A 56,235-nucleotide genomic window follows, 5' to 3' on the forward strand; every position below is an offset into this window, starting at 1 on the left:
GCCTTCGACGACAGGCCCACCTTGTGCCCCAGCACGCGGGCGCCCTCGGCGACCCGCTGGCGGATGTTGATGAGCTGGATCTCGTACGCGTCGACGACGTCGATCTCCGGGTGAACAGCGGTCAGCGGAGCGATCGGCTCACGGCTCCGCTCGGCCTGCGCCAGCTCGGCAGCAAGCTCGTCTCGCGTCGCAAGACTGAGCATCTTCGGAAGTCTCCTCGTTCGTGTGACCGGCCCAGTAGCGCCCGGCCCGCGCAATTCTATAACGTGTTCTACATGACAGCACAGGAGCTCGACGTCGTCGTGGTCGGGAGCGGCGGAGCCGGCATGGTAGCTGCCCTTACCGCCGCTCACCGGGGCCTTTCGACCGTAGTCATCGAAAAGGCTGCGCATTTCGGCGGCTCGACCGCGCGGTCGGGAGGAGGCGTCTGGATCCCCAACAACGAGATCCTCAAGCGTGACGGCGTCCGCGACAACCCCGAGGCGGCGCGGACCTACCTGCACGGCATCGTCGGCAACATCGTCGAGCCGGAACGCATCGACACCTACCTCGACCGCGGGCCCGAGATGCTGTCCTTCGTGCTGAAGCACACCCCGCTGAAAATGTGCTGGGTTCCGCGCTACTCCGACTATTACCCCGAGGCGCCGGGCGGCCGCGCCGACGGCCGCTCGATCGAGCCGAAGCCGTTCGACGCCCGCAAGCTGGGCGCCGACATGCCGGGGCTGGAGCCCGCGTACGGCAAGGTGCCGCTCAACGTGGTTGTGATGCAACAGGACTACGTGCGGCTGAACCAGCTAAAGCGACACCCGCGGGGCGTGCTGCGCAGCCTGAAGGTCGGCGCCCGCACGATGTGGGCGAAGGCGACCGGGAAGAACCTCGTCGGCATGGGCCGGGCGTTGATCGGTCCGCTGCGCATCGGGCTGCAGCGGGCCGGCGTTCCGGTGTTGCTCAACACCGCGCTCACCGACCTGTACGTCGAGGACGGCGTGGTGCGCGGCGTCTACGTTCGCGACACCGGCGCATCGGAGTCCGCGGAGCCGCGGCTGATCCGGGCCCGGCGCGGGGTGATCCTCGCCTCCGGCGGGTTCGAGCACAACGAGCAGATGCGGGTGAAGTACCAGCGCGCGCCGATCACCACGGAGTGGACCGTCGGCGCCAAGGCCAACACCGGCGACGGGATCGTCGCCGCCGAAAAGCTCGGCGCGGCACTGGAACTGATGGAAGACGCCTGGTGGGGGCCGACCGTGCCGCTGGTGGGTGCGCCGTGGTTCGCGTTGTCGGAACGCAATTCGCCGGGATCGATCATCGTCAACATGTCGGGCAAGCGGTTCATGAACGAGTCCATGCCCTATGTGGAGGCCTGCCACCACATGTACGGCGGCGAATTCGGCCAGGGCCCCGGCCCGGGCGAGAACATTCCGGCGTGGCTGGTGTTCGACCAGCAATACCGGGACCGCTACATCTTTGCGGGACTGCAGCCCGGGCAACGCATTCCGCGCAAATGGCTGGAGTCCGGGGTCATCATCCAGGCCGACACGCTCGAGGAGCTGGCCCAGCAGGCCGGCCTTCCGGTCGCCGAGTTCACCGCGACGGTGGCCCGCTTCAACGGCTTCGCCAGGTCGGGCGTCGACGAGGACTATCACCGCGGCGAGAGCGCGTACGACCGCTACTACGGCGACCCGACCAACAAGCCGAACCCCAACCTGGGAGAGCTCACGCATGCGCCGTATTACGCGGCCAAGATGGTGCCGGGCGACCTGGGTACCAAGGGCGGCGTCCGCACCGACGTCCACGGTCGCGCGCTGCGGGACGACGGCAGCATCATCGAAGGGCTCTACGCCGCAGGCAATGTCAGCGCCCCGGTGATGGGTCACACCTATCCGGGCCCGGGCGGCACCATCGGCCCGGCCATGACCTTCGGTTACCTGGCCGCACTGCACATCGCGGGGGAAAACTGATATGCCCATTGATGTAGACGTCGCGCTGGCGGCCGAGCTCGAACCCATCGACTTCGCGTGGACGAGCAGCGATGTGCAGCTCTACCACCTGGGGCTGGGTGCCGGTAAAGATCCGATGGACCCGCGCGAACTGCGTTACCTCGTCGACGACACACCGCAGGTCCTGCCGACGTTCGGCAACGTCGCGGCGTCGTTCCACATGACCAAGCCGCCGACCGTGCAGTTCCCCGGCATCGACATCGAGCTCGGCAGGGTGCTGCACGCCAGTGAGCGGGTGGAGGTGCCGGGGCCGCTGCCGCCCTCGGGATCCGCTCGCGCCGTCACCCGGTTCACCGACATCTGGGACAAGGGCAAGGCCGCGGTGATCTGGAGCGAGACGACGGTGAGCGCACCCGACGGCACGCTGCTGTGGACGCAGCGGCGGTCCATCTTCGCGCGCGGCGAGGGCGGTTTCGGCGGGGAACGCGGGCCGTCCTCGTCGGACGCGGCGCCCGACCGCGCCCCCGATGTGGAGGTCGAGGTGCCGATCCTGCCGCAGCAGGCGCTGCTGTACCGGCTCTGCGGCGACCGCAACCCGCTGCACTCCGATCCGGAATTCGCTGCGGCGAACGGCTTTCCGCGGCCCATCCTGCACGGCCTGTGCACCTACGGCATGACGTGCAAGGCCATCGTGGACACGATGCTGGACGGCGACGCCGGGGCGGTGGCCGCCTACGGTGCGCGCTTCGCCGGCGTGGCGTTCCCCGGTGAGACGCTCAACGTCGGCATCTGGAAGGAAGACGGGCGGCTGCTGGCCAGCGTCGTCGCGCCCGCGCGCGACAACGCCGTGGTGCTCTCCGGCGTCGAACTGGTGCCCGCGTAGGGTCGCTTTGGCTTCTGCGTCTCGCCGAGTGTGAAGTTAGCTTCACGTTCGGTGTCGAGCGTGAAACTAGTTTCACGCTCGACGTGCGCGGGCCGCGCGCACTCGGCTGACGATGTCGGCCGGCCGGTCTCCCGCGACCACCCTTACGACGATCCACCCCAGACGCTCGAGCATTTCCAGGCGCCGGACGTCCCACGTGTATTGCCGGCGATCACTGCGGTGTTGCTCGCCGTCGTACTCCACCGCGACCTTCATCTCTTCCCAGCCCATGTCCAGATATGCGACCGCACTGCCAAATTCGTTGAGCACTGGAATCTGGGTTTGCGGCCTCGGCAGCCCTGCCTGGACTAGGACAACGCGCAGCCAAGACTCCTTGGGAGACTGGGCGCCACTGTCGAACAGCGCTATCGCATCCCTTGCCCGGACGACGCCTCGCCGGCCCGCGTACCTCTCAGCGAGCATTTCGACATCCGCCGGCTTGATTCGCGTTGCGCGGGCCAGTGCGTCGATGCCGGCGACTGCCGCGGTAGTCGGATACCAGCAGCCGAGGTCCAACGCCGTCCTGGCCGCCGACGTCACCGGAATCCCGCCTAGGACGGCAATCTCATCTTCCTCGATTCGGTCCCCATGAGCCCTGATCCCGGCCTGACGATGGCGATTGTCGTGAATGAGATCCACCACCGCGGCGCCATCGACCCACTCGCTTCCGTGTAGCGCCGCCGCCGAGAAGCCGGCGACGACGCCCTGACGCCCGGTCCACAACCAACCGGCCCTCGCCCGCAGCGCGGCGGTGATGTCCGAATCCCGGCCGACGTACACATCTCGGAACAGCCGGAGATAACCGGTGCAGAGCTGACCTCTGGTCAACGCGCCTCGAGCAACGGCCTCACTGCCAAGGAACGGCTCACCCACGACGGCAGCGTCGCACGTGTCACTCGCAGCGTCACTTCACTCGTCGAGCGTGAAGTTAGTTTCACACTCGACGAAGCAGAAAGTGGTCAAACTAGCCGAGGATCAGACCCGAGGTGGGGACGCCGGTGCCCGCAGTGACGAGGACGTGCTCGACGTCGGGTACCGGGTTCACCGAGGTCCCGCGCAGCTGCCGCACACCCTCGGCGATGCCGTTCATGCCGTGGATGTAGGCCTCGCCGAGCTGACCGCCGTGGGTGTTGATCGGAAGCCGCCCACCGATTTCGATCGCACCGTCGGCGATGAAGTCCTTGGCCTCACCGCGACCGCAGAACCCCAACTCCTCCAACTGAATCAGTGTGAACGGGGTGAAGTGGTCATACAGGACGGCGGTCTGGATGTCGGACGGCTTGAGACCGGATTGCTGCCACAGCTGCTGTCCCACCACGCCCATCTCGGGCAGTCCCAGTTCGGGTCGGTAATAGCTGACCATTGTGTACTGGTCGGGGCTCGAGCCCTGCGACGCCGCCTCGATGACGGCCGGCCGCTGCTTGAGGTCCCGCGCGCGCTCCGCCGACGTCACCACGATCGCGACCGCGCCGTCGGTCTCCTGGCAGCAGTCCAGCAGCCGCAGCGGCTCGGCGATCCATCGCGAATTCTGGTGGTCCTCAATGGTTATCGGCTTCTCGTAGAAGTACGCCTTCGGGTTCTTGGCGGCGTGCTTGCGGTCGGCCACCGAGATCGCACCGAAGTCGCGGCTCGTCGCACCGGACAGCTGCATGTAGCGCCGGGCGATCATGGCGACCTGCGCGGCCGGCGTCGAGAGCCCGTGCGGGTAGGAGAACGAATTGTCCGCAGCGGTCGAATCGGCCTGTGCGCGAGCGTCGCCCACCAACCGGGTCTGCACCTGACCGAACCGCATGCCCGAGCGTTCGTTGAACGCACGGTACGCCACCACGACGTCGGCCACCCCGGTGGCGACCGCGATCGCGGCCTGCTGAACGGTCGCGCAGGCGGCACCGCCGCCGTAGCCGATCTGCGAGAAAAACTTCAGGTCACCGATGCCGACCGCCCGCGCCACCGCGGTCTCGTTGTTGGTGTCCATCGTGAAGGTGGTCAGCCCGTCGACGTCCGCCGGCGAAAGGCCCGCGTCGTCCAGCGCGTCCAAGACGGCCTCGGCCGCCAGCCGCAGCTCGCTGCGGCCGGAGTCCTTCGAGAAGTCGGTGGCACCGATGCCGACGATCGCCGCTTTACCCGACAACATCTACGAGTCCCCCATCGTCAGCGTCACGGTCGCGATCACGTGGTCGCCAAGGCTGTTGCGGCCGAACACCTTCACCGCGATCAGGCCGTCCTCCACCGCGGTCACCTCACCGGAGAAGGTGACCGTGTCGTAGGCGTACCACGGCACCCCGAGCCGCAGCCCGATCGACTTGATCAGCGCGGACGGACCCGCCCAGTCGGTCACGTAGCGCTGCACCAGCCCGGTGTCGGTCAGGATGTTGACGAAGATGTCCTTCGACCCCTTGGCCTGCGCCAGATCCCGGTCGTGGTGCACGTCCTGGAAGTCGCGCGTGGCCAATGCCGTCGAGATGATGAAGGTCGGACTGCCGTGCAGCTTGAGCTCGGGCAGCGTCGTGCCGACCTCGATGGCCGGTGCGCTCATGCCCGGGGCTCCCAGGCATACAGGGTCCACTCGGGGCCGCTGTCGCCCGCCGGAAAGTCGATATAGGTTGCGCGCACCGGCATTCCAATCTCCACCTCGGTGGGGTCCACCCCGCGCAGCTCGCCCAGCATTCGCACGCCCTCGTCGAGCTCGACCAACGCGATCACGAACGGCAGCGTGCGGCCGGGGACCTTCGGCGCATGGTGCACCACGAAACTGAACACCGTGCCCTTGCCGGACGCCACCACGTAGTCGATGGGGGCGGCCTTGTCCTGCCATACCGCAGGCACCGGCGGGTGCTGCAGGCTGCCGTCGGGCCGCCGCTGGATCCTCAGCTCGTGCGCCTTGACGCCCTCCCAGAAGAAGGCCGTGTCGCGCGACGACGAGGGGCGCATCATGGCGTCGGGATCCAGGTCCGCGGGAACCGAGGACGGCGCGGCATCCGACTCGCGGGGCTTGAATTTCAGGATGCGCCAGTTCATCTCGGCGACGTCCTCGTCCCCGACTCGCCAGATGATGTGCTGGTTGATGAAGTAGCCCTCGCCCAGGCCGGTCTGCTTGGGTCCCACCACGTCACCCATCTCGGAGGTGATGCTGACGTGCTCGCCGGGCTGCAGGTAGCGGTGGTAGGTCTGTTCGCAGTTGGTGGCGACCACGCCGATGTAGCCGGCGTCGTCGAACAACTGCATGATGGGACCCATCGGATCGTCCTTCGGACGCTCCCCGCCCAGGCCGAACATGGTCCACACCTGAATCATGGCCGGTGGGGCGACGATTCCCGGGTGCCCGACGGCGCGGGCCGCGGCCTCGTCGACGTAGATGGGGTTGCGGTCGCCGATGGCCTCGACCCAGTTGTTGATCATCGGCTGGTTCACCGGGTCGCGGCCGGCGCGCGGCTTGGGGCCGCCGGCCGCCTTGATCTCCGCAACGGCCTCCTGGATGTCGGTCACCGGGGAACCCTCGGCACCTGGAGGCCGGCGGCCGCGATCATCTCTCGCATGACTTCGTTCACCCCTCCACCGAAGGTGATCACCAGGTTCCGCTTGGTTTGCGAGTCCAGCCAGTCGAGCAGCTCGGCGGTGTCCGCCTCGGCGGGGTTACCGTACTTGCCGACGATCTCCTCGGCGAGCCGGCCGATCCGCTGGATGCGCTCGGTGCCGAAGACTTTCGTGGACGCGGCGTCGGCCACGTTGATGTCCTCGCCCGCGGCGGCCACCTGCCAGTTCAGCAGCTCGTTGATCCGCCACGTCGCGTGGATCTCGCCGAGCGCGCGCTTGACGTCGGCGTGGTCGATCGGCGTGACCCCGTCCGCGCCGGGCTTCGACGCCCAGGCGTGCACCCGGTCGTAGATGCCGGCGATACGACCGGCGGGGCCCAGCATGACCCGTTCGTTGTTGAGCTGGGTGGTGATCAGTTTCCACCCGCCGTTCTCCTCGCCGACCAGCATGTCGGCGGGCACGCGCACATCGTTGTAGTAGGTGGCGTTGGTGTGGTGGGCGCCGTCGGACAGGATGACGGGCGTCCACGAGTAGCCCGGGTCCTTGGTGTCGACGATCAGGATCGAGATGCCCTTGTGTTTCACCGCTTCCGGGTCGGTGCGGCAGGCCAGCCAGATGTAGTCCGCGTCGTGCCCGCCGGTGGTCCACATCTTCTGGCCGTTGACGATGTACTCGTCGCCGTGGCGCACGGCGGTGGTGCGCAGCGAAGCCAGGTCGGTCCCAGCCTCGGGCTCGCTGTAGCCGATCGCGAAGTGCACCTCACCCGCCAGGATCGCCGGCAGGAACTTCTTCTTCTGCATCTCGCTGCCGAACTGTTGCAGGGTCGGGCCGACGGTCTGCAACGTCACGGCGGGCAGTGGCACGTCGGCCCGATGCGCCTCGTTGACGAAGATCGACTGCTCGATCGGCCCGAAGCCCAAGCCGCCGAACTCCTTTGGCCACCCGACCCCGAGCTTGCCGTCCTTGCCCATCCGCCGGATCACGGCGCGGTAGGCCTCGTTGTGACGGTCCTGCTCCATCGCCTTCATCTCGTCGGACGAGATGAGGTTGGAAAAGTATTCTCGCAGTTCGGCCTGCAGCTGACGCTGCTCCGGAGTCAGGTCTATGAACATTGCGCTCCCACCAGGTCGAGACGATGAGAAGGCCCGCCCAGCAGCCGGGTCAGGTCTTTGATCGTGGAATAGTACCGGTGCATCGGATAGGTGATGTCCATTCCCATGCCGCCGTGCAGATGGTGACAAAGCTGCATCACCGGCGGAGCCTGCGAGGCAATCCAGTAGCCCAGGACGTCGAGGTCGTCGTCGGCGTCCCGGCCCTCGGACAGCCGCCAGGCGACCGACTTCGCCGCCAAATCGATGGTGCGCGAGGCGATGTACACCTCGGCGAGCTGGGCCGCGACGGTCTGGAACGTCGACAGCGGCTTGCCGAACTGCTTGCGGTTGGCCACGTAGTCCGCGGTGAGCCGCAGCGCTCCGGCAACCAGCCCGTCGGCGTAGGCGCCGACGGCCGCCAGCGCCAGCTGGTTGACCCGAGACGCCGTGGCGCCCGACAGGACGTCGGACTCCCCGACGGCGACGTCGGCGAACGTCACCGTGTATTCGTCGGCGCCGCTGGACGTCGGGGTTTGGACCAACTGCACACCGTCGGCCTTGGGCGACACGACGACGACCGCGCTGTCCGCGGTGACGATCAGCCAATCCGCTTGTCCGGCATAGCCGACACCGACCTTGGTGCCCGACAGCCGCCCGGCGGCGAAGGTCGTCGACGGCCGATCGGGCAGCGCGGTCCCCGGCTCGTTCAGGGCGGCCGTCAGCACGCCGCCCTTGGTGACGCCGGCCAGGAACCGGTCCTGCTGTTCGCCGGATGCCAGGTCGAGCAGCGGCACCACGCCGAAGCCGAGCGTGACGAGCGCGGGTGTGATGGCGCCGCGGCGGCCCACCTCGGTCAGCACCGTGGCGACCTCGGGCAGGCCCACCCCGTCGCCGCCGAGCCGCTCGGGCACCGGCAGCGCGGTCACGCCCCCACTGACCAACGCGTCCCAGCTGAGGTCCCGGTCCAGCACCGAGGTCACCACGTCGGCGACGGCCTGTTGCGTCGCGGTCAGATTGAAGTCCATCAGGACGTCACCGCGCGGTTCCGGCGTAGTCGACCTGCCAGTGCTTGATCCCGTTGAGCCAGCCCGACCGCAGCCGCTCGGGCTCACCGATCGGCTTGAGGTCCGGCATGTGGTCGGCGACCGCGTTGAAGATCAGGTTGATGGTCATGCGGGCCAGGTTCGCACCGATGCAGTAGTGGGCGCCCGTCCCGCCGAAACCGACGTGGGGATTCGGGTCGCGCAGGACGTTGAAGGTGTGCGGGTCCTCGAAGACCTCGTCGTCGAAGTTGGCCGACCGGTAGGACATCACCACCCGCTGGCCCTTCTTGATCTGCACGCCGGCCAGCTCGGTGTCCTCGCTGGCGGTGCGCTGGAAGGCCGACACCGGGGTGGCCCACCGGATGATCTCGTCGGCGGCCGTCGACGGGCGCTCCTTCTTGAAGATCTCCCATTGATCGGGGTTGTTCGCCATGGCGATCATGCCGTGGGTGATCGAGTTGCGGGTGGTCTCGTTGCCCGCCACCGCGAGCATGACCACGAAGAAACCGAACTCGTCGTCGGAGAGCTTCTCGCCCTCGATGTCGGCCTGGATGAGCGTGGTGACGATGTCGTCGGTGGGGTTCTTGCCCCGCTCCTCGGCCATGGCCATCGCGTACGTGATCAGCTCCATCGAGGACTGCGCCGGATCGACGGTGGCGTACTCGGGATCGGTGCCACCGGTCATCTCGTTGGACCAGCGGAACAGCTTGTCGCGATCCTCCTGCGGGACGCCGAGCAGGCCGGCGATGGCTTGCAGCGGCAGCTCGCACGAGACCTGCTCGACGAAGTCGCCGCTGCCCTCGGCCGCCGCCGTCTTGGCGATGTTCTGGGCGCGCTGGGCCAGTTCGGCCTCCAGCCGTCCGATGGCCCGCGGCGTGAACCCGCGGGAGATGATCTTGCGCAGCCGGGTGTGGTGCGGCGCGTCCATGTTGAGCATGACACTGCGCTGCAGTTCGACCTGCTCGCGCTTCATCTCCGGCGGCCACGTCGGGATCGCGCCGTTCATCCAGCTGGAGAAGATGTCGCTGCGTTTCGACACCTCCTTGACGTCGGCGTGCCGGGTGACGATCCAATAGCCGTGGTCCTCGAAGCCGCCGGCGCCGTTGGGGATGTCGACCCAGTGGATCGGCTCCGCCTTGCGCAGCCAGGCGAGCTCCTCGACGGGCAACCCGGCGAGGTTGACGTCGGGGTCCAGGAAGTCGAAGTCGGCGGGAATGTTGGGGGGTGCCATGATGTGTGCGCTCCTCAATTGCAACGTGTTCTAGTGCCAGTAAAACACGGCTCCTAGGCAGATAAAAGGCAGGTCATCATCCTCGCTTGTCAGAGTAATGAAACGTGTTCTAGCCTGACGGAATGGGTAACCCGGTAATCGTCGAAGCCACCCGCAGCCCGATCGGCAAGCGGAACGGATGGCTGTCAGGGCTGCACGCCACCGAGCTCCTCGGTGCGGTGCAGAGGGCACTTGTGGAGAAGGCCGGCATCGACGCGGGCGATGTCGAGCAGGTGATCGGCGGCTGCGTGACGCAGTTCGGCGAGCAGTCCAACAACATCACCCGGGTGAGCTGGCTCGTCGCCGGGTTGCCGGAGCACGTCGGCGCCACCACGGTGGACTGCCAGTGCGGCAGCAGCCAGCAGGCCAACGGCCTGATCGCCGGCCTGATCGCGGCCGGTGCGATCGACGTCGGCATCGCCTGCGGGATCGAGGCCATGAGCCGCGTCGGACTCGGCGCGAACGCCGGTCCCGACCGCAGCATCCTGCGACCCGCATCGTGGGACATCGACCTGCCCGACCAGTTCACCGCCGCCGAGCGGATCGCCAAGCGGCGCGGCATCACCCGCGACGACATCGACCGGTTCGGTTACGAGTCGCAGGCGAAGGCCAAGCAGGCGTGGGAGGAAGGCCGGTTCGATCGCGAGATCTCCCCGATCGAGGCGCCGGCGCTGGACGAGAACAAGCAGCCGACGTCCGAGCGGGTCACCATCTCCCGCGACCAGGGCCTGCGTGAGACCACCCTGTCCGGCCTCTCCTCGCTCAAGCCGGTCATCGAGGGCGGAATCCACACGGCGGGAACGTCGTCGCAGATCTCCGACGGCGCCGCGGCCGTGTTGTGGATGGACGAGGACAAGGCCAAGGCGCTCGGGCTGCGGCCGCGGGCGCGCATCGTGAGCCAGGCGCTCGTCGGCGCCGAGCCCTACTACCACCTGGACGGCCCGGTGCAGTCGACCGCCAAGGTGCTCGAGAAGGCCGGCATGAAGATGGGCGACATCGACCTGGTCGAGATCAACGAGGCGTTCGCGTCGGTGGTGCTGTCGTGGGCGCGCGTCCACGAGCCCGACATGGCACGGGTCAACGTCAACGGCGGGGCCATCGCGCTGGGCCACCCGGTGGGCAGCACCGGCAGCCGGCTGATCACCACCGCGCTGCACGAACTGGAGCGCACCGACCAGAGCACCGCGCTGATCACCATGTGCGCGGGCGGCGCCCTGTCGACCGGCACGATCATCGAGCGCATCTAGCCGGTCTTGATCGTCTCTGAAGAGAGCCGCATCGCCGCGGCGCAGTCCTACATCGACGCGCTCGTCAGTCACCAAGGTGACTCCGTTCCGTTCGCGGCCGGATGCACCCGCGTCGAGCAGGGGATCAAGAACGGCTTCTCCGGAAACCACCTGCGCCGCAGCCTCAATCGCGGGGCCCAGTATCGATTGCTGGCCGACACCACGCCGCCCGACTATCGGATCGAGGGCGACGCGGTGCACGCGGCGTACGTCGTGCTGACCAGGGCGGCGCTCGGCGGCCGCCGGCTGGCCGCGCGGGTCGACGAGACGTTCGTGATTCCCGCCGAAAGCGCAAGCGGCAAGGCCGAAATCCACCACATTAAGGTTCGCTTCCAACCGTTCATCCAGCGCTAAGGACAGCAGTGGAAAAGCCCAAGTCGTTGAACTCGCCCACGACCGGTCTCATCATCAAGTGGATGTCCCGGGCCAACACCTGGATGTATCGCCTCAGCAAGGGGAAGTGGGGCGGCACCTTCCAGAAGAACCCGGTGGCGCTGCTGACCACCACCGGACGCAAGACCGGCCAGCCACGCGTGAGCCCGCTGCTCTACCTGCGCGAAGGCGATCGCGTGATCCTGGTGGCCTCGCAGGGTGGCCGCGACAAGCACCCCCTGTGGTATCTCAACCTCAAGGCCAACCCCAAGGTCTCGGTGCAGATCAAAGACGAGGTGTTGCAGTTGCAGGCCCGCGACGCCACGGCCGAGGAACGCGCGGAGTATTGGCCGAAGTTGGTCGCCATGTACCCCAACTTCGACGACTACCAGTCGTGGACCGATCGGGTGATCCCGATCGTCATCTGCGACCCGTAACGTCAGACACGTGACTAAGGGGTTCCGCAACCCACGTTTCTCGCCTTAGCACTGAAATACTTTGCACACGCTCAGATTGGGCATATCGCTGTACGAATGGCCGGCTGCGCCCGGTTGCTGTGGTTCCCGGCGGCGCTGGTGACGACCATCGGACGTGGATCCGGTAAGCCTCGGACCACGCCGACGCTCGAACTGAGCGTCGGCGAGGGGATGATCTTGCCCGCGTCGTTCGGCGCCCCGCACCAGGAACCCAACCTGGTATCTCAACCTCCTTAAGGCCGACCCGATCATCGAGGTTCAGGTCCGCGACGAGCGCGCCGTCAGATGACTGCCCCTGAGCTCGGCGGTATTCATGTGCTGCATTGACGTTCATCGCCCCGGTCCCCGCCGCTCCGGGCTGTTTCATGTATTCCACCGTGCCGACCATCGTTGATGCCAGGCCAATGTAAGTCGCCCGGTCTGGGGTCGTCGATCCTTTGGAACAGCATGGATTTGACGGGCAGCGTTAGCTGCGGATGGGCCGAACTTGTAGGGAAATCCCTTATTCTCCGGCCACCCCGACGGCCATAGGCTGTAAAAAGTCTGACGCGTGCGAACTTACGCCACACACATCTCGGAAGGCACTGCCGTGGCTGAACGAATGACGAAACGTTTCGCGGTCCTGGTCGCCACGGCCACGGCCTGTCTGTTCGGAATCGTCGATGCCACAACATCGATGGCGCCAACCGCCAGCGCCGACACGCTGCCGAACGGATACAGCGTGACCTGTACGCCCAACGGTCCGCACGAGCCGACCTGCATCGTTTCCGGGTGCCCGCGGGTGCACGGAGATGAGGCTGGGGATGTGATCCATATCAACGGCCAGGGTTATTTCATGCAACCCGAACTCAGCAAAGGGTGCAACAACACCGCGTCCTTTACTATTGCTGCAAGTACGAAGCCGCAAACCTTCTCGATCCAGGGCTGCCGCAAACACTTCCCGGGTACGGATGATTGCGGCGCCTGGTCGGACTATACGTATGTGCCGCCTGCGGCGGCGGCAGCGCCGGCACCCGCGCCCGACCAGTTGCCCGTGCGATGCACCGGCGGACCGGATGCGGGAAAGACCCTTCCGCCCGGCTCTAATTGCGCCGCAGCGCCGGCTCCGGCAGCGCCGGTGAAATGCCCGACCGGTTCGGTGACAGACACCGTCCCAGCCGGCCAGCAGTGCAGCGCGCCGACGAACGCAGTCGCGGTGAACATCTCGCGGAATGGATTCAATGCCCGCGTAGCTATCACCAACAATTCCAGCCTGCCCGCCAAATGCAGCTACACCGCTACGAAATCCGGTGGATTCGGGCCGCAAGAGGTCGATAGAAGCATCGACGTCGCTGCGAACAGCACCGGTGCGATCACCGACATGCTGTGGCCCCCACTGGGCACCAGCTATGACACAACGGTGAAGTGCACAGTCAACTACAACAACAAGCAGACCTCCATCGGTCAGTCCAGCGAGAAAGTCAGCGGCTGACGACCGATCGCGGTAGCCGCGGGGTCGCCGATGAACGGCCGCAGCAGGGGCTGCGAGTGTTCGACGACCTCGTCACCGCGCTTGGGGGGCTCGCTCTAAGCGCCGTACACCGGGACCGGCGGGCGCGCCTTGGCGAGCAGGTCGGCGACGACGGGCCCGAGCTCCGCGGGGTCCCACCTTGCGCCCTTGTCGATCTGCGGCCCGTGCGCCCAGCCCTCCGCGACCCGGATCTTCCCGCCCTCGACCTCGAACACCTTCCCGGTGACGTCACGGGACTCGGCGCTGCCCAGCCAGACCACCAGCGGCGAGACGTTCTCCGGTGCCATGGCGTCGAAATCCTGGTCCTGCGTTGCCATCATCTCGGCGAACACCGTCTCCGTCATGCGGGTGCGCGCCGACGGCGCGATGGCGTTGACGGTGACGCCGTAGCGGCCCATCTCGGCGGCGCCGACCAACGTCATCGCGGCGATGCCGGCCTTGGCGGCGCTGTAGTTGCCCTGGCCGACGCTGCCCTGCAGGCCGGCACCCGAGCTGGTGTTGATGATCCGCGCGTCAACGGTTTTGCCCTCTTTCGACAGCCCCCGCCAGTACGACGCGGCGTGCCGCATCGTGGCGAAGTGCCCCTTGAGGTGCACGGCGATGACGGCGTCGAACTCCTCCTCGCTGGTGTTGGCCATCATCCTGTCCCGCACGATGCCGGCGTTGTTCACCAGAACGTCGAGCCCGCCGAAGGTGTCGATGGCGGTCTGGATCAGGCCGGCGGCCTGGTTCCAGTCGGCGACGTTGGACCCGTTGGCGACGGCTTCCCCACCGGCCGCGGTGATTTCGTCGACGACGCCCTGGGCGGCGCTGCCGCCGCCGGCCGGTGAGCCGTCCAGGCCCACGCCGATGTCGTTGACCACCACGCGCGCGCCCTCGGCCGCAAAGGCCAGCGCGTGCGCGCGACCGATACCGCCGCCCGCTCCGGTGACGATGACGACGCGGCCGTCAACCACTCCCATTGTTCGTTTCTCCTCTACTTGATCGCGCTGGCGTTCGTGGTGGCCAGGTAGTGCGGCGGCTCGCCGCCGCCGTGCACCTCCAGCGAGGCACCGCTGATGTAGGACGCGGCGTCAGATGCCAAGAAGGCTGCAGCCCAACCGATATCGTCGGGTTTGGCCAGCCGGCCCAGCGGCACGTTCTTTGAAATCGCGGCGATGGACTCGGCGTCACCGTAGAACAGTTCGGACTGCTCGGTCTCCACCATGCCGACCACGCAGGCGTTCACCCGGACCTTCGGCCCCCACTCCACCGCCAGCGTCTGCGTCAGGCTCTCCAGGCCGGCCTTGGCCGCTCCGTACGCACCGGTGCCCGGCGACGGCCGGCGACCGCTCAGGCTGCAGATGTTGATGATCGACCCGCCACGGTCCTGGTTTTGCATCTTGTCGTTGGCGTGCTGCGAAACCGACAGCGCGCCAATCAGATTGAGTTCGATGATCTTGCGGTTGAACTTGGCGCTGGATTCGGCGGTCAGCACGTACGGCGAACCGCCGGCGTTGTTGATCACGACGTCGAGCCGGCCGTGCCTGTCGACGATGGAGTCGATCAGCGCCTTGACCGCATCGTCGTCGCGGACGTCGCAGGAATGGAACTCATAGGGCAATCCCTCGACGGGCCGCCGCGCACAGGTGATGACGGTCGCCCCCTGCCCGGCGAAGACCGAGCTGATGCCGGCGCCCACTCCGCGGACCCCGCCGGTGACCAGAACCACCCGGCCGGCGAGCCCGAAGTCGATGGCGTCGGGTGCTTCGGCGCGAGTCACTGTGCTAGCGTACCAAGCAAGTGCTTGCTTAGGTAGTTACCCCACAAGGAAGTGGCACCTTGCCCATCACATCGAAAACCACCGAACCGGGCATCGTCGCGGTCACCGTCGACTTCCCCCCGGTCAATGCCATCCCGTCGCGCGGCTGGTTCGACCTGGCCGACGCCGTCACCTCCGCCGGCCAGGATCCGCAGACCCACGTCGTCATCCTGCGGGCCGAGGGGCGCGGATTCAACGCCGGGGTCGACATCAAGGAGATGCAGCGCACCGAGGGTTTCACCGCGTTGATCGACGCCAACCGCGGCTGCTTCGCCGCCTTCCGCGCGGTCTATGAGTGCGCGGTGCCCGTCGTTGCCGCCGTGAACGGGTTCTGCGTCGGCGGCGGCATCGGCCTGGTCGGCAACTCCGACGTCATCGTGGCCTCCGACGACGCCACCTTCGGGCTGCCCGAGGTGGAGCGCGGCGCCCTGGGTGCGGCCACCCACCTGTCCCGGCTGGTGCCCCAGCACCTGATGCGGCGGCTGTTTTTCACCGCGGCCACCGTCGACGCCGCCACCCTGCACCACTTCGGTTCGGTGCACGAAGTGGTGCCGCGCGACCAGCTGGACGACGCCGCGTTGCGGGTTGCCCGCGACATCGCCACCAAGGACACCCGCGTCATCCGCGCGGCCAAGGAGGCGCTCAACCTCATCGACGTGCAGCGGGTCAACTCGAGTTACCGTATGGAACAAGGCTTTACGTTCGAGCTCAACCTGGCCGGCGTCGCCGACGAGCACCGCGACGCGTTCGCCGGTACCGCGAAGGGTAAGAAGTGACCGACAAGAGGACCATGCTGGACGACGCCGTCGCGCAATTGCGCAGCGGCATGACGATCGGCATCGGCGGCTGGGGCTCGCGGCGCAAGCCGATGGCCTTCGTGCGGGCCATGCTGCGCACCGACATCAAGGACTTGACCGTGGTCACCTACGGCGGGCCGGATCTGGGCCTGCTCTGCTCGGCGGGCAAGGTCAAGCGCGCCTACTACGGCTTCGTCTCGCTGGACTCCCCGCCCTTCTACGACCCCTGGTTCGCCAAGGCCCGCACCAGCGGCGCGATCGAGGCCCGGGAGATGGACGAGGGCATGCTGCGATGCGGCCTGCAAGCGGCCGCGCAGCGCCTGCCGTTCCTGCCGATTCGGGCCGGGCTGGGCAGCTCGGTGCCCGACTTCTGGGAGGGCGAGCTGCGGACCGTGACCAGCCCGTACCCCGCACCCGAGGGTGGCCACGAGACGCTGATCGCGATGCCGGCGCTGCGCCTGGACGCGGCGTTCGTCCACCTCAATCTCGGTGACTGCCGGGGCAATGCGGCCTACACCGGGATCGATCCCTACTTCGACGACCTGTTCCTGATGGCCGCCGACAGGCGCTTCCTCTCGGTGGAGCGCGTGGTCTCCACCGAGGAGCTGGTCAAAGCCGTTCCGCCGCAGGCCCTGCTGGTGAACCGGATGATGGTCGATTCCGTGGTGGAGGCGCCGGGTGGCGCCCACTTCACCACCGCCGCACCGGATTACGGGCGCGACGAGAAATTCCAGCGCCATTACGCCGAAGCCGCCTCCACCGGGGACGGCTGGCAGACGTTCGTCCAGACCTACCTGTCGGGTGGCGAGGACGACTACCAGGCGGCGGTTCGCGCATTCGCAGAGGAGGCCGCCAAGTGAGCACGACCCGCGCCGAGGTATGCGCCGCAGCCTGTGCCGAATTGTTCCGGGACGCGGGCGAGATCATGGTCAGCCCGATGACGAACATGGCCTCGGTCGGTGCCCGGCTGGCGCGGTTGACGTTCTCGCCGGACATCGTGCTGACCGACGGCGAGGCGCAGCTCCTCGCGGACACCCCGGCCCTGGGCAAGGCCGGGCCCGTCGAGGGCTGGATGCCGTTCGGCCGGGTATTCGAGACGCTGGCCTGGGGGCGCCGGCACGTGGTGATGGGCGCCAATCAGGTTGACCGGTTTGGCAATCAGAACATCTCGGCGTTCGGCCCGCTGCAGCACCCGACCCGGCAGATGTTCGGCCTGCGGGGCGCGCCCGGCAACGCGATCAACCACGCCACCAGCTATTGGGTGGGCAACCACTCCAAGCGGGTGTTCTGCGAGGCCGTCGACGTCGTCTGCGGCATCGGCTGGGACAAGGTGGACCCGGACAACCCGGCGTTCCGCTTCGCCAACACCTACCGGGTGGTGTCCAACCTCGGGGTCTTCGACTTCGGCGGTCCGGACCACACGATGCGGGCGCTGACGCTGCACCCGGGAGTGTCGCCCGACGACGTTCGTGAGGCCACCTCTTTCGAGGTGCACGGCGTGGACGAGGCGGGCGAGACCAGGCAGCCGACGGACGAAGAGCTCCGCCTGATCCGCGAGGTGATCGATCCGAAGTCCCTGCGCGACAGAGAGATCCGCTGATGATCATTCCGCCTCTCCCCCGCAAGCGGGAGGTGCCCCCACTGCATCGTCGGCGGTGGCGATGAAGTTGCGCACGCCGCTGACCGAGCTGGTCGGTGTCGAGCACCCAGTGGTCCAAACCGGGATGGGATGGGTGGCCGGCGCCCGGCTGGTGGCCGCCACCGCCAACGCGGGTGGGCTGGGCATCCTGGCTTCGGCCACCATGACGCTCAACGAATTGGCCACGGCCATCGGCAAGGTCAAGGCGGCCACCGACAAGCCGTTCGGCGTGAACATCCGCGCCGACGCCGCTGACGCCGGCGACCGCGTCGACCTGATGATCCGCGAGGGCGTGAAGGTGGCGTCGTTCGCCCTGGCCCCCAAGCAGGAGCTCATCGCCCGACTGAAAGAGGCCGGCGCGGTGGTGATTCCGTCGATCGGCGCGGCCAAGCACGCGCGCAAGGTCGCGGCCTGGGGCGCCGACGCGATGATCGTGCAGGGCGGCGAGGGCGGCGGGCACACCGGCCCGGTCGCCACCACGCTGCTGCTGCCGTCGGTGTTGGACGCCGTGCAGGGCACCGGAATTCCGGTGATCGCGGCGGGGGGCTTCTTCGACGGGCGCGGGCTGGCGGCCGCACTGAGCTACGGCGCCGCCGGCGTGGCGATGGGCACGCGCTTTCTGCTGACCTCCGACTCGACCGTGCCCGATGCGGTCAAGCGGCGCTACCTGGATGCGGCGCTGGACGGCACGGTGGTCACCACCCGGGTGGACGGCATGCCGCACCGCGTCCTGCGCACCGGACTGGTCGAGAGGCTGGAAAGCGGTTCGCCGGTAAGGGGTCTCACCGCGGCCGTCCGCAATGCGGCGAAGTTCAAACACATGTCGCAGATGACCTGGCGATCGATGATCCGCGACGGCCTGGCCATGCGCCACGGCAAGGAGCTGACCTGGTCACAGGTGGTGATGGCGGCCAACACGCCGATGCTGCTCAAGGCCGGGCTGGTCGAGGGCAACACCGAGGCCGGCGTGCTCGCCTCGGGCCAGGTGGCCGGCATCCTCGAGGACCTGCCGTCGTGCTCGGAGCTGATCGACTCGATCGTGCGGGACGCGATCAAGCATCTTCAGGCGGCGTCGGCACTCGTCGACGAACGGTAAGCCGGCGACCAAAGACCCTGGCTTCGGCCCGGTGCGCGGCGTCACCCTGGATGGATGATGACACTGGAACCGGCAACCTGGCCCACTCCGCTCTTGAACGCGATTCGCACTTCCAACAAATACCTGCTCAACCCGCTGATGCTGCGGCTGGCCGGCCGCAAGAACTGGTATGCGGCGGCGATCGAGCACACCGGACGGCGCTCGGGCAAGGCGTACACCACACCGGTCGTCGCCGAGCGAACCACCGACGGCTTCCTCATCCCGCTGCCCTACGGCACCGACGTGGATTGGTTGCAGAACCTTCGTGCCGCGGGGCGAGCGACCATCTACTCACACGGCGAGAAGTACGAGGTGGTCCAGCCCGAGATCATCGACGCGGCCGAGGCCCTGCCCATGGTGTCGGCTTCCCGGCGGCGCACCTTTGAACGTGTCGGTATCGAGGCGTACGTGCGGGTCAAGGACCAGCCGGCGGGCTGAACAACATGCCGATTGCGCGGGATTAAGCTCAGAACTAAATATGGATCGAATTAAGCTATAGTCTTCATATGGCGATGATGAAGGCGATGCCTTCAATCTGTGCGACGCTGATCGGCGATGTCGTGGGATCCCGGCGGGCCCGCGACCGGGCCGCCCTGCATCGACGCGTCGCCGCCGCCCTCGACCAGGTCGCCGCCGGAGCGATCGACCCACCCTCCTTCACCGTCGGGGACGAGTTTCAGGGCAGCTATCCCGCTCTCGGTGGTGCCATCGATGCGGCCCTGACCGTGCGCCTGCTCCTTGCACCCGACATCGACGTCCGATTCGGGCTCGGGTGGGGCGCGGTGACCGTCCTCGATGCCGACGCGGGAATCCAGGACGGCCCCGGGTGGTGGACTGCCCGCGAGGCCATCCAGCAGACGGCGGAGACCCAGCGGCAGCCCGGTTTCGCGCTGGTGCGCACGACATTTCGGGCGGCCGGCGAGACGCGCACGGACGTCGCCGCCGTCAACGCCGCGCTGATGTGTCGGGACCATCTGCTTGGATCGCTCGATGAGAGATCGTTGCGGATTGTGAGGGGGCTGATGACCGGCCGGACCAAAAAGGAGCTCGCCGCCGCCGAGGGCATCAGTCCGTCGGCGGTGTCACAGCGCACGAGCCGCGATGGATTGGACCTGATTCTCCTTGCCAGCCAATACCTTCGGGGGCTGCCGTGAGTGTCATCGCCGTCCTGCTCACCGCCCTCGGCATCGCCGACCTGTGTCGGCGCGCCGTGCGTGCGGCATGGGTGCCGCTGGCCGTCGGACCGGTCGTGGTGGCGGCGCTCGCGGCGCTGGGCGCCCTGTGGCATGCCGGCGACATCCCGCTGCTGGTCCTGGCGGCCGCCTCGGTCGTGGCATGGGAATGGCTGTGCGCGCGCAGCGAACGCAGCGGCGGCCACCAAGCCGCGCCGCTGGGGGTGTTCACCGCGGCGCTGGCCCTGCCGACGCTGATGTCCGGATGGTCGTCGCCGGTCAACGGCGCCATCGCGCGGTGGATGGGTTGGGTGCACTTGCCACTCAGCCACGTCACACCCGACCGGCTGCTCATGATTGTCGGCGTCGTGCTGGTGCAATTCGCGACCGCGAACCAGCTGGTCCGCCTGGTGCTCGGCTCGGTCGGAGCGGTGCGCCCGGCGGGTGAGCCGCAACCGTCGGACCGGCTCAAGGGCGGCCGGCTGCTGGGCCCCATGGAACGCCTGCTGATCCTCAGCCTGGGCGTCGGTGGGCAGGTGGCCGCGGCCAGTGCCGTCGTCGCCGCCAAGGGCATCATCCGGTTTCCGGAGTTGGCCGCCCAGAAGGGCCGCGACGGTCAGGTCGGGATCGACGAGGTGACGGAGTACTTCCTGGTTGGCAGCTTCACCAGTTGGCTGCTGGCCCTCGGCGGCATCGGCCTGGTGCTGGCCACCCGGTAAGTGCAACGGCCAGTGTGTAATTCACGACGCGACACGCCGAGCGGGCGTCGTGAATTGCACACTCGGCGACGAGGACGCGCGCCCGGCCGCCGTCCGCATCGCGGCAACCACCCGGGCAATCAACGTCCCCTGCCGATGGCGGAGGAGGTCGCTGCTCACCCTGACGATCGTCCAGCCCAGGTCGAGCAACGCGGCGTGCCGGTCGATGTCGCGTTGGCGCTGCGCAGGGTCCGTCCAGTGTTGGGGTCCGTCGTACTCGATGCCGACCAGCAGCTCGCGATAGCCCATGTCTATGCGCGCAACGAAGTCGCCGTATTCGTCGCAGACCGTGATCTGCGTTTGTGGCGCAGGCAATCCGGCGTCGATCAACACCATCCGCGTTCGGGTCTCCTGCGGAGATTCGGCACCGCGGTCCACGAGCGGCAGTACGTCCCGCAGGCGTACCAACCCCCGGGACCCGCGATGCTGGGCCATCACGGCCTCGACGTCGGCGATCTTGAAGTCGGTGGCGTTCGCCAGTGCGTCCAGCCGCTGGACGGCTTGCAGCCGCGCGGATGTCCACCGCCCAATGTCGAAGGCCGTGCGCGCAGCTCCGGTTACCGGCATGCCGTCGACTTCGACTACCTCACCGGGAAGCAAACTTTCGTTGTGCACCGTGATGCCTGCCGGCGGCCTCCGGCTGTGGTGTAGCAATTCGGCGTCAAGCGCCGGGCTCACCCACTTGGCGCCGAGAAGCGACGCCGCAGAATTGCCGGCAATGACTCCCTTGCGCCGCGACCACAGCCATGCCGCGAAGGCACGCTCGCGCGCCGTCAATTCGACGCCCGCCGGTATGTACACGCCCGGGTAGACCGCTGCATGCAGCGAGCGCATTGCGCGCTCCGGCATGGCCCTGGCGGCTAAGGCCTCGCTGCCCAAAAATGCTTCGATCATGTCGCTGATGCTGCCAAGCACCACTGACACCGCCTCGAACGTGCAATTCACGACGCGACACGCCGACCGGGCGTCGTGGATTGCACGCTCGGCGACGAGGACGGACCAGACGGGCCCCCCAGCCGCTACAGCCGTTCGATGATGGTGACGTTCGCGGTGCCGCCGCCCTCGCACATCGTCTGCAGGCCGTAGCGGCCACCGATGCGTTCGAGCTCGTTGAGCATCGTGGTGAAGAGCTTGGCGCCGGTCGCACCCAGCGGATGCCCGAGGGCGATCGCACCACCGTTGGGGTTGACCTTCTCCGGGTCGGCCTTCGTCTCCTTGAGCCACGCCATCACCACCGGCGCGAACGCCTCGTTGATCTCGACGGTGTCGATGTCGTCGATCGACAGGCCGGTCTTGTCGAAGGCGTAACGAGTCGCGGGAATGGGCCCGGTCAGCATGAACACCGGGTCGGCGGCCCGGGCACTGATGTGGTGGATGCGCGCCCGCGGGGTCAGCTTGTGGTCCTTGACCGCCTGCTCGGAGGCCAGCAGCACCGCGCTGGCGCCGTCGGAGATCTGGCTGGCCATCGCCGCCGTCAGCCGACCGCCATCCACGAGCGTCTTGAGGCCGGCCATCTTCTCCAGCGACGACTCACGCGGTCCCTCGTCGACCCGGAACGGCCCGGATTCGGTTTCCACGGTGATGATTTCGTTGTCGAAGTGACCCGCGCGAATCGCGGCGAACGCGCGCTCGTGGCTGGTCAGCGAATACTGCTCCATCTCTTCCCGGGACAGGTTCCACTTCTCGGCGATCATCTCCGCGCCGCGGAACTGAGAGATCTCCTGATCGCCGTACCGATGCAGCCACTGCTTGGACTCGTTGGTGGGCGAGGTGAAGCCGAACTGCTCGCCCACGGTCATCGCCGACGAGATCGGGATCTGGCTCATGTTCTGCACGCCGCCGGCCACGATGAGGTCGGCCGTGCCCGACATGATCGCTTGGGCGCCAAAGGAAATCGCCTGCTGACTGGAACCGCACTGCCGGTCCACGGTGACGCCGGGAACCTCTTCGGGGTAGCCGGCGGCCAGCCACGACAGCCGCGCGATGTTGCCCGCCTGCGCGCCGATGGCGTCGACGCAACCGGCGATCACGTCGTCGACGGCGGCGGGGTCGACGTCAACCCGGTCGAGCAGTCCGCGCCAACCCAGGGCACCGAGGTCCACCGGGTGCACCCCGGCCAGCGATCCGTTTCGCTTGCCGATCGCGGTGCGCACAGCGTCGATGACGTACGCCTCAGGCATTTTCAGACTCCTTCTTTGGTAATCCCACCGAGAACGATGGCGAGGTATTGCTGACCCACCTGTTGGGCGGTGAGCGGTCCGCCGGGTTGGTACCAGCGCACCGACACCCAGGTGGTGTCACGGATGAAGCGGTAGACGAGGTCGACGTTCAGGTCGGGCTGGAAGTAGCCCTCGTCGATGCCCTGGTTGATCACCTCGACCCACATCTTGCGTTGCTGGCGGTTCATGTCCTCGATGTAGGAGAACCGGGGCTGCGACAACAACCGCTGGGCTTCGTCCTGGTAGATGACCACCTGCGCGTGCCGATGCTCGATCGCCTCGAACGACGCCATGAACAGGCCTTTGAGCCGCTCTAGCGGGTTGGCCTCGCTGTCCATGATCTCGCGGTAGCGGGCGAACAACCAGTCCAGGAAACTGCGCAGCAATTCGTCGACCATCTCCTCCTTGGAGGAGAAGTGATGATAGAGACTGCCCGACAGGATGCCCGCGCTGTCGGCGATGTCGCGCACGGTGGTGGCGCGCAGGCCGCGCTCGGCGAACATCGTCGCGGCGAGTTCCAACAACTCGTCGCGGCGACTGTTCGCCTGGCCGGCCACTCGTTCCACCCGGCCAGGATATCAACCAAGCGCTTGCTTGGCCAGCTATCGACTCAGGGATGCTGGCTGGAGACCGAGATGACCTCGCCGGTCAGATAACTGGAATAGTCGCTGGCCAGGAACGCGATGGTGGCCGCCACCTCCCACGGCTCGGCGGCCCGCCCGAACGCCTCACCGGCCGACAACCGGTCGAGCAGGTCCGCCGACGTAGTCTTGTCCAGGAACTTGTGCCGGGCGATGCTCGGGGACACCGCGTTGATCCGCACTCCGTATTCGACGGCTTCGATTGCGCTGCAACGGGTCAACGCCATCACCCCCGCCTTGGCGGCCGCATAGTGCGCCTGCGAGTGCTGCGCCCGCCAGCCCAGCACGCTCGCGTTGTTCACGATCACCCCGCCATGACCGGCCTCGCGGAAGTAGGCCAACGCCGCCCGGGTGGCCCGGAACACCGACGACAGCGTCACGTCCAGGACGCGGTCCCACTCGTCGTCGGTCATGTCGACTACCGGCGTCTGCCCGCCCAGCCCGGCGTTGTTGACCAGCACGTCGAGCCGGCCCATCCGTGCCGTGGTCGAGGCAATCAGCGCGTCCACCTGCGCGGTGGAGGTCACGTCGCACAGCACGCTCTCGACCCGGCCCAATCCCAGCCCGGCCAGTTCGTCGGCGGTCTCCCCCAGCCGTCGCTCGTGGTGGTCGGACACCACCACGTCGGCCCCCTCGACCAGGGCCCGCCGCGCCGTCGCCGAGCCGATGCCGGTGCCCGCCGCCGCGGTCACGACGACCACCTTGCCCTGCAGAAGGCCATGCCCGGCAACCTCTTTCGGAGCTTCGGACAGGCTCATCCCTTTACCTCCCGGGGCAGGCCGAGCACCCGCTCGGCGATGATGTTGCGCTGGATCTCGTTGGACCCGCCGTAGATGGTGTCGGCACGGGTGAACAGGAACAACCGCTGCCATTCGTCGAATTCGCCGTCCGACAGCGTCATGCCGGACTTGCCCACCACGTCCATGGCCAACTCCCCCAACGAGCGATGCCAGTTGGCCCACAACAACTTCGACACGTTGTCCTGGCCCGGCTGTTCGACATCCATGGTGGCGAGTGCATACGAACGCATCGCCCGCAGCCCGGTCCACGCCCGCGTCAGCCGCTCCCGGATGAACGGGTCGTCGGCGGCGCCGTTGCGCCGTGCGAGGTCGGCCAGATTGGAAAGCTCACGCGCATAGCGGATCTGCTGGCCGAGCGTCGACACGCCGCGCTCGAAGGTCAGCGTGCCCATCGCGACCCGCCAGCCGTCACCGGGCTCGCCCACCACCAGTCCGGCCTCGGTGCGCGCGTCGTCGAAGAACACCTCGTTGAACTCCGAGTCGCCGGTCAGCTGGACGATCGGGCGGACCTCCACCCCGGGCTGATCGAGCGGCACCAGCAGATAGGACAGCCCGGCATGCCGCTTGGAGCCCTTCTCGGTGCGGGCCACCACGAAGCACCACTGCGCCCAATGCGCCAGCGACGTCCACACCTTCTGGCCGTTGATGACCCACTGGTCGCCGTCCAGCTCCGCGGTGGTGGACACGTTGGCCAGATCGCTGCCCGCGCCCGGCTCGGAGTAGCCCTGACACCACAGCTCGGTGACGTCGAGGATCTTCGGCAGGAACCGCTGCTGCTGCTCGGGGGTCCCGAAGGCGATCAGCGTCGGGCCCAGCAGCTCCTCGCCGAAATGGTTGACCTTGTCCGGGGCGTCGGCGCGGGCGTACTCCTCGTAGAAGGCGACGCGGTGCGCGGTGGACAGCCCGCGGCCCCCGTGTTCGACCGGCCAGCCCAGACAGGTCAGCCCGGCCTTGGCGAGGTGCTGATTCCATGCCCGGCGCTCTTCGAACGCCTCGTGCTCGCGCCCCGGCCCGCCAAGCCCCTTCAAAGCCGCGAATTCGCCGACCAGATTGTCGGCGAGCCACTGGCGGACCTGCGCCCGGAACTCCTCGACGTCCTGCATGCCCTGTAGGCTAACCTACCAAGCACTTGCTTTGTTAGGCCGTCGGTAACTGCGCGCCGCGGACCGAACCTAGAGGAGCATTCGATGACCTGGGCCCACGCCCATAGGGCAGGGGACGATCCCCGCACCGTGCCCGCGGCGCTGGATCGCTTGGCGGCCCAGTTCCCCGATCACGACGCGTTGGTCACCGACGAGCGGTCGTTCACGGCGGCCGCGCTGCGCGACGAGGTACACCGGGCGGCGGCCGCGCTGATCAGCCTCGGCGTGGCGGCAGGAGACCGCGTGGCCGTCTGGTCGCCCAACACCTGGCATTGGGTGGTCGCCTGCCTGGCGATCCACCACGCCGGCGCGGCGATGGTGCCGCTGAACACCCGCTACACCGCCGAGGAGGCCGCCGACATCCTGGCGCGCACCGCCGCGCCCGTGCTGTTCGGCATGGGGCGATTCCTCGGCAACGACCGCGTCGCCGACCTGGATCGCGGGGCCCTGCCCGCGCTGCGGCACATCGTCAGGATCCCGATCGACGCGGAAGACGGGACGTGGGACGAGTTCATCGCCCGCGGCTCCGACCAGGAGGCGGTTGCCGCCCGCGCCGCCGCCGTCGCCCCCGACGACGTCAGCGACATCCTGTTCACCTCGGGCACCACCGGGCGCAGCAAAGGCGTCCTGTGCGCTCATCGGCAGTCGCTGTCGGCCTCGGCGTCGTGGGCCGCCAACGGCAAGATCACCAGCGACGACCGCTACCTGTGCATCAACCCGTTCTTCCACAACTTCGGGTACAAGGCCGGCATCCTGGCCTGCCTGCAGACCGGCGCCACGCTGATCCCCCACCTGACGTTCGACCCGCTGCGCGCGCTGCAGGCGATCGAGCGCCACCGCATCACCGTGTTGCCGGGCCCGCCCACCATCTACCAGACCCTGCTGGACCACCCGCAGCGCAAGGACTACGACCTCAGCTCGCTGCGGTTCGCGGTGACGGGGGCCGCCACCGTGCCCGTCGTCCTGGTCGAGCGCATGCAATCCGAGCTCGACATCGACATCGTGTTGACCGCCTATGGGTTGACCGAGGCCAACGGCATGGGCACCATGTGCCGCGCGGACGACGACGCGGTCACCGTCGCGACCACTTGCGGACGCCCGTTCGCCGATTTCGAATTGCGCATCGACGCAAGCACTCCCGGCGAAGCGGGTGAGGTGTTGCTGCGGGGACCGAACGTGATGCTGGGCTACCTCGATGACCCGGCAGCGACGGCGGCCGCCATCGACGCCGACGGCTGGCTGCACACCGGTGACATCGGCGCCGTCGACACGGCCGGCAACCTGCGCATCACCGACCGGCTCAAGGACATGTACATCTGCGGCGGGTTCAACGTCTACCCCGCCGAGGTGGAGCAGGTGCTGGCCCGGATGGAGGGGGTGGCCGACGCCGCGGTGATCGGTGTCCCCGACGAGCGGCTCGGGGAGGTCGGCCGGGCGTTCGTGGTGGCCCGGCCCGGCGCCCACCTCGACGAGCAATCCGTCATCGCCTACACCCGTGAACATTTGGCGAACTTCAAGGCCCCGCGGTCGGTGCGGTTCGTCGACGCGTTGCCGCGCAATCCGGGCGGCAAGGTGGTCAAACCACAACTGCGAGAGTGGACCTGACGTGGATCTGCAACTAGACGAGGAGACCCTGGCGTTACAGGCCGAGGTCCGGGACTTCCTGTCGGCGAACGCCGACGCGATCCCGACGAAGTCCTACGACAACGCCGAAGGCTTCGCCCAGCACCGGCATTGGGACCGGGTGCTGTTCGACGCCGGGCTGTCGGTCATCACGTGGCCCAAGAAGTACGGCGGCCGTGACGCGCCGCTGCTGCACTGGGTGGTGTTCGAGGAGGAATACTTCCGGGCGGGCGCCCCGGGCCGAGCCAGCGCGAACGGCACGTCGATGCTCGCGCCGACGCTCTTCGCGCACGGCACCGAAGAGCAACTGGACCGCATCCTGCCGAAAATGGCCAGCGGGGAACAGATCTGGGCGCAAGCATGGTCGGAGCCCGAGTCCGGCAGCGACCTGGCGTCGCTGCGGTCCACCGCGACCAAGACCGACGGCGGCTGGCTGCTCAACGGGCAGAAGATCTGGAGTTCCCGCGCGCCGTTCGCCGAAATGGGCTTCGGCTTGTTCCGGTCGGACCCCGAAGCCGAGCGCCACCACGGCCTGACCTACTTCATGTTCGACCTGAAGGCCAACGGAGTCACCGTGCGACCCATCGTCCAGCTGGGCGGTGACACCGGCTTCGGCGAGATCTTCCTCGACGACGTCTTCGTCGGAGACCACGACGTGATCGGCACGCCCAACGAGGGCTGGCGGGCCGCCATGAGCACCTCGAGCAACGAGCGCGGCATGTCGCTGCGCAGCCCGGCGCGCTTCCTCGCGGCGGCCGAACGATTGGTGGAGTTGTGGAAGGACCGCGGCTCCCCCGCGGCGTTCGCCGATCGGGCGGCCGACGCGTGGATCAAGGCCCAGGCGTACCGCCTGCAGACGTTCGAAACGGTGAGCAGGTTGGCGGCCGGCGGTGAACTCGGCGCCGAATCCTCGGTGACCAAGGTGTTCTGGTCGGACCTCGACGTGGCGATACATCAGACGGCGCTGGACATCCTCGGCGCCGACGGGGAGCTGGCCGGCCAGTGGACCGACGGCCTGCTCTTCGCGCTCGGCGGCCCAATCTACGCCGGCACCAACGAGATCCAGCGCAACATCATCTCCGAACGGCTGCTGGGCCTGCCCCGAGAGAAGAAGTGACGTGGAATTCCAACTAGACTCTCAGCAGCGCGACTTCGCGGCCAGCATCGACGCTGCGCTCGGCGCGGCCGGCCTGCCCGGCGCGATCCGCGCGTGGTCGGCCGGCGACACCGCGCCCGGCCGCAAGGTGTGGGGGCAGCTGGCCGACCTCGGCGTCACCGCCCTGGCCGTGCCCGAGAAGTTCGACGGCATCGAGGCGCACCCCGTCGACCTGGTCGTCGCGCTCGAACGCCTCGGACGCTGGTGCGTGCCCGGGCCGGTGGCCGAATCCATCGCGGTGGCACCGGTTTTGCTGGCCGACGATGACCGCTGCGCCGCGCTGGCATCGGGAGAGCTGATCGCCACCGTCGCGTTGCCGCCACACGCGCCGCGCGCCGTGGACGCCGAGACCGCCGGGGTGGTGCTGCTGGCCACCGAGGACGGCGTGAGCGAGGCGGCACCCGGTGACCGGCATGAGTCCGTCGACCCCAGCCGGCCGCTCTACGACGTGTCCGCGACCGGGGCCGCCTGGCAGGCCGATGTCGCGCGCGCCTACGAATTCGGGGCGCTGGCCACCGCCGCGCAGCTGGTCGGGGCGGCCGAGGCGCTGTTGCGCGACACCGTCGGCTACGCCAAGCAGCGGACGCAGTTCGGCAGGGTGATCGGTTCGTATCAGGCGATCAAGCACAAGCTCGCAGACGTGCACATCGCGATCGAGCTGGCCCGCCCGCTGCTCTACGGCGCGGCGCTGGCGCTGGCCGACCACCCGGGCCGAAGCGCCCGGGACGTCAGCGCGGCCAAGGCCGCCGCCTCCGAGGCGGGGCTGCTGGCGGCCCGCTCGGCGCTGCAGACCCATGGCGCGATCGGGTTCACCCAGGAGCACGACCTGTCCCTGTGGTTGCTGCGGGTGCAGGCATTGCGTTCGGCCTGGGGGACTCCCGAGGCACATCGGCGGCGAGTGCTGGAGGCGCTCTGATGCGCGCCGCGACGATGCAGAACGTAGCGATGTGGGGGCACCACCCGCTTGCGGGGGAGAGGAGCGGCGCTCTGATGACTGAAGAACGGGAGATGCTGCGGGAGACCGTCGCGGCCCTGGTGGCCAAGCACGCAAACCCGGCGGCGGTGCGCGCGGCGATGGAGTCCGAACGCGGCTACGACGAGTCGCTGTGGCAGCTGCTGTGCGAGCAGGTCGGCGCCGCCGCGCTGGTGATCCCCGAGGAACTCGGCGGCGCGGGCGGCGAACTGGCCGACGCCGCAACGGTTTTGCAGGAGCTGGGCCGCGCACTGGTGCCTTCCCCGCTACTGGGGACCACGCTCGCGGAGCTGGCCCTGCTGGCCGCGCCCGAGCCTGACGCCGAGACGCTGGGCGGGCTCGCCGAGGGCACCTCGATCGGCGCGCTGGTGCTCGACGCCGACTACGTGGTCAACGGCGATGTCGCCGACGTCGTGATCGCCGTCGAAGACGGCCGGCTGAGCAGGTGGACCCGGTTCAGCGCGGAGCCGGTGGCCACCCTGGACCCGACCCGCCGGCTCGCGCGGGTACAGCCGGAGCAGGCCGAGACGATCGGCACCGACCCCGGGATCGCCGACGCCGCGGCCATCCTGCTGGCCGCCGAGCAGATCGGCGCCGCGGAACGCTGCCTGGAGCTCACCGTCGAATACGCCAAGAACAGAGTGCAATTCGGGCGGCCGATCGGCAGCTTCCAGGCGCTCAAGCACCGGATGGCCGACCTTTACGTCATGATCGCCGCGGCCAAGGCCGTCGTTGCCGACGCGTGCACCGAGCCCACCCCCACCAATGCGGCCACCGCGCGCCTGGCCGCCACCGAGGCGCTGTGCACCACGGCCGCCGAAGGCATCCAACTGCACGGCGGGATCGCGATCACCTGGGAGCACGACATGCACCTGTACTTCAAACGCGCCCACGGCGGCGCGCACCTGCTCGACACGCCGCAGGAAGTGCTCGCCCGACTGGAAGCCGAGGTGCTCGAAACGTCGTGAACGACCACGTCGCCCCGCGCGCCGCCATCCCGCCGTTCTACGTGATGGACGTGTGGCTGGCGGCCGCCGAGCGCCAGCGCAGCCACGGCGATCTGGTGAACCTGTCGGCCGGCCAGCCCAGCGTGGGAGCGCCGGAGCCGGTCCGCGCGGCCGCCGCCTCCGCCCTGCACCTCAACGAGCTCGGCTACACCGTGACGCTGGGCCTGCCCGAGCTGCGCGCGGCGATAGCGGCGGACTACCGACGCCAGCACGGGCTGGTAGTCGAGCCCGACGACGTGGTGATCACCACGGGCTCCTCCGGCGGATTCCTGCTCGCGTTTCTGGCGTGCTTCGACGCGGGCGACCGGGTCGCGCTGGCCAGCCCCGGCTACCCGTGCTACCGAAACATCCTGTCCGCGTTGGGATGTGAGGTGGTCGAGATCCCCTGCGGACCCCAGACCCGCTTCCACCCCACCGTGCAGATGCTCGCCGAACTCGACCCGCCGCCCCACGGCGTGATCGTCGCCAGCCCCGCCAACCCCACCGGGACGGTCATAGCGCCGTCCGAACTGGCCGCCATCGCGGCGTGGTGCGAGAAGTCCGGTGTGCGGCTGATCAGCGACGAGGTCTACCACGGCCTGGTCTATGAGGGCGCGCCGCCGACCAGCTGCGCCTGGCAGACCTCGCGGGACGCCGTGGTGGTCAACAGCTTTTCGAAATACTGGGCGATGACGGGCTGGCGGCTGGGCTGGATGCTGGTGCCGCCGGCGCTGCTGCGCGCGGTGGACCGCCTGACGGGCAACTTCACCATCTGCCCGCCGGCGCTGTCGCAGATCGCCGGGGTGGCGGCCTTCACCCCGGAGGCGATCGCCGAAGCCGACGGCAACCTGCACCACTACGCGACCAACCGCGCGCTGCTGTTGGACGGGCTGCGCCGAATCGGCATCGACCGGCTGGCGCCCACCGACGGTGCGTTCTACGTCTACGCCGACATCTGCGACCACACCGACGACTCGATGGCGTTCTGCTCGAAGCTGTTGCACGACACCGGCGTTGCCATCGCACCGGGCATCGACTTCGACACCACGCACGGCAATTCGTTCGTCCGGCTCTCGTTCGCCGGGCCGACGGACGACATCGAAGAGGCGCTGCGGCGAATCGGCGCCTGGCTCTAAGCGTCCAGGATCTTGTCCAGGCGTGCCTCGAGCGCGCCGCGGCCGGCGACGTCGGACACGTTGATGCCGAACCGGTCCCTGAGGGTGTCCACCACCGCCGCCGCGTCGTCGAGGCGGATCTTCTCGGTGGCGTCGCCGCGGTGGATCGCCAGATTCCGGCCGGCCAGGTTCAGCCGGGCGTCGTCGGTGACGCGCGCGGCCGTCAGTCCGGTCACGAAATGCGACGCGGGGTGGGTCGAGACGAACCAGCTGCCCACTTGCAGGTCGATGTCGGGCGCCGTCCGGGTGCTGAACTCGTAGAGCGGTTGCCACTCGCCGCGGACCTGAGCCCGCAGGACCAGGCCCTCGCCGCGGTCCTCCAGCCGGTAGGGCTCGTGCGTCGTGGGCTGCACGCTGCCGGTCTCGATGCGCAGGGGCGAGGGGGGTGTCATCCCGCCGAAGCCCACGTCGACGAGGTAAGCACCGTGGGAGCCCGGGAACGTCACCGCCAACACGGTGTGAGTCTGCGACGGTGATGGCGAGTCGGGCGGCCGCATCCACACCACCCGCCCGGCCAGGCGCCGCACCCGGAAGCCGAGCTCGGTCAGCACGTAGCCCATCAAGCCGTTGTGCTCGTAGCAGTAGCCGCCGCGGCCCCGGTGAACCAGCTTGCCGGCCAGGGCGCCCGGGCTCAGGTCGTCGACCGGCACCCCCAGCACCGGATCGAGATTCTCGAAGGGAATCGCTTTGGTGTGGGCGCCGACCAAATCCTGCAGGACCTCCAGGTTGGGCGCCGCGGCGCCGCCATAGCCGATGCGGTCGAAGTACTCGCCCAGGTTCAGCGTCATAGAGCCATTCTGCTGGCACCGCCATCAGCGGGCGTGCGACGGCCCGTAGCGGGTATGCCCTTCGTCAGCCCAATTCTTACCGCGAAGGAGGAGCCCATGGCCGACGTCGACCTCTACCTCGATCCGGTCTGTCCGTTCTCCTGGGTGACGGCGCGCTGGCTGCGCGACGCCGCCCAGTCCACGCAGACGCCGGTCGTCCTGCGGCAGATGAGCCTGGCGGTACTCAATGAGGGCCAGGACGCGGACGACGCCAAACAGCAACGCATGATGGAGCGGTCGACGCGGCTGGGACGGCTGTTCGCCGCGGCCGTCGACGAGCGTGGACCCGACGCATTCGAGGGCCTCTACGACTCGGTGGGCCGGCGCATCCATGTGCGCGGGGACGAACTCGACACGGACGCGATCCGCGAAGCCCTCGCCGAGAACGGCCTCGAGGAACGCCTCGCCGAAGCGCTCGACGACAGCGGCTTCGACGACGCGGTGCGGCGGGCGCACCAGGCCAGCCAGGAAGCCCTCGGCGACGAGGCCGGCAGCCCGATCATCGCCGTCGGGGGCCGCGCCTTCTCCGGACCGGTACTGACCCGGGCGCCGAACGGGCACGACGGCGTCCGGCTGCTGGAGGCGGTGCTCACCATGGCCGCCGTTCCCGAGTTCGCCGCGCTGCAGCGGCCGCACCAGGGGCCACCGACCATCGACGCCTGAGCCCGCCACCCGGTTAAGTCTTCGCGGGCTCCGTCCTGGCCCGGTCACCAAGGTTGCCGAAAGAGGCACCGGTGAGGTTCTGAGCGCTTAACCTTGAGCTCGCCCGTCACATGTTTCGCGGAGGGTCGAGCGCCAGCAAATGCCTGAAGAGCCCCGTTCCGACACTGTCGCACCGGTACCGAGCGGCATCGCCGCGGAGCTGGCGGCAGCGGGGTTCGAAGATGCGCGCCAGGTAGCCCGGGGCGGGGCGGGGGTGATCTACTGCTGCTACGAGACCGCCCTCGGGCGAAGCGTAGCGGTGAAGGTGTTGCCGTCGCACATCGACGACGACAGTAGGGAACGGTTCCTTCGCGAGGGCTACGCGATGGGCGGGCTCTCCGGGCATCCGAACATCGTCAACATCCTGCGGGTCGGCGTCACCGCGAGCGGCAAGCCCTACATCGTGATGCCGTACCACTCGGCGGATTCGCTGGCGGTCCGGCTGCGCCGCGAGGGGCCGGTGCCCTGGCCCGAGGCCTTACACATCGGTGTCAAGCTCTGCGGCGCACTGGAAACCGCGCACCGCGCCGGGACCCTGCACCGCGACATAAAGCCGGCCAACATCCTGGTCAACGATTACGGCGAGCCGCAACTCAGCGATTTCGGGATCGCCCACATCGAAGGCGGGTACGAGACGGCGACCGGGTTCTTCTCCGGCACGATCGATTACACCGCGCCCGAGGTGATGACGGGCAATCCGGCGACGGTGGCCTCCGACATGTATTCCCTCGGCGCCACGCTCTACGCGCTGATCGCGGGCAACGCCGCGCACGAACGCAAGAAGGGCGAGGACCTGATCGCGCAGTACCTGCGGATCAGCACCACCGGGATTCCGGACATGCGGCCCGACGGCATCCCCGACGCCGTGTGCTCGGCGATCGAGCGGGCGATGTCGATCGACCCCGCCGAGCGGCCCGCCTCGGCCGAGGAGTTCGGCCGCGAGCTGCAGGCCGCCCAGCGCCGCAACGGCCTGAAACCGGACGCGATGGCCATCACCGGACGCCCCTCGGCCGTGGCGGCGGACGTCCCGTTCGCCCCGCCGGTCCCACCGGGCGTGCACAGCGAAGTGGCGCGGCCGCCCGCCCCGAACACGTCGGGCCCGGCCCCACCCCCGCGGGGGCCGGCCGGGCACGACGACCCGACCTCCGCCATCAGCGCCCCGGTCGACCACGCCATGGAGACGGCGCCCTTCCCGCAGTCCGGGCCCGCCGAGCTGTCCGAGGCGGCCAGCCTGCTGCGCGGCGGACACGGTTCGGCGACGCAACCGAAGGTGCCGCCTCCCCAGGCCACCGCGCCGTCGGGTCGAAGCGGCGGCGTCCAGGGCCCGCCGCGTGGCCCCGGTGCCCGGGTGGCCGCGTGGTTCGCGGAACCGGGCCAACAGCGGAACCGCATCGCGATGGCGGCCGGCGCTGTGGCCGCGATCCTGCTGCTGGTGGCCGCCGGGATCTATGTCGCGCTGCCGAACGACAACAACGCCGGTTCGAAGGGCGCCGCGGGCCAGCCGACCGCGCAGCCCCCGATGCAGTGGAAGCCGATCACCAACGCACGCATTTCGCGGGACGCGGCGGCCACCACCCAGGCCGACGGCACGATCTGGATCTTCGGTGGGATCCGCAGCGACGGCGGGCTCACCGGACTGCAAGAGGGGTACGACCCCGTCATCGACAGTTGGAAGGTCGGCGACGACCTGCCGGTCCCCGTCTCGCATGCGATGGCCGTCACCTGGCAGGGCAATCCCGTCGTGCTCGGCGGCTGGAAGTCCGAGGGCGGCAAGAACGTGGCGAGCGACCAGGTCTGGCGGGTCGTCAACAGCCGCTGGGTCGAGCTTCCGCACCTGCAGCAACCCCGGGCGGCCGCGGCGGCGGCCGTGGTCGGCGACCGCCTGGTGGTCACCGGCGGTGTCGACGCGAGCGGCGCGCTGCTGAACACCACCGAGGTGTTCGACGGCAACACCTGGACACTCGGCGCGCCGATCCCGACTCCGCGCCAGCTGCTCGCGGGGGCGTCGGACGGGAAGCTGATGTACACCGTGGGCGGCACCACCGGCACCGCCGACCTGGCGACGGTCGAGGCGTACGACCCGGGCGCCAAGGCCTGGGCGGCGATGCCCGCGCTGAGCCAGCCGCGCAGCGACTCGGGCGTGGCGGTCGTCGACGGGCGTCTGGTCGCCGTGGGCGGCGTATCGGCGGGACAGGTCCTCAAGAGCGCCGCGGCGTTCGACCTGATGACGAAGACGTGGTCGGGTCTGCCCGACATGACCACCGGCCGGCACGGCCTGGCCGTCGACGCCGTGGAGAAGTCCGTGTATGCGATCGGCGGGTCCACCGCCGTAGGCGACGGGCAGCTCACCTCGTCGGCCGAAGCGCTGAAGCTGCCGGCGCGCAGGATCCAGCCGGCGGCGCAGTGGCGCTCGCTGCCCGACGCACCGACGCCCCGGCTGATGATGGCCTGGGCCGTCCAGGGCGACAAGATCTGGATCGTGGGCGGCCTGCGCAACGGCGCGGCGCTGCAGACCGTCGAGAGCTACGACCCGCGCACCGGCGCCTGGCAGACCGGTCCGCCGCTGCCCATCCCGCTGCATCACGCGACGGCGGCGACCTACCGCGGCGAAGTCGTCGTGCTCGGCGGCGCCAGCGATCAACTCGCCGACGCGTCGGACAAGGTGTTCGCGCTGCGCGGCGGCAACTGGGTCGAACTGCCGCATCTCACCCACGCGCGCGCCGCGCCGGCCGCGGCGGTGGTGGGCGACAAGCTCATCGCGGTCGGTGGCCAGAACGCCAAGCAACTCGTTCCGCAGACCGAGGTCTTCGACGGCAGTTCGTGGAAGGACGCCGCCGACATGCCCACGCCGCGCGAACATCTGGCCGCCGTCTCGGACGGCACCTACCTGTACGCGATCGGCGGGCGGTTCCTCTCCGCCGACAAGAACTCCGCGGCCAATGAGCGGTTCGACCCGCAGTCGGGCGCCTGGACCAAGCTGGTGGGCATGCCCACCCCGCGCGGGAGCTACGGCGCGACCTACATCGACGGCCGCATCGTGGTCGCCGGCGGCGAGGAACCGACGATGGTCCTGAACGTGGCCGAGATGTACGACATCGCCGACGGGAAGTGGAGCACCCTGCCCCCGATGCCCACGGCGCGCCACGCGGAAGTGGTGGCGACGGTCGGAAACACCGTCTACTGCATCGGCGGAGCGAACCGGCCGACCCACGAGGGCCCGATCGCCACGGTCGAGGCGCTCGACTTCATGTAGCAGTGGTGACCGCGCACTCCGCTCAGTCGCCTGGCGCGGGCGATGCGCTCAGCATTGCGCGGACATCGGGGCAATAGGTGGAATGGGCAACGCTCACCATGGATGCGACCTCTTTGAGCGACACCTTCCGCGAATCCAAATTCGGGTGGATGGCCTGGGCGATCTGATCATACGAGTAGCCCCAGGCGATGTCGTCGCAGATGAGACGCCCCATCGTGGTGAGAGGAACGTCGTGATCGGCCGGCCAGGTAAGACCGAGGGTGTGCAGCCGGGCCAAGTAGGCGTCGTCGGCAGCGTCGGCGCTCGCCGTGCCCGGGTTCATCAACACCACGGCCCCGGCCATCATGGGGACGGTCAGACCGGCGAGCCGGCGCGGTGAGAACATCTCTGTGCTTCCTTTCCCGTGGTGCAACCGAAACACCAAGCGGCTGAAGTGGATTACGAGTTTGCTCGCCTCACCAGGAGACACCGGGGAGAGCGGAAGGAGCGTTGCGCGTGAGTGCAACAACCATGCTAAGCAAACTAGACGAGGCGGTTACGTGTGTCAGCCTTGGCGACATTTGCATTTGATATGTGTTGAGCCCAGCGCAAACACATCACCGAATCGCGGGCAGGCCCGATTCGCCTCCAGCGGAGTTGGCAATCAGAGCCAGGTGTCCTGGTTGGTGGTGGTGAGGAACGCCTCCAGGTCGTCGCGCCACTGCGCCGGGGTGGTCTTGTCCGGTTCGATCCCGGTGTATTCGCCGCGATAGAACAGCAGCGGGCGGGGCTTGATCTTGGGTGCCTCCGACAGCGACTGCACCGCGCCGAACACCACGAAGTGATCGCCGCCGTCGTGCACGGACGCCACCGTGCAGTCGATGTGGGCCAGCGAACCGTCGATGATCGGCGAGCCGAGTTCCGAAGGGTGCCAGTCGATCCCGGCGAACTTGTCGGGCTCCTTCGATCCGAACCGCGCCGACACGTCCTTCTGCTTCTCCCGCAGCACGTTGACGCAGAACCGGCCGGTGGCCTCGATCGCCTGCCAGGACCGCGACACCTTGGTGGGGCAGAACAGCACCAACGGCGGGTCCAGCGACAGCGCCGCGAACGACTGGCAGGCGAAGCCGACCGGAACGTCGTCGTGCACCGTGGTGATGATCGTGATACCGGTGCAGAACTGGCCCAGCACCTGGCGGAAGGCCCGCGGATCGATCGGCGCAGACATGACTATCCGCGGGCGCCGACGGTGAAGTCGTGGCCCCACAAACTCACGGCGGTACTTTCCCGGGCCACCCAGTCGTTGTCCTCGACTTGCCTTCCCTCGCAGCCGAATTCGATGTCGAACCCGCCGGGCGTCTTCATATAGAACGAGAGCATCAAGTCGTTGACGTGCCGGCCCAGCGTGGCCGACATCGGCACCTTGCGGCGCAACGCCCGGTCCAGGCACAGCCCCACGTCGTCGGCGTTCTCGACCTCCATCATCAGGTGCACGATGCCGCTGGGCGTCGGCAGCGGGAGGAAGGCCAGGCTGTGGTGGCGCGGGTTGCAGCCGAAGAACCGCAGCCACGCGGGCGCGCCGTCCGCGGGCCGGCCCACCACCTGCGGCGGCATCCGCATCGAGTCGCGCAGCTTGAAGCCGAGCACGTCGCGGTAGAAGTGCAGCGCCTCGTCGTCGTCGCGGGTGGACAGCACCACGTGGCCCAGCCCCTGCTCGCCGGTGACGAACCTGTGCCCGTAGGGGCTGACCACGCGGCGGTGCTCCAGCGCGACCCCGTGGAACACCTCCAGGCAGTTGCCGGACGGGTCGGCGAACCGGATCATCTCGGCGACCCGGCGATCCGCCAGTTCGGCGGCGGTGGCCTCCTTGTAGGGCACGCCCTCGAGGTCGAGCCGGTTCCGGATCTCTTGCAGGCCTTCGGCGTTGGCGCATTCCCAGCCGGCCTCCATCAGGTGGTCGCGCTCGCCCGGCACGATGACCAGCCGGGCCGGGAAGTCGTCCATCCGCAGGTACAGCGCACCCTCGGTGTTGCCTTTGCCCTCGACCATGCCGAGCACCTTCAGGCCGTATTCACGCCAGGCCGCCATGTCGGTGGCCTCGATGCGGAGATAGCCCAGCGATCGGATGCTCATCACGCGCCTCCCAGGAAATCGACGGTCAGCTTGTTGAACTCGTCGAACTTCTCCACCTGCGCCCAATGCCCACACTGCCCGAAGACGTGGAGTTGCGCACGCGGAATGGTCTTGAGCGCGACCAGCGCGCCGTCGAGCGGGTTGACCCGGTCCTCCCGGCCCCAGATCAACAGCACGGGCTGGCGCAGCCGGTGCACCTCGCGCCACATCATGCCGAGCTCGAAATCGGCTCCGGCGAAAGACATTCCCATCGCCCGGGTCGCGGTCAACGATTCCGGCGTGCTGGCCAGCGCGAACCGCTCGTCGATCAGCTCCGGCGTGATCAGCTTCTGGTCGTAGACCATGACGCGCAGGAAGGCCTCGAGGTTCTCCCGGGTCGGTTCGGCGGAGAACTTTCCCAGCCGCTTGACGCCCTCGGTCGGATCGGGGGCGAACAGGTTGATGCTCAGCCCGCCCGGCCCCATCAGCACGAGCCGCCCGGCCCGGTCCGGGTAGTCCAGGGCGAACCGGACCGCGGTGCCCCCGCCCAGCGAATTGCCCACCAGCGGAACGCGTCCCAGCTCGAGCTGGTCGAAGAGGCCCTTGAGCGCCCGCGCCGCGTAGTGGTTGAACTGGCCGTGCTCGGCGCGCTTGTCGGAAAGCCCGTAACCGGGTTGGTCGACGGCCAGCACGTGGAACCGCTGCGCCAGCACCGGGATGTTGCGCGAGAAGTTCGTCCAGCTCGCCGCGCCCGGACCCCCGCCGTGCAGCAGCACCACCGTCTGGTCGTTGCCGACCCCGGCCTCGTGGTAGTGCAGCTTGAGCGGTCCGTCGACATCGACCTCGGCGAAGCGCGACGTGGACTCGAACGTCAATTCCCCCGTTGTTGCCGTCACGGCTAGACCATGGTGTCGCCGGGCGGCAACCCGAACTCGTTGTTCCCGAAGATCTGGTAGGCCCGCTCGGGGTCATTGGCGGCGTGCACCCGGCCGGCGTGCGCGTCGCGCCAGAACCGTTGCACCGGTTGGTCGTTGCCGAGGGCGGTGGCGCCGGAGGCCTCGAACAGCCGGTCGATCGACGCGATCGCGCGCCCGGTCGCCCGCACCTGGTCGCGGCGCGCGCGGGCGCGCAGCTCGAAGGGGATCTCCTTGCCGGCGGACAGCAGCGCGTACTCGTCGGCGACGTTGCCGCTCAACTGGCGCCACGCCGCGTCGATGTCGCTGGCCGCCTCGGCGATGCGCACCTTGGCGAACGGGTCGTCCTTGGCCTTCTCGCCGGCGAACGCCGCGCGCACCCGCTTGCCCTGGTGCTCCACGTGCGCGTCGTACGCCCCGTAGGCCATGCCGACGATCGGCGCCGAGATGGTGGTGGGATGCATTGTGCCCCAAGGCATCTTGTAGACCGGGGCGGTGTTGGTCTGGTACCCGCCGGCGGTGCCGTCGTTCATCGCCTTGTAGGACAGGAAGCGGTGCCTGGGCACGAAGACGTCCTTGACGACCACGGTGTTGCTGCCGGTGCCGCGCAGACCGACGACATGCCACACGTCGTCGATGCGGTACTCGCTGCGGGGGATCAGGAAGCTGCCGAAGTCGACCGGGCGGCCGTCCTTGATCACCGGGCCGCCCAGGAAGGCCCACGTGGCGTGGTCGCAGCCCGACGACCAGTTCCAGGAACCGTTGACCAGATATCCGCCGTCGGTGACCACGCCGGCGCCCATCGGGGCGTACGAGGACGAGACCCGCACGTTGGGGTCGTCGCCCCAGACCTCCTCCTGCGCCTGCTGGTCGAACAACGCCAGGTGCCAGTTGTGCACGCCGATGATGGAGCTCACCCAGCCGGTGGAACCGCACGCGCTGGCCAGCCGCCGCACCGCCTCGTAAAACAGGGTCGGATCGCATTGCAGCCCGCCCCACTGTTCGGGCTGCAGCAGGGTGAAGAAGCCGATGTCCTGGAGATCCTGAACGGTTTCGTCGGGCAGCCGCCGCAAATCCTCCGTCGCCTGAGCGCGCTCCCTGATCCGCGGCAGCAGATCATCGATGTCAGCCAAAACCGACTGCGCGTCACGCTGTTGAATGGACGTCACTTAAGTTTGCCTCCTGAGAGTGCGGACTTACACCAGAGACTAGAACACGTTCCGATTTGTGTCGAGCAGGGTATTCCTGCGGCTGGTAGCGATATGGATCCGGTTTTCTGTAACATGTTCTAGTTGTGACGAGAGGGAGGATGGGTCTTGGCCGAGGCCAATCTCGACGAGCCACTCGGTGACCACGTCCTTGAACTGCAGATCGCCGAGGTCGTCGCCGAGACCGACGACGCGCGGTCGCTGGTGTTCGCGGTGCCCGACGAGCCGGGTGACCCCGACATCCCGCCCGAGCGGCTGCGCTACGCGCCGGGCCAGTTCTTGACGCTGCGCATCCCCAGCGAGCGCACCGGCTCGGTGGCCCGCTGCTACTCGCTGTGCAGTTCGCCGTTCACCGACGATGCGCTGACCGTCACGGTCAAGCGGACCGCGGACGGGTACGCATCGAACTGGCTGTGCGAGCACGCCCGGGCCGGCATGCGGATCCACGTGCTGGCCCCGTCGGGCACCTTCGTGCCGAAAACGCTCGACGACGACTTCCTGCTGATGGCCGCGGGCAGCGGGATCACCCCGATCATGTCGATCTGCAAGTCGGCCCTCGCCGAGGGCGGCGGCCAGGTGACCCTGCTGTACGCCAACCGCGACGAGAAGTCGGTGATCTTCTCCGACGCGCTGCGCGAATTGTCCGCCAAGCATCCCGACCGGCTCACGGTCGTGCACTGGCTGGAATCGCTGCAGGGGATGCCGAGCGTCGCGGCGCTGGCAAAGCTCGCCGCCCCCTACACCGATCGGCCCGTGTACATCTGCGGGCCCGGACCCTTCATGGACGCCGCCCGCGAGGCGCTGGAATCGCTGAAAGTGCCTGCCGCGCAAGTGCACATCGAGGTGTTCAAGTCGCTGGACTCCGACCCGTTCGCGGCGGTGAAGATCGACGACACCGCCCCGGGCGACCAGCCGCCCGCCACCGCCGTGGTGCAGCTGGACGGGGAAACCCACACCGTGTCGTGGCCGCGCAACGCCAAACTGCTCGACGTGCTGCTGGCGAAGGGCCTCGACGCGCCGTTCTCCTGCCGCGAGGGCCACTGCGGCGCGTGCGCGTGCACCTTGCGCAGCGGCAAGGTGAGCATGGAGGTCAACGACGTGCTCGAGCAGCAGGACCTCGACGACGGCCTGATCCTGGCCTGTCAATCCCACCCCGAATCTGATTCGGTAGAAGTCACCTACGACGAGTAGTGGCGGGATTAGGTTCACCGTTAGGGTTGGCGAACCGAGAGGGGAGCAGCATGAAGCGGCTGATGACGGGGATGACGGTCGTCGGATCGGCGTTGGTGTTGCTGCCCGCCCCCGCCGCCGGCGCGGCCAGCAACACCGCGACCACGTTGTTCCCGCTGGACGGACCCAACCAGCTGGAGACGCGCACCGTCCTCAATTGCTTCAAGTCCGACGGCCACTGCGACTTCACCGCCGGAGCGGACATGCTGACCCCCGACGGGGTGACCGGCTTCCCGCCCGGGCTGTGGGCCCGCCAGACCACCGAGATCCGTTCGTCGAACCGGCTGGCCTACCTGGACGCGCACGCCACCGGCCAGTACGAGCGGGTGATGAAGTCCATGGGATCCGACGAGATCACCACCGTCTACTTCGGCGAGGGCCCGCCGGACAAGTACCAGACGACGGGCCGCATCGACTCCACCGATTGGCAGACGGGCCAGCCCAAGACCGACAACAACGTCATCGTCTGCACCCACATCCAGGTGGTTTATCCCGGGGTCAACACCACCTCACCCAGCACCTGCGCCCAGACCACGTTCTCCTAGGGCCGCGTGGGTTCACGGATCCGGCTGGACCGTCGGTCAAGGCACTGGGCTTTGAGTTAACTGCCGTGTTGGGCAATGCCACGAAGTGACCGCGCGATCCGCCCGGTGGCCCAGAGCCCGTAGAGGGCGGCGCGTTTGGAGACCAGACCTGACACGGGGGCGAGGACGACGTGCCGCATGCCGGCGTCGCCGAAGGCCCGAAGCCTGGCGACCACCTGGTCGGGGGCGCCCCACAGGAGCGGGCCCTCGCTGACCAGGTCGTCGGGTACCGCGGCGATCGCCGCGTCCATCGTCGCCCGGTCGTAGTCGCCGGGCACGAAGTCGACGAGCGGGTTGAAGTGTTCGCCAAAGGGGTGCACGGTCCCGGCTTGGCGCCACAGGTCGCTGGGCGCCATCAGTCCCAACGACCTGATGACCTTCGTCCTGAGCATGGCTCGCGCCTCGCGCTCGGTGGGTGCGATCACCGCGAACCGGTGCAGCGCAGGGGTGATCGAGGCCGGGTCACGCCCCGCCTCACCGGCCGCGGCTCGCACCGTCGCGAGCTTGTCCGCGTATTCGCGCGGCGACACTACCGCGGTGGGGTACCACCCGTCGCCGTAGCGTCCGGTCAGTGCAAGCATCCGCGACCCGTGTCCGGCGATCCAGATCTCCGGAGCCCTGCCAGGTGCGGGTTTGAGATCCATCGGCGCGCGCTCGAGCCGAAAATGCCTGCCCGAGAACGTGATCGGCCCTCGCTGCGACAGGCAGAGCCGGATGATTTGCAGGGCCTCCTCCAGGCGGCCGACCGGCCCGGTGGGGTCCAGCCCGTAGGGGTCGATGTTCATCCGTTCGCCGGCTCCGATGCCGAGGATGGGTGCGCGCTTGGTCAGATGGGAAAGGGTCATGATGGCTTGCGCGATCAGGACGGGGTGCCGCCTGATCGACTCGGTCACCCCCACGCCCAGGCGCATACGGCCCACGCGCGACGCGAGGAAACCGAACAGCACTTGATAGTCGAAGAACTCGTGCGGGGTCGGGCGCTGCGCGGCGAGCCACGTCAGCTGCCGGTCCCAGATGACGCTGGGGAAGACGTTCTGGAAGTGATCGATGAGCATGACGGAGTCCAGCCGCATCGCGCGGGCTCCGACGAGATAGGCGCGAGTGGCACCGAGCGGGGGCTGGGTGCCGAGCTGCAGGCCGACCGCGATCCCCGAACCGGTCACGACGGCCTCACCCGATGAGACCGGGACGAACCCGGTTGCCGGTGCCCGGTGACGGTCTTGTAGATCTCGAACCAGCCGACACCAACGACTCCGGCGACGACGGCCACACCCCATTGACCGGGCGTGATCTGACCGAACTTGAACGCGTGGCGCAAACCCGGAACGGACAGCACGACAACGAGAAGCGCGGTGGCCCCGCCCAGGACCCATTTGAGCGTTGGGTTGCGGCGCTGCTGAAACGCCCGCCACACCGGCAGCCGCCACGAGCGATTCACCAAGATCAGCGCCAGGTTGCTCACGACGAGCGTGGCGAACGTGATCGAGCGCACGACGTCGTTCGACTGTTCGGTCAGCACGGCCCACACGTAGACCGCCGCGGTGGCGGCCAGCGCCGACAATCCTTGCAGCGCGGCGATGGTCAGTACGCGCCGGCCGAACATCGGCTCGTGCAGCCCGCGTGGTGGTTGTCGCATGATCGCGGGATCGATCTGCTCCGCCTCGAAGACCACCGAGCAGGCGGGGTCGATGATGAGTTCCAGGAACGCGATCTGCACGGGGAGCAGGACCAGTGGCCAGTGCGCCACGAATACGGGGATCAGTGACATGCCGACGATCGGCAGGTGCACCGCGATGACGTAGGCCATCGCTTTGCGAAGGTTGTCGAAGATGCCCCGGCCCTGACGTATCCCGCCCACGATGGAGGTGAAGTCGTCGTCGGTGATCACCAGGGCGGCCGATTCGCGCGCGACGTCGGTGCCGTGCGCTCCCATCGCGATGCCGATATCGGCGGCCCGCAGCGCGGGGGCGTCGTTGACGCCGTCGCCCGTCATTCCGACGACCTCGTCGTTGGCCTGCAGCGCCCGCACCAGCGCAAGCTTCTGGTCGGGAACCATCCGAGCGAACACGCTCACCGAGCGAATGCGTTCCGCCAATTCATCTTCGGGGATCGTGCCGAGATCGGAACCGGTGATGCAGCCGGCGGCATGGTCGAGGCCGATTTCGCGCGCGATGGCCAGGGCCGTCCCGGGGTAGTCGCCGGTGATCATGATCGTCCGTATCGCCGCGCTGCGGCATTCCTCGACGGCGGCGGCCACGCCGGGGCGGACCGGGTCGTGCAGGCCGACGAGACCGAGGAATTCGAAGTCGAAGTCATGCTGTTGCGTGGGCAGTGCGCTGTCGGCGTCGAATCCCGCGCGCGCGACCGCCAGCACCCGCTGGCCGTCGGCGGTGGCCTGTTCGACCTGAGCGGCCACCGACGCCAGCCGTTCGGCGCCCAGGTGACACAGATCGGCGATCGCCTCCGGGGCGCCCTTGGCGGCGATCACATAGCGTTCCCCGTCGGGTGAGCGCCAGACGTGCGACAGGGCCAAAAGGCCTTCGGAGAGCGGATATTCGCGGACCAGCTCCCAGTCGTCGTGCAGATGCGCGGTGCCGGACAGGTATTTCGCGCCAAGATCCTTGAAGGCCTTGTCCATCGGATCGAACGGATCGATGGGTGAGGCGAGCACCGAGAACTCCGCGATTGTGTGGAACGCCTCCGGCAATAATTGGCCATCGCAGGTGAAAGTTCGCCCGCCGGCGATCAGCTGCCGCACCGTCATTTGGTTCATGGTCAGGGTGCCGGTCTTGTCCACGCACAGCACGGTCGCCGATCCCAGCGTCTCGACCACGGGGGGCCGGCGCGTCAGCACATGCTTGCGCGACATCCGCCAGGCACCCAGCGCCATGAAGACGGTCAGCACAACGGGGAACTCTTCGGGCAGCAGCGCCATCGCGGTCGCGATGCCGGCGAGTAGCCCGGCCAGCCAATTGCCCCGGGTCAACCCGTAGACCACCACCACGGCCGCCGCGGCGGCCATCCCGAAGACCGCCAGAACCCTTACCAGCCTGTTGATTTCGCGCTGCAGCGGCGTGCGTTGCGGCTCGATGGTCCGCAGGGCCGCGCCGATCTTGCCCAGCTCGGTGCCCGCGCCGATGGCCTTGGCGACCGCCATGCCATGGCCTTTGACCACCAGGGTGCCCGAGAAGACCCACGGCGTCGCGTCCCCGCCCGCATGCCCCATCGGCGCCGACATGGCGGAAGAGTCCACCGCGACCTTTCGCACCGGCACGGACTCACCCGTCAGCGCCGATTCGTCAACCGAGAAGTTGGCACAGTCCACCAGCACGGCGTCGGCCGGCACCCGGTCGCCCTCGGCCAGCATCAGCAAGTCACCACGGACGACGTCCCTGCCCGCTACGCGTCGCTGCACCCCGTCGCGCATGACCAGCGCCCGGGGCGAGGAGAGGTCCCGCAGCGCGGCCAGCGCCCGCTCGGTCTTGTGCTCCTGGTAGATCGAGATCACGATCACCACGACGACAAACGCCATCAACATCACGCCGTCGAGCGGCTCGGCCAGCAGGAAATTGACCAGGCCGGCACCGAGCAGGAGCAACAGCATGGGCTCGCGGATCACGTCCCACGCCTCACGGAAGATGTTGCGCTGCTTGGCTGTCGGCAACTCGTTGGGGCCATCGACCGCCAGCCGGCGTGCGGCCTCCTCCGACGTCAGCCCAAGGGTGGTCGCATCAGCTGTCAGCGACACGTGATGCCCTGCCCCCGTCGTCGCTTGTGCAAGACCACGGCACGTCGCGCACCCACGACACGGCTCCCTTCCTCGCACCGGCGTTTGACACCCAGTAGAGCGACCGCTTGACGGGCCCGGCCAGGGCCGAAAGGCCCCGACACGAACACGCTCCACGAGATTACCGGCGCGGGCGCCCGATGAGCTGGCCGCGGCGCAGCGTAGCCGTGGCCATGCGCCGGAAAACCGGTCGCCTGCATACACTTCTGGCGGTCAGCGGCTCTCGCCGAGGACTTCGGTCTCTAGCCCCGGCGTACCGGATGGCCGAAACTGTTCTGGCGATGCGCGCGACCGGCCGATGGTGAACATCGGGCGGCGCGAGCGATCCGCCCGGACTGACGATGGGTGATCACATGAAGGTCAGCCTCACGGGGACGCAGCAGACCGCGCTGGTCACCCTCTACGGCAAGGCGCTGGACAGCCGCCGGCCCGATTCCATCCTCGGCGACCGCGAAGCCGATCGCGCCGTGCGGCGCCTCGACTACGACTTCGGCGACTTGCGCATGCGCCCTCGCGATCAACAATCCTCCGCGATGCGCTCCAAGGCCTACGACCGGCGGGTCATGCGATTCCTCGACGGTCACCCCGATTGCGTCGTCTTGCATCTGGGCTGCGGACTCGACACCCGGGCCTACCGGGTCAACCCGCCGGCCACCGTCGACTGGTATGACATCGACCTGCCCGACGTCATCGCACTGCGGCGAAAGCTGTTTGATCCACGCCCCGGGCTGCACGTTGTCTCCGCCTCGATCACCGACCCGGAGCTGCTCGGCGGGATCGCCGCCGACCGGCCGGTCCTGGTTGTCGCCGAGGGGCTGACGCCATATCTGCGTCGCACCGACGGCCTGGCGATGCTGCGGCGCATCGTCGGGCACTTCCCCGCGGGTCTATTGCTTTTCGATGGCTACAGCCGCGCGGGAGTGTGGCTGCTGCAGCGTTATCCGCCGGTGAGAGCCTCAGGCGCGCAGCTCGATTGGAGCATCGGCGACCCGCGCGAACTCGAAAGGGCGGTGCCGGGGCTGGTGTTCGACGGCGAATGGTGGGTCGCCGATGCGGAAGACATCAAGCGGCACTTCTCACCGATGTACTGGCACGTGATGCAGATCCTGTTCCACATCAGCCCGATCAGGCGACTCGGGCGCGGCCTGCAATACCACTTCGGACCGAACGCCGGCGGGCAGAGCGCCGTTGGGCCCGGGCGGCGCTAGCGCGGCAGGCCGAGGAGCCGCTCGGCGGCTACGGTGAGCAGGATCTGCTCGGTGCCGCCGGCGATGGTCAGGCAGCGGGTGTTCAAGAAGTCGTACACCGCGTGGTTGCGGACCAGCCCGCCGCCCTCGGAGACGTCCATCATGTACTCGGCCAGCGCCTGCCGGTAGCGCACGCCGATGAGCTTGCGGACGCTGGACTGCGCGCCCGGGTCCTGCCCGCCGACGGCGAGCTGGGCGATCCGCTGGTCCAGCAGCGCACCGGTCTGGGCGATCACGATCAACCGGCCGAGCCGATCCTGCTGCGCGGCGTCGAGGTCGAGCTTCGCCAGCACCCTGAGCAGCTCCTCCATCGGGTTGCCCAGCGCGGTGCCGGTGGCCATCGCGACGCGCTCGTTGGCCAGCGTGGTCCGCGCCAGCCGCCAGCCGTCGTTCACCGCGCCGACCACCAGCTCGTCGGGGACGAACACGTTGTCCAGGAAGACCTCGTTGAACAGCGAGTCGCCGGTGATCTCGCGCAGCGGCCGGATCTCGATGCCGGGCGAGCGCATGTCGACGATGAAGTAGGTGATGCCCTTGTGCTTCGGCGCGTCGGGATCGGTGCGGGCCAGGCACACACCCCAGCGCGCCTTGTGCGCCGCCGACGTCCAGACCTTCTGCCCGGTGAGCAGCCAGCCGCCCTCACCCCGCACCGCCTTGGTACGCAGCGACGCCAGGTCCGAGCCGGCTCCCGGCTCGGAAAACAGCTGGCACCACAGGAATTCACCGCGCAGGGTGCCCGGCACGAAGCGCTCGATCTGCTCGGGGGTGCCGTGCTCGAGGATGGTCGGCGCCGCCCACCAGCCGATCACCAGGTCCGGGCGGATCACGCCGGCCGCCGCCATCTCCTGATCGATCAGCAGCTGTTCGGCCGGTGACGCGGAGCGCCCGTGCGGAGCCGGCCAGTGCGGCGCCTGCAGCCCGGCCTCGGCGAGCGCCGCCTGGCGCTTCTCCTCGGGCAGCGCGGCGACCTCAGCGATGGCCGCGGCGATCGCCGCACGCTGGCCCTCGACGTCGGTGAGGTCGATTCCCAGCCGCCGCCGCACGCCGGCCTGGGTCAGTTCGGTGACGCGGCGCAACCAGCGCTCGGCGCCGCCCAGGAAGCGTCCGATGGCGTGCGCCCGGCGCAGGTACAGGTGGGCGTCGTGCTCCCAGGTGCAGCCGATGCCGCCGAGGACCTGGATGCAGTCCTTGACGTTGGCCTTGGCGGCGGCGATACCGATGCTCGCGGCCAATGCGGCCGCGATCGAAAACTGCTCGGGATCGGACTCCGCGGCGGCGCGGGCGGCGTCGGCGGCGGCCACCTCCGCCTGCTCGGCGCGGCACAGCATCTCGGCACACAGGTGCTTGACGGCCTGGAAGCTGCCGATCGGCTTGCCGAACTGCTCGCGGACCTTGGCGTAGTCGACGGCGGTGTCCAGTGACCACCGCGTCACGCCGGCGGCCTCGGCCGCCAGCACGGTCGCCGCCAGCTCCTCGACCCGCGCCGGCGACGCCGCGATCACGGTGGCCGGTGCCGACGTCAACACCACCCGGGCGAGCGGCCGGGAGAAGTCGGTGGCCTCCAGCGGCTCGATCTGCACGCCTTGCGAGGCGGTGTCGACCAGCAGCCACTTGCCGTCGGCGGGCAGCAGCAGGACACCACCGTCGGCGGCGCCCAACGCCCACGGCAGGACACCCGACACGCGCGAGCTGTCGGCGTCGAACTGGGCGTCACCTTCCAGCGCCAGCCCGGCGAAGCGTTCGCCGGCGGCCAGCTGCCCCAGCAGTTCGGGATCGGTGACGACGAGCGTCGCCAGCGCGGTGGTCGCCACCGGGCCGGGCACCAGCGCCTTGGCCGCTTCCTCGACCATCGCGCACAGATCCTCGACGCTGCCGTCCGCGCCGCCGTGCTCCTCGGGGATCGCGACACCGAAGATGCCCAGCTCGGCCAGGCGGGCGAAGACCGGGCGCCACGCGTCCGTGTCGCCCCGCTCGACCTCGCGGATTGCCGTCGTCCCGCCGGGCCCCGACGTCGCGTTGCGGGCCCAGTCGCGCACCAGGGCGCGCGCGGCGAACTGCTCGTCTGTGACGGTCGCTACCACCCTCGGGACCTCCGCGTCCTTCGACTCGACGTGACCTGGGGCCTACGACCCCTAGCTCTCGATTGTCCTGTCTGCCTCGGGTCGCTGCGCAACCCGACCACGTCGCAGACTAGAACGTGTTCTAATAGTGCCAGCGATCGACCGTCAAGTCGAACGCCATCGCAGCAGCACATGCGGCTGTCCCGGCGGTACGGAGGTGGGAAATTCACACTCAGCATGCGTATCGTTTGCAAGCGAGCCGCCAGGAACAGGAGCAACCCCGCAGATGCCAGCCAGTGCCAACTCGAAGGCCACCTCGAGCCGCGCTTCTGACTCGCAGCCGCGCGAGGTGATGAACGTGGCAGTGCTGGCCGAGTCCGAACTCGGCTCTGAGGCCCAGCGGGAGCGGCGCAAGCGCATCCTGGACGCCACCATGGCCATCGCGTCCAAGGGTGGCTATGAGGCGGTTCAGATGCGTGCCGTCGCGGACCGCGCCGACGTCGCGGTGGGCACTCTGTACCGGTATTTCCCGTCGAAGGTGCACCTGCTGGTTTCGGCGCTGGGCCGCGAATTCAGCCGCATCGACGCCAAGACCGACCGCTCGTCGGTCGCCGGGGGCACGCCGTTTCAACGGCTGAACTTCATGGTCGGCAAGCTCAACCGGGCCATGCAGCGCAATCCCCTGCTCACCGAGGCCATGACGCGTGCCTATGTGTTCGCCGACGCCTCGGCGGCCAGCGAGGTCGACCAGGTCGAGAAGCTCATCGACTCCATGTTCGCCCGGGCCATGGCGGACGGGGAGCCGACCGAGGACCAGTACCACATCGCCCGGGTGATCTCGGACGTGTGGCTGTCCAACCTGCTCGCCTGGCTCACCCGGCGCGCCTCGGCGACCGACGTCAGCAAGCGCCTGGACCTGGCCGTGCGGTTGCTGATCGGGGACCAGAACGGCGGCTAGCGGCGATCGCAAGCGCGGCGTAGCCGGGCGCTGGGGGTACCCCCGCGAAGCTGGGGGACGGGTCGCCGCCATCAGGGCTAGGCGGGCGGACCGGCGGTGCGGCCCCGGATCAGCTGGGTGCCCAGGACCTCGGCGACGGGCAGGCCCGACCGCGGCGGACTCAACAACAGCTCACCGGCCCGGCGACCCTTTTGCAGGCTCGGCTGCGACACCGTGGTCAAGCCCCGGCCGACCGCGTCGGGCACCCCGTCGAAACCGGTGACGGTCATCTGCCCGGGCACGTAAATGCCATGTGCGCGAAGGTAATCCATGGCGGACAGGGCCAATATGTCCGCCGTGCACATCAGCGCGGTGATCCGCGGGTTGGCCTCCAGCGCCGCCTTGGCCGCGGCCCCACCCGAGTCCGGCAGGTGCTCGTAGCTCTCCACCACGGTCAGCGCGCCGGGGTCGACGCCGGCCGCCGTCATCGCCTCCCACACCCCGGTGATCCGTTCGCGCTGCACGTCGAAGGCCGGCGACCGTAACCGGTCGACGTCCACCAGCCCTTGCCGCCGGTCCCGGCCGAGCCGCATGGTCAGCAACCCGATCTCGCGATGCCCCAGGCCGAGCACGTAGTCCGCCAGCTCGCGCATCGCCGCCCGGTCGTCGATGCCCACCCGGGACACACCGGCGAGCCCCTTCGGCTGGTCGACCACCACGACCGGCAACCGGCGCTGCAGGACGACCTGCAGGTAGGGGTCGTCTTCGCAGACCGAATACACCACGAAACCGTCCACACCGGCGCCCAGCACCGCGCTCATCCCGTCCTCCATGCTGCGGCCGGGCCCGACGGCCACCAGCAGCAGCCCCTGCCCCAGCTCTTCGCAGGACTGGGCGACCCCTGCGACGAAGTCCCGGGCCGCCGGGTCGCTGAAGAAGTAGGTCAGCGGTTCGGCCATCACCAGGCCGACCGCGCCCGCCTTGCGGGTGCGCAGGGATCGCGCCACGGGGTCCGGACCCGGGTAGCCGAGCCGCTTGGCCGTCGCCAGCACGCGTTCGCGCAGGTCGGCGGAGAGTTGATCCGGCCGGTTGAAGGCGTTCGAGATCGTGGTGCGCGACACCTTCAGTTCGTCGGCCAGCGATGCCAGAGTCGCACGCCGGCGCGGTGCGGGACCCACGTTCGGTGACGCTACAGCGGATCGACTGTCGCGCCTACGCGGCGGCCGACCGCCAGTTTGTAATGGAAACGATTTTCATTAGTATTGTGGGTCGGCCGGTCGGCCAGTGAGAGGATTTCGGACGTGCGCATGGCGCTCAAGCGGGGACGACGCGCGGTGCGTGATGCGCTGCGTTGGCTGCCTGCCGCGCTGGTCCTGCTGGCCGCCGCCGCGCTCACCGGTTGCGGCGGCACGGCGCACCCACGCGCGGCCACCGTCGTGGCCTCCACCGGCGTCTGGGGCAGCGTGGTGCTCGCCGTCACCGGCCGTCACATCCCGGTGAACTCCATCCTGACCGGGGCCGACACCGACCCGCATTCCTATCAAGCCAGCCCCTCGGATGCCGCGGCCATCGCCGACGCCACCCTGGTCGTGTACAACGGCGGCGGTTACGACCCCTGGGTCGAGCAGGTGCTGGCGGGGCATCCGGGCGTGCAATCGATCGGCGCCTACTCGTTCCTCAAGGGGGCCGGCGCGGGACAGCAGCCGGCCAACGAGCACGTCTTCTACAACCTCGGCGTCGCCAAGTCGGTGGCCTTCGCCGTCGCCGACCGCGTGGCCGCCATCGACCCGGCCCACGCCGCCGAGTACCGCGCCAACGCCGCCGAGTTCTGCCGCGGCGCGGACGCGATCGCCATCTCCGAACACGCCATCGCGAGCGCCTACCCCGGCACCCCGGTCATCTCGACCGAGCCGGTCGGCCACTACCTGCTGGCGGCCACCGGACTGGTCAACCGCACACCGCCCGCCTTCACCGCCGCCAACGAGAACGAGACCGATCCCTCGCCGGCCGACATGGCGTTCGTCCTCGACCTGATCAACCACCGCCAGGTGTCGGCGGTGCTGGTCAATCCGCAGACGTCCACCGCGGCGATCAACGGTGTGCGGGACGCCGCGCAGCGCTCGGGCGTGCCGGTGACCGAGGTGAGCGAAACCCTGCCCGCCGGAACCGATTACCTGACCTGGCAGCGCAACACGGTCAACCAGCTGCTGACCGCGCTGCAGTCGGGCCGGTCCGTGCAGCCATGACCCTCGATGCGGCCCGGGCCGTCGACCGCTACCCGGACACCGTCTCGCTGCGCGGTGCCCGGCTGGCGTTCGGGGACCGCGTGCTGTGGGACCACCTCGACCTGTCGGTGTCGCGCGGCGAGTTCATCGCGGTCCTCGGTCCCAACGGCAGCGGCAAGACGTCGCTGCTCAAGGTGCTGCTGGGGCAGCTGTCGCTGTCCGCCGGTGTCGCGCTGGTCGACGGAAAGCCGATGACCTCGGGCAGCGAACGCGTCGGCTACGTGCCGCAACACCGGCCGATGGACCACGACGTGATGCTTCGGGGACGCGACCTGGTTCGGCTGGGCTTCGACGGTCACCGGTGGGGCGGCCTGCCGCTGAGGGGCGCCGACCGGGCACGCCGCCGCGCGGCGGTGGCCGACGCGCTGCGGCAGGTCAACGCCGAGCACCTGGCGGACGTCCGGGTGGGCGTGATGTCGGGCGGGGAGTTGCAGCGGATCCGCATCGCGCAGGCGCTGGTGAGCGATCCGATGCTGCTGCTCTGCGACGAGCCGCTGCTGGCCCTGGACCCGGCGAACGCCAAGCTGGTGTCCGCACTGATCGACCGCCGCCGCCGCGAGGCGGCGACCACCGTCATCGTCGTGACCCACGACGTCAACGCGATCCTGCCGTACGTGGACCGGCTGGTGTATCTGGTCGACGGCCGATTCCGCATCGGCACCGTCGACGAGGTGATGACCACGGAGACGCTCTCCTTGCTGTACCGGGCCGACATCGAGGTGGTGAAGGTCAAGGACCGCTACGTGGTGGTGGGCGACACCAACGACGGTGCGCACCCGTGAACCACCGGCTCACCGACGTCCTTGCGCACCTGCTCGACTTCGACGTCACCGCGCACCTGCTCGGCCACGACTTCGTCCGCCAGGCGCTGCTCGCCGCCGCGCTGCTGGGACTGGTGGCGGGGCTGATCGGGCCGTTCATCGTGATGCGCCAGATGTCGTTCGCCGTGCACGGTTCCAGCGAATTGTCTTTGACCGGAGCGGCTTTCGCACTGCTGGTCGGGTTCTCGGTGGGGCTGGGAGCGCTGGTGGGCAGCGCACTGGCGGCCGCGCTGTTCGGCGTTCTGGGGCGGCGGGCCCGCGAACGCGACTCGGTGATCGGCGTGGTGCTGGCCTTCGGGCTCGGCCTGGCGGTGCTGTTCCTCTACCTCTACCCGGGCCGCACCGCGACCAGCTTCGCGTTGCTCACCGGTCAGATCGTCGGCGTCAGCTACACCGGGCTGACCATGCTGGCCCTGGTGTGCCTGCTCGTCATCGCGGTGCTGGGCATCTGCTACCGCCCGCTGTTGTTCGCCACCGTCGACCCCGACGTCGCGGCGGCCCGCGGCGTGCCCGTGCGCGCGCTGGGCATCGTGTTCGCCGCGCTGGTCGGTGTGGTGGCCGCCCAGGCCGTGCAGATCGTCGGGGCGCTGCTGGTGATGTCGTTGCTGATCACCCCGGCGGCCGCGGCCGCCCGCGTGGTGGCCTCGCCGGCGACGGCGATGGTGGCCTCCGTCGTCTTCGCCGAGGTTTCCGCCGTCGGCGGCATCGTGCTGTCGCTGGCGCCCGGCGTCCCGGTGTCGGTCTTCGTCGCAGGCATTTCCTTCCTGATCTACCTGGTCTGCTGGCTGCTCGGGCGCCGGCGGGAAGTCGCCGCCTAAGCTTGTCGCCATTGACGGGCCCCGCGTCCGAAAGGCTGTGGTGCGTAGGCAAATCCCGATCCTGCTGCAGGCGGCGGCGTGCGGCCTGACGGCCGGCTGCACCACCATCGTCGGTGGTAGCGCCGCGCCCGCGGACACCCGCGGTCCGCTGCCGGGGGCGCCGGTTGCGGTCACCGCCCTCGACGGGCTGCTGCTCGACGACAGCAAGCTCAACGAGATCGTGGGCGCGGGCATGCGGATCCGGTATCGCACGCAGGAGATGTGGGACTCGAGCCAGACGTTCAGCGACAAGAGCTGCTTGGCGATGGCCGGGCCGGCCCAGCAGGCCGTGTACGCGGACACCGGCTGGACCGCGGTGCGCGGCGAGCGACTGGACGACAGCTTCGACGACCCCAAGGTGCGCAACGGCTCCGTCAACCAGGCCGTGATCGCCTACCCCGCGGCCCGGCAGGCCAACGCGTTCTACGACGCCTCGGTCCGGAGGTGGTCCGCCTGTGCCAACCGCCGGTTCGTCGACCATCCCCCCGGCCAGCCCGAGATCGCGTGGGCCGTCGCCGATTCCCACAAGGTCGGCGGCACGCTCAGCACGTCCGAAGAGCAGGAGGGCAGCCAGGACGGCTGGCGGTGCCAGCGCGCGCTGACCGTGCGCAACAACATCGTCGTCGACGTGGCCGCCTGCGGCTCCTTCTTGTCCGGTGGGTCCGCGGTCGACGTCGCCCAACAGATCGCGGCCGCGGTGGTCACCCGCTAGGTGCCGGGGAAGACGACCGCCTCTGAAGGACGGCGCCGGCGCCGCCCCATAAGCTGGGCGGGTGGCCCGCATCGACCTCAACGCCGACCTGGGCGAGGGCTTCGGCGTCTGGCGCCTCGGCGATGACGACGCCATGCTGCGGATCGTCACCAGCGCCAACGTGGCGTGTGGATTCCATGCCGGGGATCCGGCCGGCCTGCTGCGGGTCTGCCGGTCGGCCGCCGAGCGCGGTGTTCGGATCGGGGCGCAGGTGAGCTATCGCGACCTGGCCGGCTTCGGCAGGCGCTTCATCGACGTCGCCGCCGACGACCTCGTCGCCGATGTGGTGTATCAGATCGGCGCGCTGCAGGCGATCGCGCGCGCGTCGGGCTCCGCGGTTTCCTACGTCAAACCCCATGGTGCGCTGTACAACACGATCGTGACCCACCGCGAACAGGCGGCCGCGGTCGCCGACGCGGTGCGAATGGTGGACCCGGCGCTGCCCGTGCTGGGCCTGGCCGGCTCGGCGTTTTTCGACGAGGCCGCGCGCCGCGGCCTGCGCACGGTGGCCGAGGCCTTCGCCGATCGCGCCTACCGGCCCGACGGCCAGTTGGTGTCGCGCCGCGAGCCCGGCGCGGTGCTGCACGACCCGGCGGCGATCGCCGAGCGCGTGCTGGGCATGGTGACCTCCGGCCGGGTCACCGCTGCCGGCGGCGCGTCCGTCTCGGTCGACGTGGAATCGGTTTGCGTGCATGGTGATTCGCCCGGTGCGGCGCAGATCGCCGCCGCCGTCCGCGATCGGCTGCAGGCCGCGGGTGTCGAGATCGGGGCGTTCGCCTGATGCGGCTCAAACTCGGCCGGCCCGACATCGCACGGTATGCGGACCGGTTCGACGCGCCCGCCGCCGAACCCGGCTCGCTGTCGGTGTCGGTGCTGTGGATGGGCGTGGCGACGCTGCTCGTCGACGACGGGTCGTCGGCGCTGCTGACCGACGGCTACTTCTCCCGGCCCGGCCTGGCCCGGGTGGCCGCCGGCAGGGTGGCGCCGGCGCCGGCCCGCGTGGACGGCTGCCTGGCCCGGGCCAAGGTGTCCCGGCTGGAGGCCGTGATCCCGGTGCACACCCACATCGACCACGCCCTGGATTCCGCGCTGGTGGCCGAACGCACCGGCGCACTGCTGGTCGGCGGTGAGTCGGCGGCCAATGTCGGGCGCGGACACGGGCTGCCCGACGAACGGATCGTCGTCGCCCAGAGCGGCGAGCCGATCACGCTGGGCGCCTACGA

Annotated in this window: 55 protein-coding genes and 1 pseudogene (1 of these 56 only partly in view); 31 read left to right on the forward strand and 25 right to left on the reverse strand. The window is 68.8% G+C overall.

The features are described from left to right. Positions 1-203 (reverse strand): annotated as a pseudogene (locus tag AWC03_RS06530) (2-keto-4-pentenoate hydratase); the annotation flags it as partial. A gap of 72 nt (positions 204-275) precedes the next feature. Between AWC03_RS06530 and kstD the strand changes: the two are divergent. Together kstD and AWC03_RS06540 are read left to right on the forward strand one after the other, a co-directional pair. Continuing rightward, on the forward strand, positions 276-1,958 hold the full coding sequence (gene kstD, locus AWC03_RS06535; RefSeq protein ID WP_085239789.1) for a 3-oxosteroid 1-dehydrogenase: 1,683 nt from the start codon (positions 276-278) through the stop codon (positions 1,956-1,958). A 1-nt stretch (position 1,959) separates the two neighbouring features. Next, positions 1,960-2,820: a MaoC/PaaZ C-terminal domain-containing protein gene (locus tag AWC03_RS06540; protein ID WP_085239712.1), complete on the forward strand. Its 861-nt coding sequence runs from the start codon at positions 1,960-1,962 to the stop codon at positions 2,818-2,820. A 72-nt stretch (positions 2,821-2,892) separates the two neighbouring features. Here AWC03_RS06540 and AWC03_RS06545 read toward each other — a convergent pair whose 3' ends face one another. The 7 genes from AWC03_RS06545 to AWC03_RS06575 all read right to left on the reverse strand — a co-directional run bounded on the left by AWC03_RS06545 (position 2,893) and on the right by AWC03_RS06575 (position 9,758). Then, positions 2,893-3,732: a DUF559 domain-containing protein gene (locus AWC03_RS06545; protein WP_085239713.1), complete on the reverse strand. Its 840-nt coding sequence runs from the start codon at positions 3,730-3,732 to the stop codon at positions 2,893-2,895. A 91-nt stretch (positions 3,733-3,823) separates the two neighbouring features. Next, positions 3,824-4,993, reverse strand: coding sequence for a lipid-transfer protein (locus AWC03_RS06550; protein WP_085239714.1), 1,170 nt, complete (start codon positions 4,991-4,993; stop codon positions 3,824-3,826). Beyond that, positions 4,994-5,395 carry a MaoC family dehydratase gene (locus AWC03_RS06555; RefSeq protein WP_085239715.1) on the reverse strand — a complete coding sequence of 134 codons (402 nt, stop codon included), beginning with the start codon at positions 5,393-5,395 and terminating at the stop codon, positions 4,994-4,996. Beyond that, positions 5,392-6,345 carry a bifunctional MaoC family dehydratase N-terminal/OB-fold nucleic acid binding domain-containing protein gene (locus AWC03_RS06560; protein ID WP_085239716.1) on the reverse strand — a complete coding sequence of 318 codons (954 nt, stop codon included), beginning with the start codon at positions 6,343-6,345 and terminating at the stop codon, positions 5,392-5,394. The genes AWC03_RS06555 and AWC03_RS06560 overlap by 4 nt, the downstream gene beginning before the upstream one ends. Further along, positions 6,342-7,505: an acyl-CoA dehydrogenase FadE29 gene (fadE29, locus tag AWC03_RS06565; RefSeq protein ID WP_085239717.1), complete on the reverse strand. Its 1,164-nt coding sequence runs from the start codon at positions 7,503-7,505 to the stop codon at positions 6,342-6,344. Before fadE29 ends, AWC03_RS06560 begins: the two co-directional genes overlap by 4 nt. Continuing rightward, positions 7,496-8,509, reverse strand: a complete 1,014-nt coding sequence (locus AWC03_RS06570; protein ID WP_085239718.1) for an acyl-CoA dehydrogenase family protein — start codon at positions 8,507-8,509, stop codon at positions 7,496-7,498. Before AWC03_RS06570 ends, fadE29 begins: the two co-directional genes overlap by 10 nt. A gap of 7 nt (positions 8,510-8,516) precedes the next feature. Continuing rightward, a complete protein-coding gene (locus AWC03_RS06575) occupies positions 8,517-9,758 on the reverse strand; it encodes a cytochrome P450 (protein ID WP_085239719.1) in 1,242 nt (413 codons plus the stop codon). Positions 9,759-9,880: 122 nt separating this feature from the next. Between AWC03_RS06575 and AWC03_RS06580 the strand changes: the two genes are divergently transcribed. The 5 genes from AWC03_RS06580 to AWC03_RS26785 all read left to right on the forward strand — a co-directional run bounded on the left by AWC03_RS06580 (position 9,881) and on the right by AWC03_RS26785 (position 13,402). Then, positions 9,881-11,044 (forward strand): steroid 3-ketoacyl-CoA thiolase, encoded by a 1,164-nt coding sequence (locus AWC03_RS06580; protein WP_085239720.1) that lies wholly within the window; start codon positions 9,881-9,883, stop codon positions 11,042-11,044. Between the two features lie 6 nt (positions 11,045-11,050). Next, a complete protein-coding gene (locus AWC03_RS06585) occupies positions 11,051-11,437 on the forward strand; it encodes a DUF8021 domain-containing protein (RefSeq protein WP_085239721.1) in 387 nt (128 codons plus the stop codon). Positions 11,438-11,499: 62 nt separating this feature from the next. Further along, positions 11,500-11,892, forward strand: a complete 393-nt coding sequence (locus AWC03_RS06590; RefSeq protein ID WP_085239790.1) for a nitroreductase family deazaflavin-dependent oxidoreductase — start codon at positions 11,500-11,502, stop codon at positions 11,890-11,892. A gap of 96 nt (positions 11,893-11,988) precedes the next feature. Next, complete coding sequence (locus tag AWC03_RS06595; protein WP_244275076.1) at positions 11,989-12,168, forward strand: nitroreductase/quinone reductase family protein; 180 nt, start codon at positions 11,989-11,991, stop codon at positions 12,166-12,168. Positions 12,169-12,520: 352 nt separating this feature from the next. Beyond that, positions 12,521-13,402, forward strand: a complete 882-nt coding sequence (locus AWC03_RS26785; RefSeq protein WP_141659142.1) for a hypothetical protein — start codon at positions 12,521-12,523, stop codon at positions 13,400-13,402. A 95-nt stretch (positions 13,403-13,497) separates the two neighbouring features. Here the strand turns inward: AWC03_RS26785 and AWC03_RS06610 are convergent, their stop codons facing one another. Together AWC03_RS06610 and AWC03_RS06615 are read right to left on the reverse strand one after the other, a co-directional pair. Then, positions 13,498-14,403 (reverse strand): SDR family oxidoreductase, encoded by a 906-nt coding sequence (locus AWC03_RS06610; protein ID WP_085239724.1) that lies wholly within the window; start codon positions 14,401-14,403, stop codon positions 13,498-13,500. A gap of 14 nt (positions 14,404-14,417) precedes the next feature. Further along, positions 14,418-15,203: an SDR family oxidoreductase gene (locus tag AWC03_RS06615; protein ID WP_167542634.1), complete on the reverse strand. Its 786-nt coding sequence runs from the start codon at positions 15,201-15,203 to the stop codon at positions 14,418-14,420. 59 nt (positions 15,204-15,262) lie between these two features. On the opposite strand from AWC03_RS06615, the gene echA20 reads away from it, so the two are divergent. The 7 genes from echA20 to AWC03_RS06650 all read left to right on the forward strand — a co-directional run bounded on the left by echA20 (position 15,263) and on the right by AWC03_RS06650 (position 20,704). Then, complete coding sequence (echA20, locus tag AWC03_RS06620) at positions 15,263-16,018, forward strand: (7aS)-7a-methyl-1,5-dioxo-2,3,5,6,7,7a-hexahydro-1H-indene-carboxyl-CoA hydrolase (protein WP_085239725.1); 756 nt, start codon at positions 15,263-15,265, stop codon at positions 16,016-16,018. After that, positions 16,015-16,899, forward strand: a complete 885-nt coding sequence (ipdA, locus tag AWC03_RS06625; RefSeq protein ID WP_085239726.1) for a cholesterol ring-cleaving hydrolase subunit IpdA — start codon at positions 16,015-16,017, stop codon at positions 16,897-16,899. The genes echA20 and ipdA overlap by 4 nt, the downstream gene beginning before the upstream one ends. Beyond that, positions 16,896-17,639 (forward strand): cholesterol ring-cleaving hydrolase subunit IpdB, encoded by a 744-nt coding sequence (gene ipdB / locus AWC03_RS06630; protein ID WP_085239727.1) that lies wholly within the window; start codon positions 16,896-16,898, stop codon positions 17,637-17,639. Before ipdA ends, ipdB begins: the two co-directional genes overlap by 4 nt. Positions 17,640-17,700: 61 nt before the next feature. Beyond that, positions 17,701-18,774, forward strand: a complete 1,074-nt coding sequence (gene ipdC, locus AWC03_RS06635; RefSeq protein WP_085239728.1) for a (3aS,4S,5R,7aS)-5-hydroxy-7a-methyl-1-oxo-octahydro-1H-indene-4-carboxyl-CoA dehydrogenase — start codon at positions 17,701-17,703, stop codon at positions 18,772-18,774. Between the two features lie 54 nt (positions 18,775-18,828). Beyond that, positions 18,829-19,251 carry a nitroreductase family deazaflavin-dependent oxidoreductase gene (locus AWC03_RS06640; RefSeq protein ID WP_085239729.1) on the forward strand — a complete coding sequence of 141 codons (423 nt, stop codon included), beginning with the start codon at positions 18,829-18,831 and terminating at the stop codon, positions 19,249-19,251. 68 nt (positions 19,252-19,319) lie between these two features. After that, on the forward strand, positions 19,320-19,967 hold the full coding sequence (locus tag AWC03_RS06645) for a SatD family protein (RefSeq protein ID WP_085239730.1): 648 nt from the start codon (positions 19,320-19,322) through the stop codon (positions 19,965-19,967). Continuing rightward, positions 19,964-20,704, forward strand: a complete 741-nt coding sequence (locus tag AWC03_RS06650; RefSeq protein ID WP_085239731.1) for a hypothetical protein — start codon at positions 19,964-19,966, stop codon at positions 20,702-20,704. Before AWC03_RS06645 ends, AWC03_RS06650 begins: the two co-directional genes overlap by 4 nt. Before the next feature lie 21 nt (positions 20,705-20,725). Here AWC03_RS06650 and AWC03_RS06655 read toward each other — a convergent pair whose 3' ends face one another. The 5 genes from AWC03_RS06655 to ipdE1 form a co-directional block, all read right to left on the reverse strand. After that, entirely contained in the window at positions 20,726-21,637 is a 912-nt protein-coding gene (locus AWC03_RS06655; protein ID WP_085239792.1) for a hypothetical protein, read from the reverse strand. Between the two features lie 125 nt (positions 21,638-21,762). Then, positions 21,763-22,923, reverse strand: a complete 1,161-nt coding sequence (fadA6, locus tag AWC03_RS06660; RefSeq protein WP_085239732.1) for a steroid 3-ketoacyl-CoA thiolase FadA6 — start codon at positions 22,921-22,923, stop codon at positions 21,763-21,765. Positions 22,924-22,925: 2 nt separating this feature from the next. Next, positions 22,926-23,528: a TetR family transcriptional regulator KstR2 gene (gene kstR2, locus AWC03_RS06665; protein ID WP_090418673.1), complete on the reverse strand. Its 603-nt coding sequence runs from the start codon at positions 23,526-23,528 to the stop codon at positions 22,926-22,928. Between the two features lie 44 nt (positions 23,529-23,572). After that, positions 23,573-24,361: a (5R,7aS)-5-hydroxy-7a-methyl-1-oxo-2,3,5,6,7,7a-hexahydro-1H-indene-carboxyl-CoA reductase gene (ipdF, locus tag AWC03_RS06670; protein ID WP_085239734.1), complete on the reverse strand. Its 789-nt coding sequence runs from the start codon at positions 24,359-24,361 to the stop codon at positions 23,573-23,575. Further along, positions 24,358-25,506: an acyl-CoA dehydrogenase IpdE1 gene (gene ipdE1, locus AWC03_RS06675; protein WP_085239735.1), complete on the reverse strand. Its 1,149-nt coding sequence runs from the start codon at positions 25,504-25,506 to the stop codon at positions 24,358-24,360. Before ipdE1 ends, ipdF begins: the two co-directional genes overlap by 4 nt. An 84-nt stretch (positions 25,507-25,590) precedes the next feature. On the opposite strand from ipdE1, the gene fadD3 reads away from it, so the two are divergent. The 5 genes from fadD3 (at position 25,591) to AWC03_RS06700 (ending at position 31,419) form a co-directional block, all read left to right on the forward strand. Continuing rightward, positions 25,591-27,150 carry a 3-((3aS,4S,7aS)-7a-methyl-1,5-dioxo-octahydro-1H-inden-4-yl)propanoate--CoA ligase FadD3 gene (fadD3, locus tag AWC03_RS06680; protein WP_085239736.1) on the forward strand — a complete coding sequence of 520 codons (1,560 nt, stop codon included), beginning with the start codon at positions 25,591-25,593 and terminating at the stop codon, positions 27,148-27,150. A 1-nt stretch (position 27,151) separates the two neighbouring features. After that, positions 27,152-28,285: an acyl-CoA dehydrogenase family protein gene (locus AWC03_RS06685; protein WP_085239737.1), complete on the forward strand. Its 1,134-nt coding sequence runs from the start codon at positions 27,152-27,154 to the stop codon at positions 28,283-28,285. A 1-nt stretch (position 28,286) separates the two neighbouring features. Next, complete coding sequence (locus AWC03_RS06690) at positions 28,287-29,240, forward strand: acyl-CoA dehydrogenase family protein (RefSeq protein WP_085239738.1); 954 nt, start codon at positions 28,287-28,289, stop codon at positions 29,238-29,240. Between the two features lie 74 nt (positions 29,241-29,314). Then, a complete protein-coding gene (gene ipdE2, locus AWC03_RS06695) occupies positions 29,315-30,265 on the forward strand; it encodes an acyl-CoA dehydrogenase IpdE2 (protein ID WP_085239793.1) in 951 nt (316 codons plus the stop codon). Continuing rightward, entirely contained in the window at positions 30,262-31,419 is a 1,158-nt protein-coding gene (locus tag AWC03_RS06700; protein WP_085239739.1) for a pyridoxal phosphate-dependent aminotransferase, read from the forward strand. Before ipdE2 ends, AWC03_RS06700 begins: the two co-directional genes overlap by 4 nt. Here the strand turns inward: AWC03_RS06700 and AWC03_RS06705 are convergent. Then, a complete protein-coding gene (locus tag AWC03_RS06705) occupies positions 31,416-32,246 on the reverse strand; it encodes an arylamine N-acetyltransferase family protein (RefSeq protein WP_085239740.1) in 831 nt (276 codons plus the stop codon). The two genes, AWC03_RS06700 and AWC03_RS06705, sit on opposite strands and share 4 nt — an antisense overlap. Positions 32,247-32,342: 96 nt before the next feature. On the opposite strand from AWC03_RS06705, the gene AWC03_RS06710 reads away from it, so the two are divergent. Continuing rightward, positions 32,343-32,948: a mycothiol-dependent nitroreductase Rv2466c family protein gene (locus AWC03_RS06710; protein ID WP_085239741.1), complete on the forward strand. Its 606-nt coding sequence runs from the start codon at positions 32,343-32,345 to the stop codon at positions 32,946-32,948. A 139-nt stretch (positions 32,949-33,087) separates the two neighbouring features. Further along, entirely contained in the window at positions 33,088-36,240 is a 3,153-nt protein-coding gene (locus AWC03_RS06715) for a serine/threonine-protein kinase (RefSeq protein WP_085239742.1), read from the forward strand. 22 nt (positions 36,241-36,262) lie between these two features. On the opposite strand, the gene AWC03_RS06720 is transcribed toward AWC03_RS06715, so the two are convergent. The 5 genes from AWC03_RS06720 to hsaA form a co-directional block, all read right to left on the reverse strand. Then, positions 36,263-36,625, reverse strand: coding sequence for a DUF732 domain-containing protein (locus AWC03_RS06720; RefSeq protein WP_085239743.1), 363 nt, complete (start codon positions 36,623-36,625; stop codon positions 36,263-36,265). Between the two features lie 258 nt (positions 36,626-36,883). Continuing rightward, entirely contained in the window at positions 36,884-37,447 is a 564-nt protein-coding gene (hsaB, locus tag AWC03_RS06725) for a 3-hydroxy-9,10-secoandrosta-1,3,5(10)-triene-9,17-dione monooxygenase reductase subunit (RefSeq protein ID WP_085239744.1), read from the reverse strand. 2 nt (positions 37,448-37,449) lie between these two features. Further along, the gene (gene hsaC / locus AWC03_RS06730; protein WP_085239745.1) at positions 37,450-38,352 is read right to left on the reverse strand and encodes an iron-dependent extradiol dioxygenase HsaC; all 903 of its coding nucleotides are present in this window, start codon (positions 38,350-38,352) and stop codon (positions 37,450-37,452) included. Then, positions 38,352-39,227 carry a 4,5:9,10-diseco-3-hydroxy-5,9,17-trioxoandrosta-1(10),2-diene-4-oate hydrolase gene (hsaD, locus tag AWC03_RS06735; protein ID WP_085239746.1) on the reverse strand — a complete coding sequence of 292 codons (876 nt, stop codon included), beginning with the start codon at positions 39,225-39,227 and terminating at the stop codon, positions 38,352-38,354. Before hsaD ends, hsaC begins: the two co-directional genes overlap by 1 nt. 2 nt (positions 39,228-39,229) lie before the next feature. Beyond that, positions 39,230-40,414 carry a 3-hydroxy-9,10-secoandrosta-1,3,5(10)-triene-9,17-dione monooxygenase oxygenase subunit gene (gene hsaA / locus AWC03_RS06740; protein WP_085239747.1) on the reverse strand — a complete coding sequence of 395 codons (1,185 nt, stop codon included), beginning with the start codon at positions 40,412-40,414 and terminating at the stop codon, positions 39,230-39,232. Between the two features lie 147 nt (positions 40,415-40,561). Here hsaA and AWC03_RS06745 point away from each other — a divergent pair, with 147 nt between their 5' ends. Then, the gene (locus AWC03_RS06745; RefSeq protein ID WP_085239748.1) at positions 40,562-41,644 is read left to right on the forward strand and encodes a ferredoxin--NADP reductase; all 1,083 of its coding nucleotides are present in this window, start codon (positions 40,562-40,564) and stop codon (positions 41,642-41,644) included. Between the two features lie 50 nt (positions 41,645-41,694). Then, the gene (locus AWC03_RS06750; RefSeq protein ID WP_085239749.1) at positions 41,695-42,228 is read left to right on the forward strand and encodes a hypothetical protein; all 534 of its coding nucleotides are present in this window, start codon (positions 41,695-41,697) and stop codon (positions 42,226-42,228) included. 56 nt (positions 42,229-42,284) lie between these two features. Here AWC03_RS06750 and AWC03_RS06755 read toward each other — a convergent pair whose 3' ends face one another. Together AWC03_RS06755 and AWC03_RS06760 are read right to left on the reverse strand one after the other, a co-directional pair. After that, positions 42,285-43,430, reverse strand: coding sequence for an LLM class flavin-dependent oxidoreductase (locus AWC03_RS06755; RefSeq protein WP_244275077.1), 1,146 nt, complete (start codon positions 43,428-43,430; stop codon positions 42,285-42,287). Further along, entirely contained in the window at positions 43,427-46,015 is a 2,589-nt protein-coding gene (locus tag AWC03_RS06760; RefSeq protein WP_249025834.1) for a cation-translocating P-type ATPase, read from the reverse strand. Before AWC03_RS06760 ends, AWC03_RS06755 begins: the two co-directional genes overlap by 4 nt. 392 nt (positions 46,016-46,407) lie before the next feature. Between AWC03_RS06760 and AWC03_RS06765 the strand changes: the two genes are divergently transcribed. Continuing rightward, positions 46,408-47,262, forward strand: coding sequence for a class I SAM-dependent methyltransferase (locus tag AWC03_RS06765; RefSeq protein WP_211279214.1), 855 nt, complete (start codon positions 46,408-46,410; stop codon positions 47,260-47,262). Here the strand turns inward: AWC03_RS06765 and AWC03_RS06770 are convergent. Continuing rightward, entirely contained in the window at positions 47,259-49,382 is a 2,124-nt protein-coding gene (locus tag AWC03_RS06770) for an acyl-CoA dehydrogenase family protein (RefSeq protein ID WP_085239752.1), read from the reverse strand. The two genes, AWC03_RS06765 and AWC03_RS06770, sit on opposite strands and share 4 nt — an antisense overlap. Before the next feature lie 337 nt (positions 49,383-49,719). Between AWC03_RS06770 and kstR the strand changes: the two genes are divergently transcribed. Further along, on the forward strand, positions 49,720-50,319 hold the full coding sequence (gene kstR, locus AWC03_RS06775; protein ID WP_040621610.1) for a cholesterol catabolism transcriptional regulator KstR: 600 nt from the start codon (positions 49,720-49,722) through the stop codon (positions 50,317-50,319). A 77-nt stretch (positions 50,320-50,396) separates the two neighbouring features. Here the strand turns inward: kstR and AWC03_RS06780 are convergent, their stop codons facing one another. Then, the gene (locus tag AWC03_RS06780) at positions 50,397-51,476 is read right to left on the reverse strand and encodes an Rv3575c family transcriptional regulator (protein WP_085239753.1); all 1,080 of its coding nucleotides are present in this window, start codon (positions 51,474-51,476) and stop codon (positions 50,397-50,399) included. A 129-nt stretch (positions 51,477-51,605) separates the two neighbouring features. On the opposite strand from AWC03_RS06780, the gene AWC03_RS06785 reads away from it, so the two are divergent. The 6 genes from AWC03_RS06785 to AWC03_RS06810 form a co-directional block, all read left to right on the forward strand. Continuing rightward, on the forward strand, positions 51,606-52,544 hold the full coding sequence (locus AWC03_RS06785; RefSeq protein ID WP_085239754.1) for a metal ABC transporter solute-binding protein, Zn/Mn family: 939 nt from the start codon (positions 51,606-51,608) through the stop codon (positions 52,542-52,544). Beyond that, entirely contained in the window at positions 52,541-53,365 is an 825-nt protein-coding gene (locus AWC03_RS06790; protein WP_085239755.1) for a metal ABC transporter ATP-binding protein, read from the forward strand. The genes AWC03_RS06785 and AWC03_RS06790 overlap by 4 nt, the downstream gene beginning before the upstream one ends. Further along, positions 53,362-54,222: a metal ABC transporter permease gene (locus tag AWC03_RS06795; protein WP_085239756.1), complete on the forward strand. Its 861-nt coding sequence runs from the start codon at positions 53,362-53,364 to the stop codon at positions 54,220-54,222. Before AWC03_RS06790 ends, AWC03_RS06795 begins: the two co-directional genes overlap by 4 nt. Positions 54,223-54,259: 37 nt before the next feature. Continuing rightward, positions 54,260-54,973, forward strand: coding sequence for a sensor domain-containing protein (locus AWC03_RS06800; RefSeq protein ID WP_085239757.1), 714 nt, complete (start codon positions 54,260-54,262; stop codon positions 54,971-54,973). Between the two features lie 61 nt (positions 54,974-55,034). After that, positions 55,035-55,793: a LamB/YcsF family protein gene (locus AWC03_RS06805; RefSeq protein WP_085239758.1), complete on the forward strand. Its 759-nt coding sequence runs from the start codon at positions 55,035-55,037 to the stop codon at positions 55,791-55,793. Beyond that, positions 55,793-56,235, forward strand: the start of a protein-coding gene (locus tag AWC03_RS06810) for an MBL fold metallo-hydrolase (protein ID WP_085239759.1). It continues 481 nt past the right edge of the window; only the first 443 of its 924 coding nucleotides appear in the window; it begins with the start codon at positions 55,793-55,795; its stop codon lies beyond the right edge, outside the window. The genes AWC03_RS06805 and AWC03_RS06810 overlap by 1 nt, the downstream gene beginning before the upstream one ends.

Source organism: Mycobacterium europaeum (genome assembly GCF_002102155.1).
Lineage (GTDB): Bacteria > Actinomycetota > Actinomycetes > Mycobacteriales > Mycobacteriaceae > Mycobacterium > Mycobacterium europaeum.

Coding starts and splice junctions, on each gene's coding strand:
- hsaC (WP_085239745.1), bottom strand. CDS start 38,352: ATGAGCATCCGATCGCTGGGCTATCTCCGCATCGAGGCCACCGACATG.
- fadA6 (WP_085239732.1), bottom strand. CDS start 22,923: ATGCCTGAGGCGTACGTCATCGACGCTGTGCGCACCGCGATCGGCAAG.
- AWC03_RS06785 (WP_085239754.1), top strand. CDS start 51,606: ATGGCGCTCAAGCGGGGACGACGCGCGGTGCGTGATGCGCTGCGTTGG.
- AWC03_RS06710 (WP_085239741.1), top strand. CDS start 32,343: ATGGCCGACGTCGACCTCTACCTCGATCCGGTCTGTCCGTTCTCCTGG.
- ipdC (WP_085239728.1), top strand. CDS start 17,701: ATGAAGTTGCGCACGCCGCTGACCGAGCTGGTCGGTGTCGAGCACCCA.
- AWC03_RS06610 (WP_085239724.1), bottom strand. CDS start 14,403: ATGGGAGTGGTTGACGGCCGCGTCGTCATCGTCACCGGAGCGGGCGGC.
- AWC03_RS06705 (WP_085239740.1), bottom strand. CDS start 32,246: ATGACGCTGAACCTGGGCGAGTACTTCGACCGCATCGGCTATGGCGGC.
- AWC03_RS06540 (WP_085239712.1), top strand. CDS start 1,960: ATGCCCATTGATGTAGACGTCGCGCTGGCGGCCGAGCTCGAACCCATC.
- ipdE1 (WP_085239735.1), bottom strand. CDS start 25,506: ATGCAGGACGTCGAGGAGTTCCGGGCGCAGGTCCGCCAGTGGCTCGCC.
- AWC03_RS06765 (WP_211279214.1), top strand. CDS start 46,408: ATGAAGGTCAGCCTCACGGGGACGCAGCAGACCGCGCTGGTCACCCTC.
- AWC03_RS06790 (WP_085239755.1), top strand. CDS start 52,541: ATGACCCTCGATGCGGCCCGGGCCGTCGACCGCTACCCGGACACCGTC.
- AWC03_RS06645 (WP_085239730.1), top strand. CDS start 19,320: ATGGCGATGATGAAGGCGATGCCTTCAATCTGTGCGACGCTGATCGGC.
- AWC03_RS06555 (WP_085239715.1), bottom strand. CDS start 5,395: ATGAGCGCACCGGCCATCGAGGTCGGCACGACGCTGCCCGAGCTCAAG.
- fadE29 (WP_085239717.1), bottom strand. CDS start 7,505: ATGTTCATAGACCTGACTCCGGAGCAGCGTCAGCTGCAGGCCGAACTG.
- AWC03_RS06750 (WP_085239749.1), top strand. CDS start 41,695: ATGAAGCGGCTGATGACGGGGATGACGGTCGTCGGATCGGCGTTGGTG.
- AWC03_RS06550 (WP_085239714.1), bottom strand. CDS start 4,993: ATGTTGTCGGGTAAAGCGGCGATCGTCGGCATCGGTGCCACCGACTTC.
- AWC03_RS06715 (WP_085239742.1), top strand. CDS start 33,088: ATGCCTGAAGAGCCCCGTTCCGACACTGTCGCACCGGTACCGAGCGGC.
- ipdE2 (WP_085239793.1), top strand. CDS start 29,315: ATGACTGAAGAACGGGAGATGCTGCGGGAGACCGTCGCGGCCCTGGTG.
- fadD3 (WP_085239736.1), top strand. CDS start 25,591: ATGACCTGGGCCCACGCCCATAGGGCAGGGGACGATCCCCGCACCGTG.
- AWC03_RS06575 (WP_085239719.1), bottom strand. CDS start 9,758: ATGGCACCCCCCAACATTCCCGCCGACTTCGACTTCCTGGACCCCGAC.
- AWC03_RS06720 (WP_085239743.1), bottom strand. CDS start 36,625: ATGTTCTCACCGCGCCGGCTCGCCGGTCTGACCGTCCCCATGATGGCC.
- AWC03_RS06595 (WP_244275076.1), top strand. CDS start 11,989: ATGGCCGGCTGCGCCCGGTTGCTGTGGTTCCCGGCGGCGCTGGTGACG.
- AWC03_RS06580 (WP_085239720.1), top strand. CDS start 9,881: ATGGGTAACCCGGTAATCGTCGAAGCCACCCGCAGCCCGATCGGCAAG.
- AWC03_RS06590 (WP_085239790.1), top strand. CDS start 11,500: ATGTCCCGGGCCAACACCTGGATGTATCGCCTCAGCAAGGGGAAGTGG.
- hsaB (WP_085239744.1), bottom strand. CDS start 37,447: ATGTCTGCGCCGATCGATCCGCGGGCCTTCCGCCAGGTGCTGGGCCAG.
- ipdF (WP_085239734.1), bottom strand. CDS start 24,361: ATGAGCCTGTCCGAAGCTCCGAAAGAGGTTGCCGGGCATGGCCTTCTG.
- AWC03_RS06570 (WP_085239718.1), bottom strand. CDS start 8,509: ATGGACTTCAATCTGACCGCGACGCAACAGGCCGTCGCCGACGTGGTG.
- AWC03_RS06655 (WP_085239792.1), bottom strand. CDS start 21,637: ATGATCGAAGCATTTTTGGGCAGCGAGGCCTTAGCCGCCAGGGCCATG.
- AWC03_RS06640 (WP_085239729.1), top strand. CDS start 18,829: ATGATGACACTGGAACCGGCAACCTGGCCCACTCCGCTCTTGAACGCG.
- kstD (WP_085239789.1), top strand. CDS start 276: ATGACAGCACAGGAGCTCGACGTCGTCGTGGTCGGGAGCGGCGGAGCC.